Genomic DNA, 56,442 nt, shown 5'->3' with positions numbered 1-56,442 from the left:
AAGTGGCTGTCCGACGACACGCGTCACATGCTGGCCGATCTCGACCCGAAGCCCGATCAGGTGACGGTCGCGATCAACACCACGCAGATGAACATCATGGAGTTGCTCTATCCGGAATACCTGGAAGGCACGTCGCTGGCCAATCCTGCGCTCATGGCAGCCTACAGCGAAATGACGGTGCCCGCGGGTCCGGCCTGGGTTGAGGAACACCTGCGCCGCCTGCAGGCATCGGGCATCCAGCCGCACTTCCAGCTTACCGGCATCCATGCGCTCGAAACGCTCGACCGCCTGGTGCGCAAGGGCGTCTACAAGGGGCCGCTGAATCTGACGTGGATTGGCATCGGCGGCGGCTTTGACGGTCCGAACCCGCACAACTTCTTCAACTTCGTCCACCGTGCGCCGGACGGCGGCACGGTCACGGCCGAGTCGCTGCTGAAGAACGTCCTGCCGTTCAACATGATGGCGATGGCCATGGGCTTGCACCCGCGCTGCGGCATCGAGGACACGATCATCGACCAGCACGGCAAGCGCATGAGCTCGGTGCAGCAGATCGAGCAGTGTGTGCGCGTAGCGCACGAACTGGGCCGTGAAATCGCGAGCGGCAAGGAAGCGCGCGAGATCTACAAGATCGGTGTGCAGTACAAGACGGTCGATGAGACACTCGCGGCCAACGGCATGGCGCCGAATCGCAAGGCAGGCGTGAAGAACCTGCCGCTGCGCGCGGCGTAACAGGGTAGTGCCCGCCATCGGCATGACAGCTCGTGCCGATGGCGGTTGAAGAAGGAGGCTCCTCCGGCGCGCCTGGGGGAGCGACACAAAAATCGGCCCCTTTTGTCCGTCATGGGAAAAGGGCGCTGGACACGTGAGACGCGGAGGAGACGAAATGCTTTTACAGCATGCTGAGCCCACAACGGGCGATGTTTCGGCAACACAATCGGACATACCCGTCTACGCATGGGTGGTGTGCGCGCTCACGATCGGTCTGCTGCTTTCCGACTATATGTCGCGTCAGGTTCTCAACGCGGTCTTTCCGTTTATCAAGTCCACGTGGAACCTCTCTGACACGAAGCTCGGCTCGCTCAGCAGCGTCGTGGCGCTGATGGTTGGCGTGCTGACCTTTCCGCTTTCGGTGCTCGCGGATCGCTGGGGCCGGGTAAAGAGCATCGTACTGATGGCGGCGCTGTGGAGTCTCGCGACGCTCGGATGTGCGATCTCGACCACTTATGGCGAGATGTTGCTCGCGCGTGCGTGCGTCGGGATTGGCGAGGCGGCCTACGGAAGTGTGGGCATCGCGCTCGTCCTGAGCATTTTTCCGCCGCGTCTGCGCGCCACCCTCACCGCCACTTTCATGGCAGGCGGCGCGTTTGGCTCCGTGATGGGCATGGCGCTGGGCGGCGCCGTCGCGTCCAGCCTTGGATGGCGCTGGTCGTTCGGCGCCATGGCCTGCGTCGGTATCGCGCTCGTTGTGATTTACCGTTGTGTTGTCACGGAGAAAAGGCTGGCTTCACTGCAACCGGCGATCACCGCGCAGAAGGGTAACTTTGGCGTGCGCATGAGCTTTCGCGCGCTGATGAAGGGGCTGTTTTCCACGAAGTCCGTCGTTTGCGCCTACGTGGGCAGCGGTATGCATCTGCTCGTTCCAGCGGCCGTATGGTCCTGGATGCCGAGCTTCCTGAATCGCTATTACGGCATGGCACCGGGCAAGGCAGCCGTACATGGCGCGGTATTCGTGCTCGTGACCGGCCTTGGCATGATCGCGTGCGGAAGCCTGGCCGACCGTCTTAACAGGAAGGGTGTACAAAGAAAGTGGATGACCGCGATTGTGTACTGCCTGTTGTGCTGCGTCCTGCTCGGCGTCGCGTTCCATCTGCCGGCCGGCCGGTTGCAGCTCGTTCTGATCGGTTGCGGCATGTTCTTCTGTGCTGGTGCGACGGGGCCTTCGGGTGCGATGGTGGCGAACCTGACCCCGCCGTCGATCCACGCATCAGCATTTGCCACCCTGACACTGGCTAACAACCTGCTGGGGCTTGCGCCCGCGGCTATTCTTACGGGCATCGTCGCAGACCGGATCGGTCTGCTGGGCGCCTTGCAACTGGTTCCGTTTGCATCGTTGCTCGCGGCGGTCGCGTTTGCCATCGGCCGTTGCAGCTACAAGCGCGACCTTGACCTCGTGAATGCACTGCGTGAGAAGGCCTCGCTCTGAGCGGCTTCCTTGCAAACGGCGCATCCCCTTTCTGTAAATCAAGAAACAAACTGGAGAACGAATCATGGCGAAAGCAGTCCGCTTTCATGAAGCCGGTGGCCCCGAAGTCCTGCGTTATGAGGACGTTGAAGTCGGTGATCCGGGCCCGGGGCAGGTTCGCCTGCGCCATGAGGCAGTGGGCCTGAATTTCGCGGACACCTATTTCCGCTCCGGACTGTATCCGGTTCCACTGCCTGCCGGCATGGGTGTCGAGGCTGCCGGTGTGGTCGAAGCAGTGGGCGAGGGCGTGACGAACGTCGCGGTAGGCGATCGTGTCACCTACACGGGTTTTATCAACACGCTTGGCGCCTACAGCACGGAGCGCCTGTGTCCGGCGGCACCGCTGATCAAGCTGCCCGAAGGCATAACCTGCGAGACGGCGGCGGCCATGACCATGCGTGGCCTGACCTCGTCGTATCTGATGCGGCGCATCTACGACTTCAAACCCGGCAATACGATTCTGCTCCATGCTGCCGCGGGCGGCGTCGGGCTGATCGTCTCGCAATGGGCCAAGCTGCTGGGGCTCACGGTGATCGGCACCGTCTCGAGCGACGCGAAGGCGGAAGTCGCCCGCGCGCACGGCTGCGACCACACCATCAATTACAGCCATGAAGATGTTGCCAGGCGCGTGCGCGAGCTGACCGACGGCGTCGGGGTCAATGTGGTTTTCGACAGTGTCGGCAAGGATACCTTCGAAGCCACTCTGGATTCGGTCAAGCGCCGCGGCCTCATAGTTTGCGTCGGCACGGCATCGGGGCCGATTCCGGCATTCAATCCGCAAATCCTGGCAATGAAAGGGTCGCCGTATCTGACCCGTCCCGCGCTCGCCGACTACATCGCCGACCCCGCTGAAAAAGCAGAACTGGCCGGGGAAATCTTCGGCCACGTTGCGGCTGGCCGCATCAAGATCGAGATCAACCAGCGCTATGCGCTCGAGGATGCCGCACAAGCGCACCGTGATGTCGAATCGCGCAAGACAACGGGTTCATCAGTCTTCGTCATCTAAGGAGGGCGCCATGCTTGTCGAACAACTCAACAACGCCATTGGCGCCGAACTGGTGGGCGTCAAACTCGCCGACGCGATCCACGACGATGGCCTCTTTGCCGAGATCCGGGCGAACCTGCTCAAGCACCGTGTCCTGTTCCTGCGCGATCAGGACATTAGCCGTGCTGAGCATGTCGCTTTCGCGCGCCGCTTCGGCGAGCTGGAAGACCACCCGGTCGCAGGCAGCGATCCTGAGCATCCGGGCCTCGTGCGAATCTACAAGTCGCCGGACCAGCCCAACGACCGCTACGAAAACGCGTGGCATTCGGACGCCACGTGGCGTGAAGCCCCGCAGTTCGGCGCCGTGCTGCGATGCGTGGAATGCCCGCCCATTGGCGGCGATACGATGTGGGCGAACATGGCGCTCGCGTATGAGAACCTGCCTGCGCATGTGAAGGAGCAGATCGCCGACCTGCGCGCACGCCACAGCATCGAGGCGAGCTTTGGTGCGGTGATGCCGATCGAGAAGCGGCATGCCTTGAAAGCCCAGTATCCCGACGCGGAACATCCGGTCGTGCGCACGCACCCCGAGACGAGCGAGAAAGTGCTGTTTGTCAACGCGTTCACGACGCACTTCACGAACTACCACACGCCGGCGCGCGTGCGCTTCGGCCAGGACGCCAATCCGGGCGCGTCCGACCTGCTGCGTTATCTCATCAGCCAGGCGTACATCCCGGAGTACCAGGTGCGCTGGCGCTGGAAGCCGAACAGCATCGCAATATGGGACAACCGCTCCACGCAACACTACGCGGTGATGGATTACGCGCCGTGCCATCGCAAGATGGAGCGAGCCGGGATCATTGGCGACAAGCCGTACTAACCTGAAGGAATCAGCGTCGTGACGCTCAATACCGCCCCTACCGTACTTATCGTGCCCGGCCTGCGTGACCACGTGGCCGAACACTGGCAGACACTGCTGCAGGCTCGCCTTTCCAAAACGGCTTCGGTGCCGCCGCTCGAGCACGACAAGCTCAGCTGCGCGGCGCGCGTCGCGGCGCTGGACGAGGCCATCGCGAAGATCGATGGCCCGATCGTACTGGTCGCTCACAGCGCCGGCGTCATGATTACCGCGCACTGGGCACAGCACCACAACCGCACGATCCAGGGCGCGCTGCTCGCCACGCCGGCGGACCTGGAAAACCCCATGCCCGCCGGTTATCCGACGCTGGACGTGCTCGAAGAACACGGGTGGCTTCCGTTCCCGCGCAAACCGCTGCCGTTTCCGAGTATTCTCGGCGCCAGCCGCAATGATCCGCTTGCCGCGTTTGATCGCGCCGCCAGCATGGCAGCGGACTGGGGCAGTCGTCTCGTCGACCTCGGCGATGTTGGGCACCTGAATCCCGCAGCCGGTTATGGCGAGTGGCCGCAGGCAGACATCCTGATCCGTGAGCTTCTCTGACATGGACGGTGCAACGAAAGCGGAGCAGGGCGCGGCAGTGCGCAATAACGCGTCGGTGACGGTCGATGTCCACTTCGATTTTGTCTGCCCGTGGTGCCTGATTGGCAAGCGCAATCTCGATACAGCCGTCAGCCGCCTCGCAAGCTTGCGTCCGGACGTCAGTGTCAAAGCGCGGTGGCACTCGCATCAGTTGCTGCCCGATACGCCTGTCGGCGGGGTCCCTTATCAGGCGTTCTATGTGGCCCGTCTGGGGAGTCCGGGCGCGGTCGCTGCACGGCGCGCGCAGGTTCAGGAGGCCGCTCGCGCAGCCGGCATCGAACTGGCGTTCGACAGGATCGAGGTGATGCCCAACACACGGGCTGCGCACAAACTTGTTGCCTGGGCCACAGCCGCAAACACAGGCGCGGCATGTAAGCCGGCGTTGCTGATCGACCGGTTGTTCACCGCCTATTTCATGGACGGTGAAGATATCGGCAACCCGGACGTGCTTGAGCGAATTGGTCTCGCGTGTGGCCTCGACGCTGCGGGCCTCGCTGACCATCTCACGATGTCACGGCGAGAAGGCAACATTGCGTTGCCGCGTTCACCGCAGGCTGACGACGTCAGAGGCGTGCCGCATTTTGTGGTTAATTCGGCACTGTCGCTGTCCGGGGCGTACTCGCCCGGCGCGATCGTGGACGCCATGTTGCGTTCGATCGGTGATCAGGAGAACAGATAATGTCACGCCAGATCCCGGTCGGATCAGCCGATGAACTCACGCCAGGACAACGCAAGCTAGTCTTCGTTGACGGTCGCAGTGTCGTGCTCTTTAACATCGACGGTGCGCTCTGCGCCGTCGAAAACTCTTGTCCGCACAATGGGGCATCACTTGCAGGTGGCCAACTCGAAGGGCACCTGCTGCGCTGCCCCGCGCACGGCCTTCGTTTTGACGTCGCGACCGGTTGCATGCCGGGAAAAGGCGGGTTGAGTCTTGCAACGTTTCCCATCCGGAACGTCGCCGGTAAGCTCGAACTCACCGTCGGCGACGCCCCGGCAGGTCCGTGTCACGCGCAGCTAAGCTGAATCTGGAATAATCAGGAAGGTACTCATGCATGGATTGATGATGCAGCAACCGCTGCTGGTCGCGTCGCTCCTCACACACGCCGAACGGCATCACGGCGGGCAGGAAATCGTGTCGCGACGAGTCGAAGGCGATATTCACCGATATTGTTATCGCGATCTCGCGCAACGCGCCCGAAAGCTGGCCAATGCACTGGCCGGGCTCGGGATTAACCAGGGTGAGCGCGTCGGTACGCTGGCATGGAACGGCTACCGCCACATGGAACTGTATTTTGCGGTGTCGGGTTCCGGTGCCGTACTCCACACGCTCAACCCCCGGTTGCACGTCGATCAGCTTGCCTACATCATCGATCATGCCGAAGATCGCGTTATCTTCTTCGACTTGACCTTCCTTCCGTTGATCGAGTCTGTCGCATCGCGTATCAAGAGCCCGAAGGTATTCGTCGCGATGACCGATCGCGCAAACATGCCGGCCAAACACGATCTGCCGATCATGTTGCTGTGCTACGAAGATCTCATTGACGGTCACAGTGATGACTTCGCGTGGCCGCTCATTGACGAGAACCATGCGTCTTCTCTGTGCTACACGTCGGGGACCACTGGCAATCCGAAAGGGGTGCTGTACAGCCATCGTTCAACGATTTTGCACACCTATGCAGCGGCATTGCCCGACTCGCTGAACTGCTCGGCACGCGACGTGATCCTTCCGGTCGTCCCCATGTTCCATGTGAACGCGTGGGGGCTGCCCTATATCGCATGCATGGTCGGCGCCAAGCTCGTGTTCCCCGGCCCCGCTCTCGACGGAAAATCGCTCTATGAGCTGATCGAGGCAGAACAGGTCACGCTCTCCGCCGGTGTGCCGACCGTCTGGCAGGGGTTGCTTCGACATGCGGCCGAGCGTGGCACGACGTTTACCTCCATGCGCCGCACCATCGTGGGCGGGGCGCCATGCCCGACGGCCATGACGACGGAATTCCAGGAGCGTTACCAGGTCGACGTCCTGCACGCATGGGGGATGACGGAACTGAGCCCGGTAGGCACGGTTTGCAGTTTCAAAGCGCACCACCTGTCGTGGCCGACGCCGCAGCGCTACGCCGTCCAGGCAAAGCAGGGCCGCGCCGTGTTCGGCATCGACATGAGAATTGTGGGCCCGGATGGCGAGGAGTTGTCATGGGACGGTCAGGTGACCGGCGACCTGCAGGTGCGTGGGCCGTGGGTGACGTCAGGATATTTCGGCAGCGAAGATGCGTCGCCGCTGTCCGACGGCTGGTTTCCGACCGGTGACGTGGCGAAGATCGATCCCGACGGCTTCATGCAGATCACCGACCGCAGCAAGGATGTCATCAAGTCAGGCGGCGAATGGATCAGCTCAATCGACATCGAGAACGTGGCGTGTCTGCACCCGGAGGTCGCGAGCGCAGTGTGCATCGCCGCAAGGCATCCGAAATGGGACGAGCGCCCGTTGCTGCTGATCGTAAAAAAGCCGGAGAGCGCGCTTGAAACCGACGAGCTGCTCGAATTTTTTGACGGCCGGGTGGCGAAGTGGTGGAAGCCCGATGCCGTTGTATTTGTCGATTCCGTTCCGCTCGGCGCAACCGGCAAGGTGCTCAAGAACCAGTTAAGGGATCAGTTCAGCGACTACTACCTGACGGCTTGACGCGGCCCGCAAGAGTAACGGCAGCCTGATTCGGTCCAAGAGGATATCGCCGTGCTTTGATAATCATATAGCCGGCCTCGCGCCGTTCCGGTTCGCGGCTGGCGTCATCAGTTGTGCAGTGCGCTGGTACCTTCGTTTTCAATTGAGCTTGCGCGACATTGAAGAGTTGCTGTTTGAGCGCGGCGCAATCGTGAGGTAGCTACCTGCTGATCCGCGCTGCGGCGGCGCGGCTACGACACCCGTACCGAGATCACCGGCCACGGATTCCAGGCGATGGCGCGCACAATCCTGCACGAGGAACTTGAGCAGAAGCCGGAAAAATCCGGGTTCCCGGCCTGGAACCCCTGACACCGAACACCGCAGTGATTCCCCGCTCGGTATTCCAGAAACGCATACCAGCGCATCGAATATTGATTGTTCATAGGCTCCTCGCATCACTAGACTGACGGGATGCAATTCGTGCATTGACGGCGCGGATCTGGTTACTTAAGTGGACGGAATATTTGATGAGTACAGAAATCCAGGGTCAGGTGGTGGCTGATAAAGCGAAACCGCGCGGGCGGTTTCCCCATGTGGTTCGCGCCGGCGATTTGCTGTTTATCTCCGGGACGAGCTCCCGTCGACCGGATAACACGTTTGTTGGGGCATCGGCGGATGCAATGGGTACATCGAAGGTCGACATTCGTGAGCAAACGCGCGCCGTCATCGAAAACATCGGGGACATTCTCAAGTCGCAAGGTGCGGATCTTTCCAATCTGGTTGAGATTACGACATTCCTCGTCAACATGAACGACTTCGGTGCGTACAACGAAGTGTATGGCGAGTATTTTGACGAAACCGGCCCGGCACGCACGACGGTGGCGGTGCATCAATTGCCCCATCCATTGTTGACGATCGAGATCAAGGCGATTGCCTATCTGCCGCGTACCTGAGTGGATGCTCACAAACAGAAATATCAGGAGATGCTGGAATGTTGGTGCATGGAAAGCCACTAAATTTTCGCAAATGGATTGAAGACAACGCTCATTTGCTTAGACCGCCTGTTGGAAATCAGCAGGTCTATCAGGACGCAGATATTCTTGTGACGGTTGTCGGAGGACCCAATCACAGAACCGACTATCATGACGATCCCCATGAGGAATTCTTCTACCAGCTCATTGGCAACGCGTATCTGAATCTGATTGTCGACGGCAAGCGAGAACGGGTCGATTTAAACGAAGGAGATATCTTTCTCCTGCCTCCTCACGTACGTCATTCACCGCAGCGTCCGGAATCCGGCAGCGCCTGTCTGGTGATCGAGCGCCGGAGAGCGCCCGGTGTGGTGGACGGCTTTGAGTGGTACTGCGAAAACTGCGACGGATTGGTCTACCGCGCGGAAGTGCAGTTGAACAGCATTGTGAACGATCTCCCGCCGCTCTTTTCGTCGTTCTACGAGTCCGAGGAAAAGCGAACGTGTCCTCATTGCGGCACTGTCCATCCGGGACGAGAAGCGGGAAGTCACACGCGCTTCTGAGCGTCACCTTAAGACGAACGACATGGGCGGTCAGTGTGCCTATTCGTCAGCGGCTTTCCTCCGATTTTTCGCTAGGGCTTTTCGCACCTGTGTCCCGCCGAGGGGCCAGGTGTGTTTTTTTGCCTCCCGGATGCGACGTATCTCGTCACAGTACCAAGGCACTGATATTCCTGTTTTGCATACACGTAGCCGAAGGTTTGATTATCGCGCCCAATTTCGTCCCTCTAGACTCGATACATCGGTGTCTATAGAAAAACGCCAATGCGGTTCGACCATGCCGAACGTGAGTCGCGGCGGAGTGCCGACGGGCCGTAAATCGAATTCATTTCTACGATGAGACAGGAGACAAGATGATTGCGGATACGCTAACCGGCGCGCGACCCACTCAGACTACGCGGCGTGAGGAAATCAAGGTAGTGGTGGGAGCGTCCGTGGGAACCGTGCTCGAATGGTACGACTTCTTCCTGTACGGCAGCTTGGCCATTTTCTTCAGCAGCCACTTCTTTCCCGCTGGCAGTGCGACGGCTGGCTATCTTGCCTCGCTCGCTACCTTTGGCGTTGGCTTCGTTATCCGGCCGCTTGGGGCCGTTCTTTTCGGCCGTTTCGGCGACAAGGCGGGCCGTAAGGCTACGTTCCTGGTGACGATTATCGTCATGGGTACATCGACCGCAGGAATCGGAGCATTGCCGTCGTTTCAGGCTATCGGCTGGGCTTCGCCAGTCCTTCTTGTCTCGCTTCGTATGCTCCAGGGGCTGGCGCTCGGCGGCGAATATGGCGGTGCCGCGACCTACATCGCCGAACATTCGCGTGCTGATCGTCGAGGATTCACAACGGGTTTCCTTCAGACGACCGCAACGTTGGGATTTCTGCTGTCACTCGGTGTCACGCTCGTCTGCAAGGCCTTCGTATCGACGGAGGACTTTGCCTCGTGGGGCTGGCGCCTGCCGTTCCTGAGCTCTCTGATCCTTCTTGCTATCTCGACGTACATTCGCACCAAATTGTCGGAGTCGCCAGTATTCGCAAAGATGAAGGCCGAACATCGGCTGTCGGCATCTCCTTTGAAGGACAGTTTTCTCGTCTGGCAGAACGTGCGCTCGATGCTCGTTGTGCTCTTTGGCGCGCAGGCCGCCGTTGGGCTGATCTGGTACACCTGCAATTTCTACACGCTATATTTCCTGACGACGACTCTCAAAGTGCCGACAGGGCAAGCATATGGTTTCGTTGTCGTCATGCTTGTATTTAGCCTTCCTCTTTATGTGATGTTCGGGTGGCTCTCGGACAAGATCGGGCGAAAGTGGATCATATTGACGGGATGTGGATTGGCCGTGCTCACGTTTCTGCCCATCTACACGAATCTGTCGAAGGCCGTTAATCCGGCACTGGTCGCTTTTCAGCAAACCGTACCCATTCGGTTGGCGGCGAACAACTGTAGCTCGGGGTTGTTCAGCACGCCGGTGTCTGCATGCGATCGCGCTCGCGACTACCTCACGCAGGCTGGACTTTCATATCAGGTCGAGGCTGGGGCTCAGGACGGCACGCTCGTTACGCACTTTGGTAACCTGGCAATAGGCGGCTTCGAGCCGACCGCATACAAGAAAGCGCTCACCGTTGCCGGGTATCCAGTCAGCATGGACATCAAACGGGTGAACCGCCCGCTCATGTTCGGGCTCATCGCGATGCTGATGATCTGGGGCGCCATGGCTTACGGTCCGATGTCCGCTTACTACGTGGAGCTGTTCCCGGCGAAAATCCGCTACACGTCTATCTCTGTGCCATATAACATCGGTGCGGCGGTATTTGGCGGGCTGGCGCCATTCATGTCGACGGCAATCGCGGTCAAGACTGGGAACGTCTACTACGGCTTGTGGTACGCAATCATTGTTGGCGGCATTGCCGTTCTCATCGGCGCGATCTTCATGAGAGAAACGAGAGGCCGCGACGTCGCGGAATAACGTTCCCGGCTGGGGTTGGCGAAGAAGCAGCTCCATCCAGTAAGGAGCGGGAGTCGACAAAGGGTAGTAGCGAATCAGAGGGACGGAGGGGAGAGTGACTCATATTGCAATGTCGGGTCTGACGGAAATGCAGAAGTACTGGCTTATCACCGGAAGCGTTGGTCCGCGTCCCATCGCCCTGGTGACGAGCCTGGCCCGCGACGGTTTGTGTAACGCCGCGCCATTCAGCGCCTTCAACTATATGGGCGAGGATCCGCCGCTATTTGCGATTGCTGTGGTTCGCTATGGCTCGGAAAGTCATCGATTGGGAGAGGAGAAGGACACCCTCCTGAACATCAAGGAACGCGAAGAGTTCGTCGTGAATATGGTGGACGAGCCAATAGTGGAGCGCGCGGTGCAATGCGGTAGCGACTTTCCATCTCACGTATCTGAACCGGAGGCCGTCGGCCTAACGCTTGCCCCCTCGACCCTGGTGAAGGTGCCGAGAATCGCGGAGGCCCCGATTTCGTGGGAATGCCGCCTGTTCAGGATTCTGGACATTACGAACCAGCGGGCGATTGTTTTCGGTGAAATCCTTGCTATGTATTTCCGCGAGGACCTGATCGACGAGGAGAAGCTCCGGGTCCGCGTCGACAGGTTTGAGCCGTATGGCCGGCTCGGCGGTCCGAACTACTGTCGTACAACCGACCGCATACGCCTGCCCGTGCCAACGTATCTTTCGTCGGCCGGCGTGCCCCGCGAGTAGGAGCACGCCAGTCGCGCAAGCATTGCGGCGTCACACCAGATTTCGACCAGCGCGACAAACATCTGACGATAAATTTCGAATATGACGATTGCCTTGGCCGGACTGGCGTTCCTTACAGTGTTAACATGTAGGCTCCCCAGCAAGGGTTCTATCGCCATGCAACAGCACCGACTTAGCCAGATTGGATTGAGCCGCAGTCTGAAACTGAGCCAGCTGCTGATCTTCGACCGCGTCCTCGAAACCGGCTCGATCTTGCATGCCGCGCAGGAAATGCGGTTGAGCCAACCCGCGGTGACGAAAGTCATCCAGGAACTGGAGATAAGCTTTCAGGGCGCCTTGTTCGCCCGGTCCAATAGAGGCGTCGTACCAACCGATCTCGGGCGGGTCGTTGGCAGGCGAGTCAAGTCTTTGCTCGCCGAATTCCGGCATATGACCGAGGAGGTTGATCAATTCCGGTTCGGCGGGGCGGGCCACATTGTCGTTGGAACGCTGATTTCCGCCTCCGCTCATCTGTTGCCGGCCGCGATTACAAAGCTTAAAGAACGTTCTCCAGACGTGCTGGTTACCGTCAAGGAGGGGCCGACGGCGCAAATGTTTCCAGCGCTCGCGACCGGCGAGGTCGATATCGTCGTAGGTCGTCTTCCCGAAGTAGAGTTGCCATTATCCGACGCATTTCCTCTAACGCATCATGCCCTCTTCGAAGACTCGCTCTCCGTTGTAGTTGGCAGTGGGCACGACATCGCCCGGGCTCCCAATACGTCTCTGCGCGATCTTGCAACGATGCCGTGGATATTGCCAACGACAGAGTCTCCGTTGCGAGCCGCTGTCGAGAAGATGTTTCGAGCTGCGGGACTGCAGTTGCCATCGGATCTGGTTGAATCACTATCTGTATTAACGAACCTTGGGTTGCTTCTCGATGCGCCTCGGGTTGGCGTCATGCCGCATGTCGCGGCGATCCAGTTCGTGCGATCCGGCTTGCTGCGTATCCTCGATATTCGTGAGACAGGATCCTTTGGAACGGTGGGATACTCGGTACGTTCGAAGAAGGTACTCAGCCCCGCCTGTGAAGCGTTTATCGAATGCCTGCACGCTGTTGCCAAATCCTAAAGCGAATACGTTGGGCGCGCTCTGCTATTCCGTATCCGTATATCCAGCACCTGATGTTTGATTATCCAGCCGCGAAAAGCTTGCCTACACTGTCTGTAACTCAAACAGATAGCAGGAGTGCAAGTGAATTCCAACGTCTACGCGCAGGCTGCTTTGCCGAGTCGCCTGCGGCACTTTGTTGACGGCGCGTTCGTCGATTCGACTGAAACCTTCGCGAATCTAAGCCCGATTGATGGGCGTGAACTTTCGCGTGTCTGCGAGGCGGATGTCGCTGTTGTAGAGAACGCAGTTCGCGCGGCAAAGCAAGCACAAAAGGGACCGTGGGGAAAGCTCGGTGCGTCGGAGCGTGCCGACTGGCTGCACAAGATTGCGGATGGCATCGAGGCACGGTTTGACGATTTCGTTGCTGCCGAGGTAGCAGATACTGGGCGCCCGATCAATCAGGCGCGTACGCTCGACATTGCGCGCGGTATTGCAAACTTCCGTACCTTCGCTGATCTTGTCCGGACCTCGGGCGGTGAGTTTTTCGAAACATCCGGTGCTGAAGGCAGCGAGTACATCAACTACGTCACGCGCAAACCGCTTGGTGTTGTCGGTATCATTTCGCCGTGGAATCTCCCGCTGCTTCTGTTCACCTGGAAGGTCGCACCCGCGCTCGCGATGGGTAACTGCGTCGTCGCGAAGCCTTCTGAAGAGACGCCCACCTCCGCGACCTTGCTTGCGGAAGTCATGCGCGACATCAACTTGCCGGCTGGCGTGTTCAATCTCATTCACGGTCATGGAGCCGATGCGGCAGGCGAGTGGCTCACGCGTAACCGCGATATCGACGCAATCACGTTCACAGGCGAATCGAAGACGGGCAGCGCGATCATGAAGGCGGTCGCGGATGGCGTGAAAAACGTCTCGTTCGAGCTCGGCGGAAAGAACGCAGCAGTGGTTTTCGCGGACGCCGATTTCGACGCGGCGGTGGATGGCGTGATGCGTTCCAGTTTTACCAACGCAGGACAAGTCTGTCTCTGTTCTGAGCGCGTATATGTTGAGCGGCCGATCTTCGAGCGCTTTGTCGCAGCCTTGAAGGCGAAAACGGAGACGCTCAAGCTTGGTTCCCCCTACGAGGAAGGAACCACGACCGGTCCACTGATTTCAAAGGGGCATCGCGACAAGGTTCTGAGCTATTTCAGGCTTGCCGTCGAGGAGGGCGCCACGGTCGTCACGGGCGGCGGCGTGCCTACTTTTGGCAACGCATGCGACGATGGCGCCTTCGTCCAGCCGACCATCTGGACTGGACTCGCTGACACCGCACGCACCGTCACAGAAGAAATCTTCGGTCCGGTTTGCCACATCGCACCGTTCGACGGTGAGGACGAGGTCGTCGAGAGGGTGAACAACAGCGCGTACGGTTTAGCCGCGAGCGTGTGGACTTCGCATCTTGCGCGTGGGCACCGCGTTGCACGTCAGATTGAAACCGGCATCGTATGGGTCAATGCATGGTTCGTTCGGGATCTGCGCACGCCGTTTGGCGGGGCCAAGCTGTCGGGCTTCGGTCGTGAGGGTGGCCGTCATTCGATGGACTTCTATTCTGAGTTGACTAATGTTTGCGTCAAGGTGATCTAAATGACGAATTCGTTCAGTGCGTTGCAGTCCATTGCCGACAAGCTCTGGAATGCGCAGAACAATAACCCGTTTCAACCGATCGCGCCTGTCCGTGGCGCAATCGAGCAACTCGGCGGTGACGTGCTTGAGAACGCTTACCGCGTTCAGCAGATCAATACGCAGCGTCAGGTTGAAGCCGGTTCGCGCATCGTGGGCCGAAAGATCGGCCTGACTTCCAAAGCTGTGCAGACGCAGCTTGGCGTCGATCGGCCGGACTTTGGTGCGCTGTTCGACAATATGGCGTATTGCGATGGTGAAGAGATCCCGTTCGCGCGCACGCAGCAGCCGAAGGTGGAAGCCGAGATCGCCCTGGTGCTTGAGCATGATCTGCTTCACGAACACCACACTGTTGCGGACATTCTGCGCGCGACAGCTTTTGCGCTGCCCGCGATTGAAGTGGTCGGCAGCCGCATCGAAAACTGGGACATTCGTCTTGCCGATACGGTGGCCGACAACGCCTCTAGCGGGTTGTTCGTTTTAGGAACGTCTCCTGTGAAGCTGGGCGACTTCGATATCGTGGAATGCGGGATGCTGATGGAACGCAAGGGTGACCAGGTTAGCGTCGGCGCCGGTGCCGCGTGCCTCGGAAATCCGATGAACGCGGCGATCTGGCTTGCCGACACGATGGTCCGCTTCGGTGCGCCGCTGCGGGCCGGGGACGTCGTTTTGACCGGCGCGCTAGGTCCGATGGTCACCGTTGAACCTGGCGACGTGTTCACCGCACACATTGAAGGCCTCGGTGTGGTCCGCGCCCTGTTCTCTAACCAGTCTGAGGCTCTCTGATGAAAGACAATGCTCGTATTCCCGTCGCCGTTATCGGTTCGGGGAACATCGGTACCGATCTGATGATCAAGATTCTGCGTCATGCGAAGCATCTGCGGATGTCGGCCATGGTGGGGATCGATCCTGCTTCAGACGGTCTGGCGCGTGCCGGCCGCCTCGACGTCGCGACGACGGCCGAAGGCATCGACGGCCTCGTTGCCATGCCGCAATTCAAGGACATCAAGATCGCTTTCGATGCGACTTCCGCAGGCGCGCATCATCGCCATTTCGACGTTCTCGCGAAGCACGGTGTGACGGTCATCGATCTCACGCCTGCGGCAATCGGCCCATTCGTCGTGCCGGTAGTGAACCTCGACGAACATCTGGATGCACCGAACATCAACATGGTGACCTGTGGTGGGCAGGCGACGATTCCGATTGTGAAGGCAGTATCGCGCGTCGCGCCTGTGCACTACGCGGAAATCGTGGCATCGATTTCGAGCCGTTCTGCTGGGCCTGGTACGCGCGCCAACATCGACGAATTTACGGAAACGACGTCGCGCGCAATCGAAACAGTCGGCGGCGCAAAGATCGGTAAGGCAATCATTGTCCTGAATCCTGCCGAACCCCCGCTCATGATGCGCGACACGGTCTACTGCCTGGTCGATGAGGATGCGGACCGCGAAATGATTGACGCGTCGGTACACACGACGGTCAAGGACGTTGCGGCCTATGTTCCAGGATACCGCCTCAAGCAGGCGGTGCAGTTTGACCGCGTACCGCTGCCCACTCAATTTGCCGGCGTGCGGCAAGCGCAGGGATTCGGTTTGAAGGTCAGCGTGTTCATCGAGGTTGAAGGCGCTGCGCACTACCTGCCGTCCTATGCCGGAAACCTCGACATCATGACATCGGCCGCAGTGCGCGCTGCGGAACATATTGCGGCCACACGGCTTGCCGCGTGATCGGAGAAGAGCATGACGACCAATAAGCGGAAAATAACCGTCTCTGACGTGACCCTTCGTGACGGCATGCATGCCATCCGTCACCAGTACTCGATCGAACAGGCGATTGCGATTGCCACTGCGCTCGACGATGCGGGTGTCGACAGCATCGAAGTCGCGCACGGCGATGGTTTGTCGGGTTCCAGCTTCAATTATGGTTTCGGCGCCCATACCGATCTCGAGTGGATCGCCGCTGTCGCGGAAACAGTCAGGCGAGCCAAGGTAGCAACGCTCCTTATTCCGGGTATCGGCACGATTCACGATCTGCAGGCAGCATACGATGCCGGTGCGCGAGTCGTGCGGATTGCAACCCATTGCACCGAGGCAGATATCTCGAAGCAGCATATTGAGTATGCCCGCAAGCTTGGGATGGATACCGTCGGATTCCTGATGATGTCCCACCGTACCGACCCGGTTTCGCTCGCGAGGCAAGCGAAGCTGATGGAAGGATACGGTGCGCAATGCGTCTATGTGGTCGATTCCGGAGGGGCTCTGAATATGACCGAAGTGGCCGAGCGCTTCCGTGCCTTCAAGGACATACTTGATCCAGCGACTGAAACAGGCATCCACGCCCACCACAATCTTTCGCTAGGTGTCGCGAATTCGATCGTTGCGTTGGAAGAGGGCTGCGATCGTGTTGACGCATCGTTGACGGGCATGGGTGCGGGTGCTGGCAACGCACCTCTCGAGGTGTTCGTCGCTGCGGTGGACCGGATGGGCCTGAACCATGGCTGCGACGTCAAGAAGCTGATCGACGCAGCCGACGATATCGTCCGTCCGCTCCAGGAGCGGCCGGTTCGGGTTGACCGCGAAACGCTGGCGCTTGGCTATGCCGGCGTGTACTCCAGTTTCCTACGCCACACCGAAGCGGCTGCGGCGAAATACGGCCTCTCGGCGTTCGACATCATGGTCGAACTGGGCAAGCGGCGCATGGTGGGCGGCCAGGAAGACATGATTGTCGACGTTGCGCTTGATCTTCTTCGACAGGGCGAAGCGGCTGCGGAGGTGCAGCAATGAATATTGCATCGGCCGCCGAGCGCGTTGACAGCGCAGCGCTTAACGCAATCGCAATCGAGCAGATAAGCGCGAATGAGCCATTCTCCGTGCAGGAGGCCTACGAGATTCAACGTGCGTCGATTGAGCGCCGGCGGCAACGGGGCGAACACACGATTGGTCTGAAGCTGGGCTTCACCAGCCGGGCAAAAATGGTCCAGATGGGCGTCGATAGCCTGATCTGGGGTTGGCTAACGGATTCGATGCTTGAGGAGGATGGGGCGCCGGTTGACCTCGGACGCTTCATTCACCCGCGTGTCGAGCCGGAAGTCTGCTTCCTGACGCGACGCGATATCACCGGCCCGTTGACAGCGCTCGAAGCGCTGTCCTATCTGGAGGCGGTGGCCCCTGCGATGGAGATCATCGATTCCAGGTATCGTAACTTCAAGTTCTCGCTTGAGGACGTCATCGCAGATAACTGTTCGTCCTCTGGCCTGGTGGTTGGCGCGTGGTCGACCCGGTTCGACAACCTGCGAAATGCGGGCGTGTTGATGCGCTTTGACGGTCGCGATGTGCAGGTTGGCTCGACGGGCGCCATTCTTGGTAATCCGCTTCGCGCGATCGTTCACGCGTCCCAGCTAGTGGCCGATGCGGAAATCGTGCTGCCTGCGGGAACGCTCGTAATGGCTGGGGCGGCAACGGCCGCCCAGGCGCTCACCGGCGGCCTGCACGTACAGTGCTCGGTCTGCGGACTGGGCCGCGTGGAGTTCACGACGCGCAAAAATGCCTGACTGGCTTAGCGCAACAGTCGGATTAGAGGATCCAGGCTATGACAAAACGAATTGATATGCACTCCCACTTCTTTCCGCTGATTACACAGGAAGAAGCCGCGAAGCTTGACGCCGACAATGCCCCTTGGCTCGCTCCCACTGCGGACGGTGAGACCGGAATGATCATGGCCGGCAATCGACCGTTCAGGCCTGTGACCAGGCCACTGTGGGATCCCGCACGACGCATCGAAGAGATGGATCAGCTCGAACTGGATATTCAGGTCATGTGCGCGACTCCGGTGATGTTCGGCTATCGATATCCTGCGAAAACCGCACTCGATTGGGCTCAGCGCATGAACGACCGGGCGCTCGAAATCTGCTCATTCGCTCCGCGTCGATTGAAGACCCTTGCGCAAGTGCCTCTGCAGGACGTTGAGCTCGCCTGTGCGGAGGCCTCACGGGCGCATGCGGCCGGCCATCATGGGGTCCAGATCGGAAATCACGTAGGACCACGGGACCTCGACGATGGTGATCTCGTTCAGTTCCTCACGCACTGCGCAAACGAGGGCATTCCTGTACTCGTTCATCCATGGGACATGATGACCGATGGCCGCATGAAGAAATGGATGCTTCCGTGGCTCGTGGCAATGCCTGCGGAAACGCAACTGAGCATTCTGTCTCTGATCATGTCGGGTGCATTCGAGCGCATTCCTCGCAATCTGAAACTGTGCTTCGCTCATGGAGGCGGCAGCTTCGCGTTCCTGCTTGGCCGCGTGGACAATGCGTGGCGCGAGCGTGACATCGTCAGAGAAGATTGCCCGAACCTTCCGTCTTCGTACGTCGATCGATTCTCAGTGGACAGCGCAGTGTTTGACGAAGGTGCGTTGCGAATGCTTGTCGAGGTCATGGGCGCTGAGCGTGTGATGCTAGGTTCCGACTACCCATTTCCGCTCGGCGAACAGCAGATTGGTCATCTGATCGACGGGCACGCTGGGTTGAGTTACTACGCGAAGCATCGGCTTTCGAGCGCGAACGCACGAGAGTTTTTCAATCTGGCCGACGAAGCCGTTACCGTTGCCTGATTTTGACGGAGGGCAGTGATGTTACCCAAAGGTGAGAACAAGGAAGCATTTTTGACCATTGTGCATGGGCTTTGTGGCGCCATTCGTGGAATGCCCCTCGACGAAGCGCTGGCAACGTATCTGAACAAACACTATGGCGTAGGCACGGAAAGCTTCGAGAAATTGTCCAGCCTGATGCTGCTTGGTGTGGAAGAAGGCTGGACCGCCTACGTAGAGATCGAAGGAGCTGAGTACCGGCGCGGCCGTATTTCGGAACCCGGCTTTGACACTGCAGGCATGAGTGTCGAGAGCGGCCTGTTGCGTGACGTAAAGGGACAGTACCACTGTCACACGACTGGAGAGATCGACATGATCATTCCGCTCGAGCCCGGTGCGAATTTTTGCGGTGCTGGTGCCGGGTGGGTGGTCTATCCGCCGCTCAGCGAGCACTTCCCTACAGTGCAGGGTAGGGCGTTGATGTTGTTCTTTCTGCCTGACGGCAAGATTGAATACAAAGCGCCTCCTCCATCACTGCTTGACCGGTGAATTCAACCGAATACGGAGAACGTATACCCATGACGATCAAGATCCTTGCCCTGAGCGGAAGCAGCCGTCGAGGTTCCTACAATCAGCGAGTACTTGATGTTTCCGCCCGCGGCGCATTCGAAGCGGGAGCCGATGTCAAGACGATTCGTCTCGCGGACTTCAAACTGCCTCTTTACGATGCGGACGAGGAAGCGGAGCATGGTTCTCCCGATAGTGCACAGGCATTACAGAAGTTGGTTGCGCAACACGATGCACTATTGATTGCGACGCCAGAATATAACGGCGGATACACGGCGCTGCTCAAGAATGCGATTGATTGGATCAGCCGTCCCTGTCCGGACGGCTCGCCGGGCACAGCGTTGTTTGCCGCAAAAATTGCCGCGCTGGTCTCGGCGTCCCCCGGACAGCTAGGTGGTCTTCGATCCCAGACGGGCATGCGCACAGTACTCGAGAAACTTGGCGTGCTGGTCATTCCAGGGTCTTTCGCGTTGAGCGCGGCCCACGAGGCGTTCACGGAGAATGGCGGAATGAAAGACGCCAACGCAGAGAGACTTCTATTGGCCGTAGGAGAGAGGCTGGCACGCGCGGCGTCGCGCCTGAAATAAGCACAAGAAGGCTTGGCGATCTCTTCGCCAGGTCTTTTTCAGACTTGGGTCCGAGTCCCGCACCAAAATTACCGGCCACGGATTCCGCTTGTCCAGGGCAGGGGAGCCACAATGGGCGATTCCTGAAAGCGAAGACGCGCAGACAGGTCTGCGCGTCTCGAAGCTAATACCTCAGCAGACCAAGGACTGGCAGACACCAAGTGGATCAACAGTACCCCGCTGCAATCAGTCCGCTTAATTTACGAGCCGAAATACACCGGCTTCATTCCATCATTTGCATCTGGACGGACTGAGCCCTGAATTTTGTGGCCCACGCGAGAGACAGCGCTGCGGAACGAACGCAGTTGATGATGGGTGCCCGACGCTGACGTGCCATCAGCGACGCCGCCAAAATCGGTAGCAGCCCCGTTTGCAGGGTTCACGCTAGTTTGTGCAACCTGAGTATTGGTTGGGGTGACCGCTAGCTTCGATCGAGCGAAAGATGGGACAACCGGAATTGCAAGGGCAACTGCGACGATGAGCGATTGAGCGAGTTTCATGATGCTGACCTTTAGACCTTGTTTCTCCGCAAACACCCGTTTGCGTTTCAGTGCTTGCAGTCTAGGCGGGAGGCTGTTTGAAATTAAGCTCCCGCAGAACAAAAGTATGTTGTCGAATCGGTGAAGCCGACATCGCGAAGCGCTGCTGCAACGCTCGCATCAAGGGAACGGTGATTTTCTGCGGCGTTGAGGGCGCGGTCCATTCCTGCGGGGAATGACTGTTATCTATGGCGCCCATCTTGTTCTGGAGCGCCTTGGGCTTCATCATCTACTCGCGCACAATGCGCAGCCACGATTCGTACAGCACCACGCTGTACTCGCACTCGGACCGCTATCGCGGCGTGTTCGGGCAGCGCGATGTGGTGTTCGTGAACCAGCGCGAGTTGAAGAGGCGAGGCTTGCGTCCAGGCGAGCGCGTCGACATCGCCGTTTTTCGAAAAAGCATGTGGAGGGCTTCTGGTTGTGCTTCTTGCAAGAGTTTGGCCCGACTGAATCGGTGTCGCCGACAGTGCAAGAGGCCCGCCTCGTTCGTTTTCTACGTTCGGTAGTCGGCGTCGGCGTGGCGCACCTGGCCAATACTGCGCAAGCAGTGGACGGCAGCGATCTGCCGGACTGACAACGGACCTTCGACGAGAGAGCCACATGAAAGCGATTGAATTGCGTCAACTGCGCTACTTCTCGATTCTTGCGCGGGAACTCCATTTCGGCCGGGCGGCCGACCTCGCGTCGATAACGCAATCTGCGCTTAGCCAGCAGATTGCGAAACTGGAAGAACTGGTGGGCGCACAATTACTGAACCGCGACCGGCGCGGCGTGACGCTGACCGCTTCGGGCGAGGCTCTGCGGAACAGCGCCGACGCCATCTTCGCTCAGGTTGAGCGCGCGTTGCGTGAGGCGCAGGATGCCGCGGGCTATAGAGAATCCAGGATCTCGATCGGTCTGGTCGAGTACGCGAATCTGCCATTTATTCCGCCTGCGCTCATTCGGCTGCAGGCACTCTATCCGGACATCACGATAGAGCGCCACGAGATGAACCCGGCGCAGCAGATCACCGCGCTGGCGAAGAAACATATCGATATCGGCTTTGGCGCATTGGTCGACGCTGCGCCAGACAGCGACGACGTACTGCTTCAGCCGCTGCTCGAAGCACACTGGGTCTTGTTGATGCGCAGCGATCACCGACTGGCAAACGTCGACTGTCTGAACCTTTGCGATCTTGCGCAGGAGCGACTGATCGGCTCGGCACGTGCGGTCAATCCGCCGCTTTATGACTCGATCGTTGCTCAATGCCAGCAAGCTGGCTTCACGCCGAACTTCATCTATGAAACGACGCAGGCACAAGTTGGCGTCACGCTCATCGAACAAGGGCTCGGCGCAATGATCGGCACCACATATCTATTCTCGTCGCTTCCAAAAACTTTGCACTACCGGCAGATCAGCGGACTCGAGCCCGTAACAGTCCAGATGCTGTCACGCACAAACGAACGCAATTCGCTGATACTTGACTTTCTCGATCTGGTGACTGAAGAAGCGCGTTACGCGCAAACCCGCGCTACGGCGCTTCGCACCTCGGGTTGATAGGCAGCGCTTAGGTCGACTCGATCGTAGCGCATTTCCAAAGCGCCGGGCTCTGAATCTCCAACCGGGCGCATCTCGCGATAAGCACGCGGTTCGCTTCACGCGTCGGGTCGATTAGCGCTAGTAATCGGCCTTGCAAGTATTTCGAATTGGCTAATACCGATGATGTCATCCAAACTTCTCCTCAACGCACGAGCGGCTTGATGAATAGGTGGACCACCGTCGAGTTCATCCGCCGGCATGCGCTCATGCACCGTCTGTTTCATGCGTATCGTGAGAATTCGGAAGTGGATGTGACGTCACGAGAACGCATGCTAGAGATTGCAAAGAACCGCGCAACCGATGTATTTCGCGCATTCCCAATCGACTGGAGTATTGAAGATGACTCAAGCACAAGCGAAGCCCGGAAAGACCCTCTTGTCCCCTAACGATCACACGCTGATCATGATCGACCATCAATCGCAGATGGCATTCGCGACGAAGTCGATCGATGCGGTTCTTCTACGCAACAATGCCGCATTGGTCGCGAAGGCGGCCCGCGAGTTTTGGCGTCTCGACGATTCTGACTACCGTCGCAGAAAAGAGCTTCTCCGGTCCGATTTTCGAAGAAATCAGCTCGACATTTCCTGGCCAGGAGACGATCGATCGGACTTCTATGAATGCGTGGGAGGACTCTCGCGTCACAGCTCGCGTAAACGAAATCGGAAAACCACGCATCGTGATGGCGGGTCTCTGGACCAGCGTCTGTATCGTCGGGCCGGCACTTTCGGCGCTTGATCAGGGCTTTGAGGTGTACGTGATCGCTGATGCATGCGGCGATGTTTCGGACGAAGCGCATCAACGCGCGTTAGATCGCCTCGTCCAACAGGGCGCCCGCCCGATGACGTCGCTGCAGTATTTGCTCGAGCTGCAACGCGATTGGGCTCGGACCGAAACCTACAATGAAACGGTTAAAACCTCGATAGCGCATGGCGGCGGTTACGGACTAGGTCTGGTCTATGCGAAGACGATGTTCGGCGGTTCCGAGGGACACTGAACAAGATTTATCATACCCGCTCGGCTTTGGTCGATTATCGCCGCCGGTCGAGTGGGCGACGATAATCGAAGTGCGGATTGACCGGTGGCAGCGATTGGCAAAACAGCGATCATTATATATTTAGGATGGCGATATATTTGCAATGCTATCCGCGCCGCGTGACTAAATCAATCGTCCAATTTGTTTGTCAGTGAATAGTCGTAGGTTGCCAGGGTCTTCGATTGGCGATGCAGCCAGTCGATCTCGTCGCTTCGCGTAATTAACTCGAGCGACTGGCACGCTTCAATCCGATACTTCGACGTCAAGGCAGGACCAATGAAACTCTATCTGTTATCGCTAGGCGCCGGCATCCTGGTCGGCATTATCTATAGCCTGATCCATGTACATTCGCCAGCACCTCCGCTTATCGCACTGCTGGGTCTGCTGGGCATGCTGATCGGCGAGCAGGCGATTCCTTCCGCGAGGCAGTTGTTGGGTTATTCGGCGCCACCGGCGTTATCGCATCAGGTGAGCGGAACCGGTCGTCTTTCCAGCACCCGGTCGGGTCATGCCGTGTTGCAGGCAGACCGGGGGCTTGCTGGCAACGAGGAGGAACACTCATGAGCATTACCATTACTCAACCGGACCTGATCCTGTACAACGGCCGGGTTACGACGCTGGATAGTTCGAACCCCACGGCAACGGCTGTTGCGATCAAGGATGGCAAGTTTGCTGCGGTGGGCAGCGACGTCGAAGTCCTGCTGCTCGCAGGGTCATCAACCCGGGTGATCGACCTGAAGGGGCGCAGAGTACTGCCTGGACTGATCGACAACCACATTCACATCATTCGCGGCGGACTGAACTTCAACATGGAGCTGCGCTGGGATGGCGTGCGCTCCCTTGCTACCGCGATGGACATGCTGCGCGAGCAGGTCGCCGTCACGCCGGCGCCGCAATGGGTGCGCGTGGTGGGTGGATTCACCGAGCATCAATTCGACGAGAAACGCTTGCCCACGATCGAAGAGCTGAATGCGGTTGCACCCGATACACCCGTGTTCATTCTGCATTTGTACGATCGCGCGCTACTGAATGCGGCGGCTCTGCGCGTGGCCGGCTACACGAAGGATACGCCGGAGCCCCCGGGAGGACAGATCGTGCGAGACAGCGCCGGCAATCCGACCGGCCTGCTGCTCGCACAGCCGAATGCATCGATCCTGTACGCGACGCTGGCGAAGGGTCCGAAGCTGCCGTTCGACTATCAGGTGAATTCGACCCGCCACTTCATGCGCGAACTTAACCGGTTGGGCGTGACCGGTGTGATCGACGCGGGCGGTGGCTCCCAGAACTATCCGGACGATTACGAGGTTATCGAGAAACTGTCCGACGAGGGCCAGCTGACGATCCGTCTCGCCTACAACCTGTTCACGCAGAAGCCGAAGGCTGAGAAGGATGACTTCCTGAACTGGACGAAGACGTCGAAGTACAAGCAGGGTAACGATTACTTCCGCCACAACGGCGCAGGCGAGATGCTGGTGTTCTCGGCAGCGGACTTCGAGGACTTTCGTGTCGCGCGTCCGGAGATGCCCCCGCAGATGGAGGGAGAGCTGGAAGAAGTCGTGCGCGTACTGGCGGAGAACCGTTGGCCGTGGCGTATGCATGCGACCTATGACGAAACGATAAGCCGCGCGCTCGACGTGTTCGAGAAGGTCAACAGGGACGTGCCGCTTGCCGGCATCAACTGGTTCTTCGATCACGCCGAGACGATTTCCGAGAAGTCGATGGACCGAATCGCTGCGCTGGGTGGTGGCGTCGCGGTGCAGCATCGGATGGCGTACCAGGGAGAGTACTTTGTCGAGCGTTACGGTGCGAAGGCAGCCGAGGCCACGCCGCCGGTTGCGAAGATGCTGGAGAAGGGAGTCCGGACTTCGGCCGGTACGGACGCAACACGGGTTGCGTCGTACAACCCTTGGGTATCGCTGTCGTGGCTGGTGACGGGCAAGACGGTGGGTGGTCTGCGGATGTATCCGCAGCGCAACTGCCTGGATCGCGAAACAGCCCTGCGCATGTGGACCGAAAATGTGACCTGGTTCTCGAACGAGGAGGGCAAGAAAGGCCGGATCGAGGCAGGTCAGTTTGCAGACCTGATCGTCCCGGACCGCGACTTCTTAGCGTGCGCGGAGGACGAGATTGCCGATACCACGTCGCTGCTGACCGTGGTGGGTGGCAAGGTGGTATACGGCACGGGTGAATTCGCGTCGCTCGACGACAGCGCACCGCCGCCCGCGATGCCGGACTGGTCGCCGGTGCGCCGCTTTGGTGGTTTCGCCGCGTGGAAGAACGCGAGCGGCAACGGCGAAGCGGCGCTGCAGCAGGTCGCAGCGGCGTCGTGTGGTTGTGCGACGGCATGCGGTGTGCACGGTCACGCGCATGCCCGCGCGTGGACGGCCAATGCGCCGACCTCGGACCTGCATGGCTTCTGGGGCGCGCTCGGCTGCTCCTGCTGGGCGGTCTGACGTGAGAACAGGCGCGCTGCTGGGAAATCCGTCGTGGGTGGCCGCGTTGCTGGCACGGTCGTGGGTGCTGCCGCTGGCGCGGCTCGCCCTCGTGTCTGCGTATCTGATCGGGGGCGTCGACAAGCTCGCGCATTTCCATGACGCCATTCTGGAGCAGGAGCATTTCGGCCTGCATCCAGGGGCGCTGTGGGCGACGCTGGCGATTGTCGTCGAACTGGGCGGCTCCTTCTGCGTGGTTTTCAACCGGCTTGTCTGGCTGGGCGCAGGCGGGCTGTCCGCACTGACCGCCGTTGCCATGCTGGTCGCCAACAATTTCTGGAGTCTGACTGGCAATGCACGTTTCAGCGCATTGAACGGTTTTTTTGAGCACCTCGGGCTGATTGCTGCCTTTATTGCGGTGACCTATCTGGCCAGCGGCGCACACCGGTCCCGTGGCAAGGCATAGCTGAACCCAAAGAGGAACTTTCACCATCATGCATAACAGAGGAACTTTCAACATCATGCGTAAATTCCGTTCCCTCGCTGTAACCGCGCTGGTCGCGGGAACGCTCGCCGTAACCTCGTCGCTGGCGCTAGCCACCCCCCCGGTGCTAGCGAGGCCCGCGGCGGTGCCGTCGTTGGCCGTCGGGCCGCAGTACGACACGACACACGTCTACGTCGCGCCCGAGGACTTCGACAAATTCACCGACAGCTTCGTCGCGACGTTTGGCGGCCATAAGTCGCGGCAGGGCGTTTTCCAGGTGACGCCGACGCCGAGCCAGACGATGTCGCAGCTCGTGTTCACGCCGGCCGGCACGTTGTCGGTATTTGGCTTCAAGACGCCGGTTCCGTACCCGTTCGGCAGTGAGCGCACCGGTTATCTCGTGACCGACATGGATGCGGCGGTGAAGTCGGCGAAGGCGCATGGCGCGGATGTATACGTGGACACGTTCCCGGATCCGATCGGGCGTGATGCGCTGATCTCGTGGCCAGGTGGTGTGCATATGCAGCTGTACTGGCACACGCAGGCGCCGCATTACGATCCGCTGGAGACGGTGCCGGAAAATCGCGTGTATGTGTCGCCGAAGCGCGCGAACGCGCTCATCCGCGATTTCGTATCGTTCTCGCACGGCAAGGTCGTGTCCGACGACCGCAAGGCGCCGGGCATCGAGATTGGCCGGCCGAGCGACACGTATCGGCGCGTGCGGATCGAGTCGGGCTTCGGCAAGATCACCGTCCTCGTGACCGACGGCCATCTGCCTTACCCGTTCGGGCACGAGTTGACCGGCTACGAGGTGAAGGATCTCGCCGGCACGCTGAAGAAAGCGCAGGCGGCTGGCGCGACCGTACTCGTGCAGCCGTTCACCTCGGGTGGCCGCGACGCCGCGCTCGTGCGGTTCCCGGGCGGTTACATCGCCGAGATTCACGCGGCCGCGCACTAAGCCCGGCCGGATGTACCGGCCGTCCTCACCCGGGGAGAGGGTGGGGACGGTCTGCGGCCAAGCCAGAGACCCCGGAAGACGGGGCCCGTCACTATCAGTCGTTCCTCGCAGGAATGGCGTTTGCGTCGAAGGCAGGCGGCTTGCTCCATTCGTGCCCCCGCATGAAATCATCATATTCCGTACGGACAATATGGTTTGTGTAATTGCCCAAGATCTTTGCCGCTACACCGAGCAATACCTCTAGCACGTTTCGGCGAAAGTAACCCGCCGCCAGAAAGGCATTGATGTCCGCTTCAGCAACGAAACCACGTTCCCGTACTACGTGAGTCGTGAAGCGACGCAACGCTTCAAGCTTCGGATCCGCGAGTGGCTTGCCTTCACGTAGGGCAGCGACGAGTGTCTGATCCATGCCAACCTGCAACGCGCGAGCGCTGTGTCCAGCCATCGAGTAGTGGCAGTTGTTCTCGAAGTTTGCAGTCATCGATACAACTTGCTGTTCCACTGCGCCCAACGTGCTCTTGGAGAAAAGTTCGAGAAGTGTGAAATAGCCGGACAGTGCTTCCGGCGACTCCGCCAAATGTGCCTGGAGATTCGGCACGACGCCAAAAATACGTTCTGCCTGTTGGAGGCCCGGTTGAGACGCAGCAGGGGCGGTTGCGGCTGTATATGCGAGAAACTTGGCCATCGACTGCCTCGGATCAAAAACAATAGGGACACCAGTGTCGCTGATGCGGCACCTTCGCAGTAGGCGCCGCCGGAGCATAAGAGCTATTCCTGACTTGCATGGAGCGTCAGCGCTCGGTTCGGTTTGAAAGTCCTGATTCGTCAGAGAAAGCGGCTCACGGATATTGCGCTTAGGTCGGCTCGTCGGGGTGCGATGGGTGGGCCGAAGACATTCTTTTGCAAACGGTTGCGCGATTCGCCTATTTTTGCGTGCCCTGTCTACCTGAGTAATCAGGGTTAACTATGGTGTCCAGGATGGTGTCTAGGCTTTGACATCGGGTAGTTTGCAAATTATTATGCAAACGATTGCACCGATGGAGACGTCCTGTGGAAGATTCAAACCATCTGAAGAACATCGTCGACGACGCCGCTTCGATAACCGCCGTTGTCAAGGCGGCCATGAGCCAGACCGACAATCCTCGGCTCAAGGAACTCCTCGACGCGCTGGTGGAGCATGGTCACGCGTTCCTGAAACAGGTGAAGCTGACGGACGAGGAATTCGAGAAGGGCCTTGATTTCGTCAGGGCGGTCGGCCTGGCTTGTAACGACAGGCACAATGAAGTCGTTCTGCTCGCTGACGTGCTGGGTCTCTCGACCCTGGTGACGTTGCTGAACAACTCGGACGCAAGCGGCCGAACGCCGGGCGCCCTGCTGGGGCCGTTCTACCGGGGCGACTCGCCGCAGTACGCGAATGGAGAAAGCATCGCATGTGAGAACTCGCCCGGCGCTCCGCTCTTCGTGAACGGACGCGTGCTCAACATCCAGGGCGAGCCGGTTGCCAACGCTAAAGTCGACATCTGGCAGGCCTCGCCAGTCGGCTTGTACGAAAACCAGGACTCGAGCCAGCCCGACAAGAACCTGCGCGGTCACTTCTACACGGACAGCGAGGGGCGTTTTACCTGCAAGAGTGTGCGTCCTGCCGGCTACCCTGTGCCCACCGACGGGCCGGTAGGCGTGCTGCTTGAAAAGCAGAATCGCCACCCGTTCCGGCCAGCGCATCTGCACTTCGTCATCATCGCGCAAGGCTACGCAACCCTGGTCTCGCAAGTGTTCGCCGATGACTCGGAGCACCTGAATTCCGACGTCGTGTTTGGTGTCAACCGCTGTCTCGTCGGCACGTTCCAGCGCCACGATTCCGGCACGGGTCCGAGACAGGACGTAGACAGGCTGTACTACACACTCGACTACGACTTCGTTCTTGCCGAAGGAACGCCGACCTATCCCACTCCTCCCATCAAGTAAAGAAGAGGTCTCACGTGTCGAACACACTTTCAGGGAAGGTTGCGGTCATCCTGGGCGGAACCGGCGGTATCGGCGCTGCTGCGGCTCACCGTCTTGGGCAAGCCGGCGCCCGCGTCGTCGTGGTCGGTCAGCGTGAGCTCGCCAAGGCGCAGCGGGTAGCCGACGATCTGCCGGGTGAGGGCCACAGCGCGGCGCTCGCTTCCATTACCGAGAGCGAGAGCCTGAGCGCGCTGGCCGGGTTGGTGCGCGACCGGTATGGCCGCGCCGATATTCTCGTGAACACGGCGGGCTTCACTCAGCCCGTCAAGCATGCCGACCTGGATGCGCTCACCGACGAATTGATCGATAAGATTCTGAAGGTCAACTGGCGCGGGCAATTCGCAGCCATCCGTGCTTTCCGCGAACTGCTCGAGGCGTCGGGGGACGGCCTGGTCGTCAACGTTTCCTCGATTTCCGGCACGACGGGTAATGGCAGCAACATCGCCTACTGCGCGGCCAAAGCCGGGCTTGATGTGATGGCGGTCTCGCTTGGCCGCGCGCTTGCACCTCGCATTCGTGTCCTGAACGTGTCCCCGGGGGTAGTTGACACGTCGTTCGTTCCCGGTCGTGGCGATGACTTCAACGACAAGGTCGCGGCCACCACGCCGCTAGGCCGCATCGCGACGCCAGACGATATCGCGGCCGCCATCGAGGCCTGCGCCACTCATCTGAAATTCAGCACCGGGGTGACCATCGTCGTGGACGGTGGCCGTCGCCTGAACTAGTTGCAGCGAGGCCCAACATGCATTCCCGCAAGACCATCATCACCTGTGCTGTAACAGGCAATATCACCAAACCGGAGCAACATCCGGGGCTGCCGATCACACCCGAGCAGATCGCGACCGCCTCGCTCGATGCGGCACGCGCCGGTGCGGCCGCCGTTCACATCCATGTGCGTGATCCCGAGACGGGACGGCCCTCGATGGATGTGAAACTTTACCGGGAAGTCATCGAGCGCATCCGCGCGGTGAATGCCGATCTCATCATCAATCTGACCACCGGCCCGGGCGGCCGCTTTATTCCGAGTGACGACGACCCCAGAGTCGCGGCGCCGGGCACGACCTTGCTGCCGCCGGAAAGGCGCGTCGAGCACATTCTCGAACTCAAGCCGGACATCTGCAGTCTCGACCTGAACACGATGAACTCTGGTGGCGACGTTGTCATCAATACACCTAAGAATGTCACGCGCATGGCTAACGTCATTCGCGAGGCGGGCGTCAAGCCCGAGCTTGAGATTTTCGACTCCGGTGACTTGCACCTGGCATTAGACCTGATCAAGGAGGGCGTTCTTGACGGGCCGGGGCTCTGGACGCTGGTGATGGGCGTCAAATATGGCTTCTCGGCCAGTCCGGAAACGCTTCTCTACGCGCGCAATCTGCTACCCCGTCACGCCGTCTGGTCGGCCTTCGGTGTCGGCCGTTTCGAATTTCCGATCGTCGCCCAGTCATGGTTGGCGGGCGGGCATGTCAGGGTCGGGCTTGAGGACAACATCTACATCGCCAAGGGCGTGCTCGCCAACAGCAATGCGGAGCTGGTCACGCGTGCACGCGACATTGTGCACGCGCTTGGCGGCGAACTGGCGACCAGTCAGGAGGCGCGCGAGCTTCTAGGGCTGAACGGATAAGCGCGTACTCGATGGGGCTGTCGTCAGGTCAGGCGGCATGTTGGCCGCAGGGGTGGTCCTTACGCCGCGCAAGGTGGTGGGAACGGGCGAGTTATCTTGACCTTTTAGGAAATTAGAAAATGAAAACAATTCGTGTCATGGAAAAGAGCGTCGATATCAACTCGCTCGATCTGCATATCGGCGCGCAAGATGCGCCGGACGTCGAGTTTGCCGAGTGTCTCGTGCGCGTGGTGAGCGCGGCAGTGAATCCGAGCGACGTGAAGGCCGTGCTCGGCTTCATGCCGCATGCGGTGTGGCCGCGCACGCCGGGTCGGGATTACGCGGGCATTGTTGTCGAGGGGCCGCAGGAGATGCTTGGCAAGGAAGTGTGGGGGAGCGGCGGCGAGCTGGGTATCCGGCGCGACGGCACGCACGCCGGCTATCTCACCGTGCCCGTGGGCAGTGTGCGCGCCAAACCCGGAAATCTGACCATGGAGGAGGCGGGGGCGATCGGCGTTCCCTTCGTTACCGCCTTCGAAGGACTGCAACGGGCGGGGGGCGTGGAAGAAGGCGACGTCGTCCTCGTGCTGGGCGCAAACGGAAAGGTGGGGCAGGCGGCGATACAACTTGCGACCCAGGCTGGGGCGCAGGTGTTTGGTGTCGAACGCACGAATGAACCGTACATCGGCCATGCGAACGCCGACGTCACCATGATCGACGCCTCGTCGCAAAATCTCGACGAGGTGGTTCGGCGATTGACAGATGGCCATGGCGCGGACATCGTGTACAACACGGTTGGCAGTCCATACTTCGAAAATGCCAACAAGGCCATGGCGGTACGAGGGACGCAGATTTTCATCTCCACCATCGAACGTCCGGTGCCATTTGACATCTTTACGTTCTATCGGGGGCAGCACACCTATGTCGGCATCGATACGCTTGCACTCGACAGCACGGAAGGCGCGCTCATTCTCGACGCGTTGTTGCCCGCCTTCGAGCTTGGCACGTTAAAGCCTTTTCCCATTGTTGAGGAATTTGTCTTCGATCTCTCTGACGCAGCGCTCGCATATCAGGCTGTTTTCCGCGGCGCGGCGAACCGGGTTCTGCTCAAGCCATGAACGTAACCCGCTTTGAAGATGCGCCTGAATATTATCCGCCCAACCACTTTTCGATGCGGTGCGTCCGGCTTCAAGGCCATGAAGCCGGACCGGCAGAGTCGCTGTGGCTAGGGGTTTCGGTGATCGAGCCAGGTGGCTACACCACATCGGATGCGTCGCGCGTTGAAAAACACTACGTGGTACTGGAAGGGGAAGTCATCGTTATAACCGATGAAGGCGAGGTTATTCTCGCGGCCTTCGATTCGTGCCGTATTGCACCGGGAGAACGGCGGGCATTGCAAAACCGTTCCCGCAGCCCGGCGAAGATTCTGCTGGCAATGCCGTTTCCACCCGAGCAATGCTGAAGGGGCGACGGTAGTGATAAGCGCCCGCGTGCTTCCCATGGCGACCCGCAAAGCTTGCGCATGATGCATTCAACGTGTGTTGTAACGGATATGCGGCTTGGCGCTGGTGAACAGCGGCATGCCGAGCCCGCCGCTGTCGGCTGCTTTCTCTATGTGCGGCACGGCGGTGTGTGGATAACGGTGGGGCGACGCGCGTACTGTGTGACACAAGGCGATGGCATCTGGCTTCCGCAGTCGGTCACGCATAGTGTCTCCGCGGTGTACGACGCTGATATTTGCGCGCTTCGAGTCGATACCGGCGTGAGCACCGATTTCGTACCGGCGGCGCGCGTTCTGCGTTGCTCCGATGTATTAGTCGCGATCTTCTCGGCGACGCAACGAGCGATTATCGAACGCTCATATGCAGTGGTTGTAGCTCTGTTAGCTGATGAGCTGCGCGCGGTGCATGAGACTGGAGGGACTTTTGCTGTCCGCATGCCGTCACCGGGAAGCCGTGTCGCGGCGCTATGCGAGGCGCTGCTCATGCATCCGACCAAGGATATGGCGCTCAGGGACGCGGCAAGCCGTGCGGGAGTCAGCTGCCGTACTTTGAGCCGGATTTTTACCAGGGAGCTCGGCGTTAGTGTCGGCCGATGGCGCCGGGAGGTGCAAGTAGGGGTGGCGATGTGCGCGCTTGTACGCGGGATTTCCGTGGCCGAGACGGCCCGTGTTCTTGGCTTCACGTCGAGCGCATTTTCGACGTTCTTTAAATCACGGATTGGCCATTCACCGCGCGAATGGCTCGCGCGTCAGCGCATCAGGCCGCCTGAAGAAAGCGCTTCAGGCTGAACCTCGGCGGTTCTGTACTCACTCAGCAGAAGCGGGAGCGGATTTCGGCGCTCTCGCTCGCTGCGGCGTATTGCGTGGCATGGCAGTTGAGCCACGAACCATCAGTTCGGGGGGAAGCGTAATGCGGTGTGGGGCCGAACCCGGTGCCGCAATCATCCCGAGCAGCAGTCTTGCGGCCTGCCGGCCCATTTCCCGGTGCTGGATGCGCAGCGTGGTTAATGGCGGATGGAGCATGTCGAGGAGCGGCATGTCGTTGTGACCGATGAGCGAAATATCTTTCGGACACACCAGACCTTGTTCCGCGAAAACGTCATAGCACCCCAGCGCGATCAGGTCATTCGCGGCAATGATCGCAGTGACGCTTTTGTGTTCCTTCAGCAACTGCTCGCAGGCGACCCGGCCCGCTTCACGCGTGAATTCCGCCGCCTCGAGGACGACCGTCCCGGTCAGGCGATGCTGCTGCGTCGCCATCTGGAAACCCTGGATTCGCGAGAGCCCGGTTGCCAGGCGCTCAGGGCCGGAGAGATGCGCAATCCGCTTGTGCCCCAGTTCCACCAGGTGATCGACTGCAAGCTTCATGGAGAGGAAGTCGTCGTTGATCACTTCCGGCACCTGTCCGCCTTCTTCCGCACGATTCACCAGCACGACGGGTATGCCATCGAGAATGCAACGGCGTACTAGCGGGTCGTGACGAGCAGCGGTTGCGAGAACCAGGCCGTCGACCTGGCGCTCGAGCATCTGCTCAAGCATGCGTTCCTGGTCTTTCAATGTTCCAACGGTATTGGCGATCAGGACGCCATAACCAACGGCCGCGAGTTCTTCCTCGATGCCACAAACAATCGGCGGGAATACCGGGTTCTCGATATCGGGCAGGCACACCCCGACCACCCTTGACTGGCCTCCGCGGAGCGCGGACGCGAGCTTGTTCTGACGGTAACCCAGCGATTTCGCGGATGCCAATACTCTGCGAACGACTTCGTCCCCAATCAGGTGACGGGTTGCAGGATTGAGGGCTCGCGAGACCGTCGACGCGTTGACAGACGCATGCAGCGCGACTTCGCGAATGGTGACACGGTTCGTTGTCCGGGATTCTGATGTTTTGGCCATGGAAGCCATTGTATAGGTGCAAAGGGTTGCGCTCAATGTTGCAAGTACAAACCCTATGCGGCAAGCGGCATAAATGATTTGACAAAGGTGTCTGTCGGGATAGTATATGCATACGTTTGCATAAAAATTGTCGCGCAGTAGAAGCAGAGTTGGTATTGGCATTCGCGATGCAGCAAAAGCTTAATAATTAGTTCGCTTTTTTAGGCAAACGATTGCATTGATTGTGCACAAAATCGAACGTGTTCCCCGGGATGCATTCCCGCAACCGGGCAGGCATATCGGACTCGGGCACGCGCTAGATGCCTGCCAAAAAACAGTTAAACGGAGACGACCTTGAAACTGACCACAGAACTTACGAACCGACTGGCGAAAAAGCGCGTGCTCATCACCTGTGCGTTCGCACTGGGCATTGCCGCAGGGCCAAACGCATTTGCGACAGGCGAGAGCGTCGCGGCTTTCTACAAGAATCAGGTTGATCCGCATTTCGCGCTCGTCCACGCCGGCGTCGACGCGGCAGCAAAGGAACTCGGCGTTTCGGTGACCCATTACGCGCCGACGCGACCCAATGATCTTGGCGAGCAGATCAGTGAACTTGAGGACGTCAGTGTCAAGAAACCGAGCGTCGTGCTGTTCATGGGTGTCAATCCTCATGGCGTCGTTCCGGAGATCGAGAAGGTCAACGCGATCGGTATCCCGATCATCAACTACAACGACCGGGTCGCAGGCGGAAAATTCGCCTCCGTCGTCGTTGCCGATGACTTCAATCTTGGGCTGGACGTCGGCCGCTATCTGCTGAAGAACATCGGCGGTAAAGGCAATGTGGTCATTCTTGAAGGTGTGAAGGGTTCCACCACCAGTGATGAGCGGGTACGCGGTTTTCACAAGGCGCTGGAGGAGTTTCCGAACGTCAGGCTCCTCGCCTCCCAGCCCGCGAACTATCAGCGTTTGCAGGCGCTTCAGGTCATGGAGAACCTGATTCAGTCGAATCCAAAGATCGACGGTGTTCTCGCGGCGGCGGACGTGATGGCGATGGGGGCCATCGAGGCATTGGAGGCGGCCGGGCAGAAGCAGGTCAAGGTGGTGGGTATCGGGGGCGTGCCCGAGTCGGTCAAAGCCATCGAGGACGGCCGACTGCTGGCGACCGCCGAATTCAACGGCTACAAGATGGGTTGCATTGCCACGATGGCGGCCGTGAGGACGGTGCGTAAGGAGCCCGTTCCGCAGACCATTCTGATCAAAGGCATCGTCATCGATAAAACGAACTACGCGCCATTCGAAGTGCCGGGCGACAAACGGCAGTGTCCGAAGTGGGGCGATGTCGTGAGCAACTAACGACGCAAGCGTTCGCGCTGCCGCGGTGCCGGATATCGTTCGAACGATATCCGGCACCCGCCGGCGACTGCTCAAGCCACAAAATGAAGGCAAACATGGAAACTACGATTCCAACCGATGGCGTGCCTCTTCTGGAATTGCGCAAGATCTGCAAGAGCTTCCCCGGTGTGCGCGCCCTGACCGACGTCGATCTTCAGTTGTATGCCGGTGAAGTGCATATGCTGCTCGGGGAGAACGGCGCAGGGAAGTCGTCCTTGATGAAGGTACTGTTTGGCGCGTACAGAGCCGACTCCGGCGAGTTCTTTAGCGACGGCCTACCCATAACAATCGAGTCGCCCGCTGACGCCAAACGACTCGGCATTGCGGTGATCTTCCAGGAGTTCTCCCTTGTACCGCATCTGAACATCGCGCAGAACATCTACGTTGGCCGCGAACCGCGCAATCGCTTTGGCCTGATCGATCATCGCAAGATGCATCTCGACGCGAGAGCCGCGCTCGAAGAACTTGGGCTTGCCTACGATACCCATGCGTATGCGGCCGACCTCGGCGTCGCGCAGCAGCAGATGGTGGAGATCGCGAAGGCGCTCTCGCACCATGCCCGCGTGGTGGTCATGGACGAGCCGACGGCAGCGATTTCCGATCGTGAGGCCGAGGCGCTATTCAGTGTCGTCAGGAAGCTGCGCGAGTCCGGTGCCGCGATTGTCTATATCTCCCATCGCATGAAGGAGGTGTTCGACCTGGGCGATCGCGTCACGGTCTTGCGTGACGGCCGTCTGGTGCAGTCGATGCCGGCCAGCGCGGCGACACCCGATGAACTCATCGCGTTGATGGTTGGCCGCTCAGTCGGGACGGTATACAAGCGCCAGTATTTCGGCGAGCCGGGCAAGGTCGCGCTCGACGTGCGCCAGTTGACCACGACAACCGGCGTTCGAGGTGTCGATCTGCAGGTTCGGTGCGGTGAAATCGTCGGACTTTCGGGGCTTGTTGGCGCCGGGCGTACGGAAGTCGTGCGGGCGGTCTTCGGCGCGGACCCGATTCAAACCGGGCAGGTGACCGTCTTTGGAGAAGCCGTGACGGGCGGTCCTCACAAAGTCGCAGCAATGGGCGTGGGTCTGATTCCTGAAAACCGGAAGCAGGAGGGGCTGGCGCTGAAGCGCTCAGTGCATGAAAACCTGCTTACCTCCAGCCTGTGGAAACTCTTTCCAAAAGGGTGGTATCAAGCGGAGAAAGCAAGGAGTGCGACTAAAGCGCTCATCGATTCCTTGCGGATTGCGCCTGGTGACCCCAACAAGAGCGCCCGTGTCCTGAGCGGCGGCAATCAGCAGAAGATCGTGATTGGTAAATGGCTCAGTGCCGGATGCCGGCTGTTCATATTCGATGAGCCGACGCGCGGCATAGACATCGGCGCAAAGACGGAAATTTTCAACCTGATCGAGAACCTGATTAAAGACGGTGCCGCCGTTCTGCTCATCAGTTCTGAATTGACGGAGATTGTTCACGTTTGCGATCGCGCGTATGTCATGCGCGAAGGCGTGGTCTCGGGCGAATTGCCTAGAGAAAACCTGAGCGAACAAAACATTCTTCGCCTGGCGATGCATGGGAGTTAAATGATGGAAGCAACGGTTGAAAGAGTCAATGTGATACGCAAGCGGTGGCCGGTGCGGTCGATTGTCGGGGCGAGTGCCGTGCTCGCGGTGGCGGCGATGCTCGGTGTACCCGGGTTTGCATCGAGTGGCAACATCATCAATATCGGCCTGCAAGTCTCGATCCTCTTCATGATTGCCATGCCGATGACACTCGTCATCTTGAGCGAGGGGCTTGACCTCTCCGTGGGCGCGCTTCTCAGTCTTTGCGCGGTTGTTTTCGCTCAAACGCTGGGGTTGGGATGGGGCATCGCGCTGGCGTTATGCGCATCAGTGGCGGTGGGAATGCTGGCAGGTCTCTTCAACGGTGCACTCATCGCGAAACTGGGACTTCCTCCCTTTGTTGTCACGCTCGGTACGCTCGGCATCGCCCAAGGTATCGCGCTCGTGCTGACGGACGGCAACGCGGTGGTCGTCGGGAACCCAGGCGTTTCCCACCTCTACGCGTGGACCCTGCTGGGCATTCCGTTTCCGGTGATCGTTGCGCTCCTCGCGTATGCCCTGACCCATCTGCTCCTGTATCACACCCGGTTTGGCACCTACGTGTTCGCCATTGGCGGTAATCGGGACGCGCTGCTTCTCGCCGGCATCAAGGCCAAAGTCTTTCACATTGCGATCTATGTCTTCGGTGGCTTGATGGTCGGATTGGCGGCGCTGGTACTGGTCGGTCGAATGAATTCGGCAGAGCCGACCTCGGCAATCGGCATGGAGTTCGATGCGATAGCGGCCGTGGTTCTCGGTGGGACTTCTTTCGAGCGTGGCGAAGGAGGGTTGTTCGGCACGGTCATGGGTGTGCTGACGATCGGCGTTTTGCGCAATGCCTTGAATCTCCTTGGCATTGAGTCTTCCCTTCAGGTTGTTTCCGTCGGGATGCTGGTACTCCTCGTCGTCGTTATCGATAGTGTGCGCAAGTCCAGGGTTAATGGAGCGAAAGCATGAGTATTCTGAACAACGCCCGCTTCACGTGGTCCCGCGTCAGCCAGCTGGACGTGCGTCATCATGTCCGCGAGGAAACGGCCACGCTGATCTATCGCGCCTTACTTATCGTTCTGATTGGGATGGCATTGACCTTCGCGACGTCGTCGTTTTCCGCGGCCCCCAATCTGCTCAATGTTCTGCGTCAGGCCAGCCTGATGTTTCTGCTTGCCTCCGGGCTCACGCTGGTGATCCTTTCCGGCGGTTTCGATCTTTCGATCGCGGCCAATCTCACGCTCTCGGCCTGTCTGGCGGCGGGTGTCATGAAGACGGGCGGATCGCCGATTCTGGCGGCGGTCACCGCGCTTTCATGCAGTACGCTGATCGGGCTGCTCAATGGTCTCGCCGTGACGTTGCTGCGGCTGCCGCCGTTCCTCGCCACATACGGAATGCTTTGGGTCGTCCAGGGGCTCGCGTTCCATTACATGGGGGGTAATGAAATCTACGGTTTTCCGGCCGGCTTCAGAACGCTGGGCACAGGATTCCTCGGCGGCATACCATTGCCCGTCTACATGATGGTATTCGTGCTGATTTGCGCGACGATCATCACAGGAGGGCTCAATTTCGGCCGGGAAATCTATGCGATTGGCGCCAATAGCGAGGTTGCGCGACTCTCAGGCATACCGGTGCGCCGGCGCAAGATCGCCGTTTATACGATAAGTGGCCTAATGTCCGGGATTGCCGCGCTCATCTATCTCGCGCGGGTCAATGCAGCAGATTCAGCGATGGGTGAGCCGCTTCTGCTTCCCGTTATCGCGGCGATCCTGATCGGCGGCACATCTCTCTTCGGTGGCGCCGGGAGCCTGCTGGGCACGTTGTCCGGGTGCCTCATTCTCGCGCTCGTGATCGACGGGATGAACCTCCTTAACCTCAACGCAAACTGGCAGCCTCTCGTCGTCGGTGCCGTGTTGCTCATTGCCGTGCTCGCGGACGTGCTTGGACGGGGCAGCAAAGAGCGGATTGCCTAACTCGGCGGGGCGACAAATGAACTTAGGGTGGTTTGTCGCCCATTGAGTTGGTTGTCTCACCTGTCCGTTGCCGCCGTTGTTGCTACACCCCATCATCATTCGTCACGAAAACGGACGTTTTGATAAGCGGCGAGACTTCGAGGTCAAGGAGATTAACCCGATGTTCCGTATTATCTGGATAACGATCCGGTCGATGAAAACGCAATAGGAAACCAGATCGGTCGAGAATGCGCAGGGAAAACCAGGGCGATCAACGATCACGGTGTTCTCAATTGCGCTGACATCAGTACGCACTATGAAGCAATCGATTGCGCAAATATTGCATCAATAGAGCTTGAGGAAGGATTTGGCGTGGTGGTGGGTCGGAAAGCCGGCTAAGGAAACGGCCGACGCGATTGGGTCGTCTTGCAGGTGCATCGAGCATTTCTTTCAGGCCGTATTTCCTGCCTTGATGATTCGTAGAACGAATATATAAAAGCGAGCTGCAAAACCGTAAGCGGCTGGCAGTGAATCCATTACTAAGAGCGAGTGAGGAAGACATGAAAAGAAGGACGATTGCCGCGGTCATTGGTGCGGGATTGTGCAGCGCTGGTTTGAGCTGTGCGAGCTTTGCGCAGAGTAGCATCACGATGGCGGGCAAACTGGACGACGGTATCACGTTCGTCGATAACGAAGGCGGTCACAGCAATTACAAGGCGGATAGCGGTGTGCTGTTTCCAAATCTTTGGATATTGACCGGCATCGAGGATCTCGGCGGTGGCGTCAAGACCGTGTTCAAGTTGTCGACGCTGTTTAACCTGAACAACGGTCAACTCAATCAGCCGAATACCTTGTTTGGCCAGCAGGCTTGGGTGGGTCTGCAGTCCGACTACGGCACGCTGACAATGGGTAATCAGTTCGACTTCAGCGCGGACTTCTTTGGCCAGTTCAACGTGGGCTCCTCCGGTAGCGGCTACGCAATCCACCAGGGCGACTTCGACCACACCAACAATGACCGCCTGAAAAACTCCATCAAGTACACGAGTCCCGTGTGGGGCGGCTTGACATTTGGTGCGATGTACGGCTTTAGCAATACGGCCGGAAGCTTTCATGACGGAAGCGGATGGAGTGCCGGTTTGCAATACGCTCACGGACCTTTCACGATGGGCGCGGCGTACACGTACCAGGCCAAGCCCACGCTCGACCCCTATGCGCAAATTGGTGTCCATTCGTTCTTCAATGTGCCTGTCGCCACTGTGTCGAACAATACTGCGACCGATCTGGCGCCGGAGTTCCAGATCAGCTCTTTGGGGACGTTCGGGATCGGTGCGTCGTATGCGATTGGAGACTTCACGCTCTACGGCAACTTCAGCGATACCGTCCTGAAGTACCAGACCGAAACCTCGGTCATGCATGTTTATGAAACTGGCGCGACCTATCAGGTGACGCCTGCCACGCAGCTGGTTCTGGGTTATCAGCACACCGGCTTCGAAGGTCACACGTGGAACCAGGTGACCGCAGCGGCGCTTTATTCGCTGTCGAAACGTACCCAGGTCTACATCTCCTCGGACTACCTGAAGGCGTCATCCGGTGTGGACGCCGTCATCGGCGCGAGTTTCCAACCCTCGCTGGCGGGTCAGCAGACAGACGTGCGAGTCGGCATCTATCACGCTTTCTAACCACGCCTATTTCGCAGATTCGTCTGCGTTGCGATAACCGAATTGGGGAAGTGCTCCCCGTCCCAGCTGCGGCTGGAAATTTTAACGAGTGATTGGAGGAGTCAACACATGAAACGTACCTACCTCGGACTGGCTTTAGCGGGTACTTTGGCGATCGGCGCTTATACGTGGGCGAGCAACGCGGCAGAGACCGCGCCCAAATGGCTCGCGAATATTCCGGTGACCAGCGCCAAGCCGTTCGGCTTCGATATCAGCGCGTCGGCGGACGGCAAGTACTACCTTGCGGATGGGGCGAACGCGACGCTCGACGTGTTCGACACGAAAACGGCCACGCTGCTCGACCAGATCAAGGCGGACTTCGCCGGCATTGGACCCAACCATGACAAATCGGGGCCGTCGGGGGTTACGCCGTTGCCGGGCACGTCGCTGGTGTACGTAGGGGACGTCAACTCGGTCAAGGTGATCGACGTCGCTACGAAGAAACTGGTTAAGACCATTACCGTCAGCAGTTCCGGTATTCGCGCCGATGAGAGCTGTCTGGACCCTGAGCATCATGTCGTGATGTTCTCGAGTGGCGCGGAAGAGCCGCCTTTTGCCACCTTCATCAATACCGACACTCAGGAGGTGATCGGCAAGCTCACGTTGAAGGACTCGACCGGTCTTGAGGCGTGCGGGTATGACCCGAAGGGCAAGAACTTCGTGCTGAATAACGATGGTACGAAGGCCAATCCGAAAGGGGAGGTCGATGTGATTCCGGCCGCATCGGTTCTCGAAGGCAAGCCTGTCGTCGAAAACGTATTCGCACTGAAGGGTTGTGAAGGTCCGACAGGCATCGCAATGGGCCCGGGCAACGATGCACTGATCGGATGCGATCCGGACGAGGGTGGCAAGCAGACCACGGTGATCATCGACCGTACGAACGGCCAAACCGTCGCCGAGTTGCCGTTCGGCGGCGCGGACGAAGTCGTGTACGACCAGGTGTCCAATCGCTACTTCGTGGCCGCCGGCCACCGTTCGGCTGACAACGTTTCGCAGGTTGGCAGCAAGACGGCGAAGTTCGACCCGGCGCTCGGCATTATCGACGCCGCTACGCGTAGCATCGCCGCGATTGTTCCGACCACGGCGGGCGCGCACTCGGTGGCGGTGGACGGTGAGTCCCATCGTGTCTTCGTGCCGCACGGACCGGGCCACTCGGAGGAGTTCGCAGGCGCCGGCGTAGCGGTGTTCGCGACCGAGTAAGTGAGCCAATAAACGAGCCGGCAGTCGTTTGACGCGTGTGACTCGCAGTCGGACTGTTGCCCCAGGACTTCGTCAAACGGTCCTGGGGCAGCTTGTATCACACGCTCCCTCCGCCCTCAGTAATCCAACTTTCAAAGAGACTCAATCATGGTCCAGTTTCGTGCAGTTTCAGCTGCACTCGTCGCATCGCTTGGCTTGATGCTTATCGAGGCGCCTGTGGCGATGGCTCAACAACCGGCTAATGGGGAGCAGGCGTCCTCATCGATGAGCGCATCGACGCCAAAGCAGATCGCCAAAGCTCAGCGGAAGGCTGCGCGCAAGGCCCGCCGGGAAAAGAAGAACGCCGAGTTGAAGGCACTCGAAAAGAACGGTTATCGAGAGTCAGGCAATCAGGATAACTATCCGCAGAATCTCACGGACGCGGAGCGCAAGGCCGCTGCATCGAAACCCGCTACGCCGGCATCCGCATCAGGTCAATAACACGATCAGCTTTAAGGGCGGCGCTGGGGACTGCGTCCTCAGCGATAAGCCCGATCAAAAATTATCGGACGTGTTGGTAAGCGCGCGATCTTTCTGGTTATAGCGACTCGTGGGTCCCGGCATAAGCTTCATCTACCGAGCGCAGCTCGAGGTGTCATGAAGAGGAGACTAGCTTGAGATTCTGTCGGTCATTTCCGTCAAAAAAGGCCGTATTGGCCGCATTACTTGGTTCAGCATGCTTCGCTTTTCTGAGCAACGTTTGCGTTGCCGACACGACTGAAGCGCAACAGGCAGCGTCTCCGCTCGCAAGCTATTCGCTGAGCCTGAAGCAGGCAATGAAGCTCGTTGAAATCGCAACGGCAACCGCGCAGAGCCGCCATCTGGCGATGAGTTTCGCCGTGCTCGACCCGGGAGGTCACGTCATCATGGCCGTGCGCATGGACGGCGCGCCCTTTGTCAGCGTTGATTTCGCGCGCGGCAAAGCCTTTGCGTCCGTTGCGCTCGGTGGTCAGTCCGGTGCGACGCTGGAGCAGCGTTTCAAGGACGATCCTTCGGAGTACAGCAATGTTTCCGGCGTGGGGTATTTCGCCCCGTTTCTGCCGGGACGGGGTGTGTTTCCGGTCTTTGCCGACGGGCATCTGTTAGGTGCCGTCGGCGCGAGTGGTGCGCCCTCTGAGATCGATGATCAGGTCGTCAAGGGTGCGATTGAAGCAATCGGTGCAACGACTGTGCGATGACACGTCGTGTCCTATTGAAACGATAGAAACGATATTGGGAAGATTTTCATGAAACGCGAAACAGAACAACGCGATGCAGTGGGCGTAACAGGCGCCATGGACGACAAGCATGCATCGACACATGATGCTACCGACGCTTGCCGCCGATCGATTCTGAAGCTTGGCTTCGGTGCGTTTGCGGCGGGCGCTTTAGGTTTGTCCGGCGCCGCTCGCGCGCAAAGTGGCACGTCGCAGGAGGCGGCTGTTGCGGCAGCCTCGCGCGAAGGTCAGACCATCAAACTGGTGCCGTCGCTGGACACGGTCAGGGTCGGGCAGATCGAGCCCAGCGCGCCGACGGCGGTCACGATCAAGTCGGGCGATACCGTCTGGTATGACGGCACGTGGACCAACTGGGGCAATGAGGCAAAGTATGGGATGAACTTCAAGGAGCGCGAGCCGATCCGCAAGAAGTACCCCAACGGTCCCTTCTCGCTGATTGGGCCGGTTTCGATCATCGGTGCCGAAGCGGGCGATCTGGTCGAATGCCGTATGTTGAAGATGCGGCCGATCGACTGGGGCTGGAATTCCGCGCCCCCCGGCGTCGGCGCATTGCCGCACGATTTCAAGCCTTACCTGCGCTATCTGAAATTCGACAAGGACAGGACGGCCGCCGCGTATGTACCGGGTGTCAATATTCCGCTGAAACCATTTCAGGCGTATATCGCCACGCAACCGGGCGGCGAGAAACCCATCAGCGCCAATCTGGCGGGTAACTACGGCGGCAATCTGGACTGTGCCGTGCTGGGTGTCGACACATCGATTTTCCTGCCGGTGCAGGTGAGCGGCGCTCGGGTGTGGACGGGCGGCTCCATGGGAGCGTCCGGTGAGGGTAACGTCGATCAGACTTCGATTGAGACGGCCTTCGAAGAGATGCGTATTCAGTACATCGTGCACAAGGGCGCTGCGCTGAATGTGCCGATGGCGGAGACACCTGACCACTGGATCGGTTTCGGGTTTTCCGACTCCCTCGAGAATTCGCTGGTTGCCTGCCTGCGCCAGATGATCGGCTGGCTGTCCGCGGCCACCGGTATTGCACTGGAAGATTGCTACGGAATCTATAGCGTGGCAGGCAGCTTCCGTGTGACGCAATACGCCAATCAGACCGGAACGGTCTACTCGACCATTCCGCCCAAGGGTATTCATTGCATGCTTCCCAAGCGGATTTTTACCCCCGCGCTTCAGCAACGCATCGCAGCGTTCACACGGGCCTGAATTCATGATGGTGCGTCAGTTCAATAGATGTTTGCGTACGCGTGGCGACGGCATGTCAGCCGGGTCGTGTGCCCGTGTACGAGTTGCAATGGAGATGATCCGATGAATACGAAAGACCCGAAGCCGTCCATCGAGGGCGGCCAGGCGAAAACACGCCGGGCAGGGCCCGTGCTGGCCCTGCTGGTGTGCTTCCTGGTGATCGTTCTGGACGGATTCAACACCACGTCGATCTCCTTTGTCGTGCCAAAGCTCGCTCATGAATGGCACCTGGCGCCGGCGCTCTTCACCACCGTTTTCGTGGCGACGAACGTTGGCGCAGCGATTGGTTTCATGATTTCCGGTCCGCTCGCGCAACGTTTCGGACACCGTTTCATCGGCGTCGCGAGTGTTGTGCTGTTCGCCGGGAGCACGCTCGCGACGGCCTACGCGAGCAATATCGCCAGCTTGTCCGTCATGCGCCTTGCGGCGGCCATCGGTTTGGGCGCGGCGTTGCCGATCGCAATTACGGCGGCGGCCGGCATCATTGGCGCGAAGCATAAGGTGGCGGCGTCCCTGCTCGTGACGACCGGCATGTCCGTGGGTGCGGTCACGGGCGGCGTGGCCGGTGGTCCTCTGATGAGTCACTTCGGCTGGCAATCGATCTTTGTGACCGGCGGTGTCCTGCCTTTCCTGCTGGTTCTTGCGTTCTTTCGCATCCTCCCCGCGCGCAGCCCGGTGGCCGCGGATGCCGCCGCCGTGCGTGTGTCTAACCCGCTCAAGGCGCTGTTCGAAAATGGTCTGGGCGCCTACACGTGCCTGTTGTGGCTGTTTTCATTCCTGATTTTCATGGACGTCTATGCCTTGCTGTTCTGGGTGCCGACGCTTCTGGTCGACTTCGGCTTCTCGGCGGACCATGCGTCGGTCGGCATGGCGGCCTTCAGTATCGGTGGTCTGAGCGGCAACGTCCTGATGACGCTGGCTGTCACGATGATGACGCTTGCCGGCAGGCTCAGGGTGAAATCGGCGCTGGTTGTGGGATTGCTGCTGGTGATTATCAGCATCGGCAGCCTCAGCCAGGTGGCGGTGACGCCGGCCATCGTGCTGCTGTTCATCGGTGTGATCGGCGCCGGGCTGGTCAACGGCATCATGGGCCAAACGGCGCTCGCAGTCGCCTTCTATCCGCCGGAGATTCGCGCCACCGGGGTGGGCTGGGGGCATGCGATCGGGCGGGTCGGTTCCTTCGTTGGGCCGGCGATTGGCGGAGGCTTGCTGTCGCTCGGCTGGCCGGTGCGCGATATTCTCCTCACCGCCGTAGTGCCCGCTGGTGCTGCGATCCTCGCGCTCGGCGCCTTATCGTTGGTCGGTCGTAGAGCAGTTCAAAAGTTTCCCGACAGCGCCGTGGCGGAGAACTGAGACTCGCCACGTCATGCTTCCTCACTGACAAATCGTCAATTGGACGCGCGAACGCTCGAAGACGCCAGCGCGCTGCTGGCGCCAACGATGCACATGGGACCGCGCGCCAACATTCAGACTGCACATCCAGCTTTTTAATCCAATGCAAAGGCATTCTCGATCATGAAGATTATTGCTTACGCCGACGGTGGCCGCTTCGCACTCGGCATCGTTACCAGCCCGACTCATTTCGTCGCCGTCTCCGACATTGCGCCGGACCTGCCGTCCAGCCTCATTTCAATCCTGGAGCAGGAGGATGGGCTAACGCGCTTGCAACAAGCCGCACAAGGACGCCGCGGCGATCGCGCGCTCGCTGACGTCACACTCAAGCCCTTCCTGGACCGCCCGAACGCGATGTGGGCCCTGGCGTTGAACTTCAAGAGCCATATCGCGGAAACGGGACTTCAAACGTCGATGGAGTATCCGCACCTTTTCATGCGCACCGCTGCGTCCTATGTCGGCGCCGGCGAACCGATTCTGGCGCCGCAGGAATCTGTTGCACGCGCGTTCGACTATGAGGGCGAACTAGGCGTCGTCATCGGCACGCCTGGACGTTATATACCGGTGGAGCGAGCGCTGGAACATGTGGCGGGTTACACCTGCCTCAACGAAGGATCGGTTCGCGAGTTCCAGATGCACAATCGTCAATTCGGCCTCGGCAAGAATTTCGAAGGATCCGGGTCCTATGGGCCGTGGCTGATGACCCCTGACGAATTTGGCGATCCTGCCACGCACACGATCAAGACTCGCATCAATGGTGTGCTTCGTCAGAGCGCACCTCTCGACGATATGCTGCTGAGTGTTGCGCAAGTCATCAGCTATCTGAGTCAGGGTTATCGTTTGCGGCCTGGCGACCTGATTGCGATGGGCACGCCTGGCGCGTTGAAGCCTCAGCCGGATGATGTCGAGGGCAATGATCTCTCGCGTCAGTACGGTCCCTTTCCGACACCGGGTCTGGTGCATATGCGGGCGGGTGACTGGGTCGAGGTCGAGATCGATGGACTGGGCGTGCTTGGCAATCCGGTAGCCGCCGACGAGTCCATCAGTGAAAGTGGTTACGCGGTACAGAAGTCCGCGGCCTGATTCGGGCTAAAGCAATTCTGGATTTTAGATGGTGTGGGGATCGTCCGAGGCCCCACACCTCCGCTCAGCCGCTCTGATTGTCCAGTGTCACCGAATGCCTGCGAAACTCACTGGGTGGCACACCCATGTGTTGTGCGAAGAAGCGGGTGAAGTGGCTGTGTTCTTCGAACCCCAACTCTTCCGCTATATCCGAAAGCGGTTTATCGCTAGCTCCGAGCAGCTGGATCGCATGAGACATGCGGACCCAATCGATATAGTGCTGCGGTGAAATACCCATGCATAGCCGGAATTGCTGGAAGAATCTCGACCTGGATAGGCCGACTTGAGCCGCGACCTGAGCAACGGTGGGATTCGTCACCGACGCGTGCTTGATGAAATCCACCGCTTTGCGGATGCGAAAATCGATCGGTCTGCCTGACGGGATGATGCTGGCCGTCAACGCAGGATCGGCAAAATCGCGACTGAGTGCGGTCACCAGATCCGCAAGAATGGGCATGCAATCGTCGTCCTGCGCGACCAGGTGGTTGGTGATCACCGCGGCGATACGATCCACGTGATGCCGCACGTCCGGCGTGACGACGACTTCAGCCTTCGGGAAGATGCTCGCGGTGCCGTTTTCAGCGAGTTTCAATTGCTGGCGCAGCCAGGGGGCTTCGATAACGAGGGAAAGGATCAAGGAAGGTTCTTCGCCGCTGCAGCTCTTCGAGTGTTCGACCCACGGATTCAGGCAGATTGCCCGCTCCGCTGTAAGCGCGCAATCGTCTGCGCCGATGCGGAAATTGCAGTTGCTTCCGCCGAGCTTGAAAAGGAACTGGTATTGGGAGTGAGCGTGAGCGACAAGCGGACGGCTAATCAAGTTCACCGTTGCGCGCCCGAAACTTCCTTGCAAAATCCAGACGGGTTTGTCTCCATCAATCGGTATTGTCGTCATACCCAACATTTCTCCACGTGGAACGAGGCAGTGCATTGCGCTTTGCCGGATTCCATGAATACAAAAAAGACGCTTCCGTAAGCGGCGAGATCTTGCGGCGAGCCAGTCGATTGAAAATTCTCGTAGACGTCACTTAATCAAAAGTAAGGAGTGCAGTCAATGGGTAGAAACCTGCGCTGACATGGAGGGAGGTTTATAAAGTCAGGACGATCTGACAAACAATCGGCGCTTTCGGTCAGGTGTTCCAGCGGAACTCGGCTTATATTGAATCCACCGCGTTATTCGAAAGTAGGGGTTGGCATGCCGTTTTTTGAACGAGAAGGGATACGCTTCGCATACGATGAGTTCGGCCCTTCCGGGGCGCCTGTCGTTGTCTTTAGCCACGGTTTTCTGATGGACGGCGACATGTTCCAGCCGAACATTGCGGACCTCCAGGCCGAGTTCCGTTGCGTCGTTTGGGACCAGCGAGGTTTCGGGGCAACGGGAGCCACGACCCGGCCCTTTAGCTACTGGGATTCCGCGCAGGATCTCATTGCCTTGCTCGATCATCTGGAGGTCGCCTCGGCGTCGCTTGTGGGCATGTCTCAAGGCGGCTTCGTATCGATGCGCGCGGCGTTGCTGGAACCGGATCGCTTTCGGGCGATCGCCCTGATATCGACAAGAAGCGATGTAGATTCCGAAGCGGTCAAGCAGTCTTTCGAAGAGTTGAAAGCGGAATGGACGCGCAATGGGTCGAAAAATGTCGCGCAGAATCTGTCGGCGTTTCTGTTCGGTCCCGAGTACGCGGCATCGGCATGGATCCAGAAATGGATGAACGCTAGCGCGGATCACTTCGAACATCCGGTCAATGCCCTTGTCTCCAGGGACGACATCACGCCGCGCCTTGGCGAGATTACCCATACGTCGATCGTATTCCATGGACGCGACGACGCCGCCATCAGCCCTGACTGCGCAGAGGCGCTTGCCGCCCAGTTGCCGAATTGCAAAGATCTCATACTGGTCGACCGGGCGGGACACACGCCGAATTTAACGCATGCCGATATGGTGAATCCGCCGTTACGGGATTTCCTCCTTCGCTATGCACGCTAAGGCGAGACACGCGCTCCTCGAGCTTACTTGCTCCCCGGCAAAGTCTGATTACTGTCTTGTGGCGCCTGAGTCGATGTATTCTGATCCGCGCCGGGCGGTTGATAGCGAGTGTGTTCGTGGTCGTGATTCACATGCATATGCTCACTGGCAAAGGCTGGCGTAAAAAGGGACATGCTTAAAACCACGACCGCAAAAAGCGTAGTGACATTCATGATGATTCTCTCCGCTTGATCTGAAGCGCGTCGGTTTAACGCCCTTTATATTCTATTCATCGCGAAGGTCAGTGGAAAGCTGTGGGTGGCTCGATCTGAATGATCGAACTTAATTCATTCGTTTTATGGACAACAAGTTGGTCATGTCTTCAATCTGGGGCGGTGACCAGGCCAATTCTCCACAGAACTTGCAGAGCGCCGAGGACAAGGCGGCAGGCAATCCGGGCACTACCGTACCCGCCTCAGATAAATGAAGCTATAAACCCGGCAGGATTCTTGTGGCGCTTAGCAGGCGCGTACCAGTCCTGTCCGACTTTGATAGGGAGCTGCAAAACATGAACTGGATCGTTTACTGTACCGATAAGCTAGGTGCGTTCGGGCTTCGCGAGACCCATACCCCGAAGCATCGCGCGTATCTGGAGAGCAGGCCGATCGCTATTGTCACATCCGGTCCGTTAGTGGACGACGCTGGCGAGAAGAAGATCGGCAGCTTCTTTCTGGTGGAGGCGCAGACACGGGAGGAAGTCGAGGCATTCAATCGCAATGACCCGCTCTTTGCCGCTGGGCTCTGGGACGAAGTCAGAATTCACCGTTTTCATCGCCGTGTGGGCTGAAGTTGATGTCCGTCCAGAATTGACCCACCTGCGGGCGCGCGCGAAATCAGTTCAGCGTTATTCGAAGGGGGCGAATGTGTAGTGTGCGTCTGCACCATCTCTGTCTTTGCAAACGGAGGCGTAGTGCTCGCCAGAAGCTGGCGTCCAGTTGGAATGATTTGAGCCCCGATAACTATCCCCAGCAATCCCACGAGGGCCACCATTGGCGGCGCCGGCGAGCGTACACGAATCAGGCTGTATATCGCGCCGGCGAGAATGCCACCAAGGAGCGAGAGAATATAAGGTTTCATCGGTAGAGAAGTCCTCGGACTCGCATTTCAGCTCAGCATGCGTCGCCCCGTCAGGTCTTCGCCGGGACCGTGGCGAGAGACTCGTGCGTCGTTTCCGTGCGCTGGGGTGCCTTATGAACCATCGTGTAGGCGTAGTCGATGCCCATCCCGTATGCACCGGAATGTTCCCTCGCGATTTTCATCACGGCGTCATACGTTTCTCTGCGCGCCCAGTCACGCTGCCATTCGAGAAGGACCTGTTGCCATGTGACCGGGACGGCGCCGGCCTGGACCATCCGTTGCATCGCGTAGTCGTGCGCGTCCTTCGACGTGCCGCCGGATGCATCGGCGACCATGTAAATTTCGTAGCCGCCTTCGAGCATCGCGCAGAGCGCGAACGTCGTGTTGCACACCTCAGTCCACAGGCCGGAGACGACGACCTTGTTCCGGGCGTTTTTCTTGAGCGCGTCGCGGACTTTCTGGTCGTCCCACGAGTTCATCGAGGTTCGCTCGAGAGTGGGCTGGTCCGGGAACACGTCGAGCAGCTCCGGGTATGAGAAGCCAGAGAAGCTTTCGCTCTCGACCGTCGTGATGGTCGTCGGGATATTGAAAGTCTTCGCCGCCTTCGCCAGTCCAACGACGTTGTTTTTCAATACTTGTCGGTCGATTGACTGGACGCCAAAGGCCATCTGAGGCTGCTGGTCGATGAAGATGATCTGGCTGTTGGTCGGAGTAAGCACCTCCAGTTTCTCTTTGCTCATGATGCCATCCCTTCGTATGAGGTTTTAACAAAACGTCACGCCGGATTTGCGCGCCGGAAGAGCCACTCGCGTTGTTCCAATGAGTCCAATAACGATGTGTCTCCCGCTGGAAAACAAGACATGAGCAATGCCGTCTCGTGGTCCAAAATAAGCATAGTCCACATTGTTTGGATGTGAAGCTGTCGAGCGCGATACCAGGGTTTTTTGTATGGGTTCGATGCCAACAAGATGCTTTTCTTTGCAGCTTGAAAGTCATAAGCTGCGATGAAAGCGGCAGACTCGTTGTCCTTCGGCAGCCGGCTTCTCATTATATTTTCGGTCAGTATGTGTATCGCCCGTAGGGTTGCATACGTCGTGCGGGTGCGCCTCCTTTGAGGCCGCGTCACCAGCCGTTGCAAGGTGGGGCGACATTTATCGGGGCCGGTTCGTCGAATACACCTAGGGTGTTTCCCGTTCTCGGCTTGGTCGTCGTCGCGAGTGGTTGCTTGCGGCGTACCAGAGGAGGGTTGGTCGATGAAAGCGTATGTGCTTTCGCTGCTGGCTGGAATCCTTGTAGGCGTGGTCTATAGCCTGATTGGCGTACCGTCACCGGCCCCTCCTATCGTCGCCCTGGTGGGCCTTTTAGGCATACTCGCAGGCGAGCAAATTTTCCCAGTTGCAAGAAAGATGCTTTCCGGCGCCAACTTTCGCGTGGCCTGGAGGGAGGAGCATTGCAATCAACACCTGTTTGGGTCCTTGCCTGGCCGGAACTCCGGCAGACCTGGGCCCATGGCGGGAGTATCGTCTGAGGAGAAACGTTCATGATGCCTCATCAAGATGCGCCGGACTTGATTCTTTTCAATGGCCGTTTCACGACGTTAGATAAATCGAAGCCAACTGCCACTGCGATTGCTATCAAGGACGGTAAATTCATCGCCGTCGGCGGCGACAGCGAGATAAGTCAGCTCAAGTCCGATAGCACGCGTACGGTCGACCTGAAGGGACGCTCAGCTCTTCCGGGGTTAATCGACAACCATCTCCACATCATCCGTGGCGGGCTGAATTTCAACATGGAGCTTCGGTGGGATGGTGTGCGCTCACTGGCGACTGCCATGGAGATGCTCAAGGCGCAGGTGGCTATCACGCCGCCGCCTCAATGGGTACGTGTCGTCGGTGGATTCACGGAGCACCAGTTCGACGAGCGTCGCTTGCCGACCATCGAGGAGCTGAACGCTGCAGCACCGGACACGCCGGTTTTCATGCTGCACCTCTACGACCGCGCGCTGCTGAACGCCGCGGCGCTGCGGGTGGTGGGCTACACCAAGGACACGCCTGAGCCACCCGGAGGCGAGATTGTGCGCGATAGCGCGGGCAATCCGACCGGGTTGCTCCTGGCGAAGCCCAACGCGGCCATCCTCTATGCGACGTTGGCGAAGGGGCCCAAGCTTCCTCTCGAATATCAGCTGAACTCGACGCGGCATTTCATGCGCGAGCTGAATAGATTGGGCGTCACCGGAGCCATTGATGCCGGCGGTGGATTCCAGAACTTCCCGGAGGACTACGAGGTCGTCCAGAAGCTTGACGCTGAGGGACTGCTTACCATCAGGCTGGCCTACAACCTGTTCACTCAAAAGCCCAAGGGTGAGAAGGAAGACTTCCTCAACTGGACAAAGACGTCGAAGTATAAGGACGGGAACGACTACTTCCGGCACAACGGCGCAGGCGAGATGCTCACGTTCTCCGCGGCGGACTTCGAGGACTTCAGGGTGGCGCGCCCGGACATGCCTCCGGAAATGGAGGGCGACCTCGAAGGCGTCATCCGCGTGCTCGTGGAGAATCGCTGGCCGTGGCGCATGCACGCGACGTACGACGAGACCATCAGTCGTGCGCTCGACGTGTTTGAGAAGGTGAACGGCGACACACCTCTTGCCGGCTTGAACTGGTTTTTCGACCATGCGGAAACGATTACCGAGAAGTCGATGGACCGCATCGCCGCGCTCGGCGGGGGCGTTGCCGTCCAGCATCGAATGGCGTATCAGGGCGAGTATTTCGTTGAGCGATATGGTGAGAAAGCTGCTGAGGGCACGCCTCCTGTTTCGCGAATGCTCGAGAAGGGGATTCACACGTCGGCGGGGACCGACGCGACTCGAGTTGCGTCCTACAACCCGTGGGTCTCCCTCTCCTGGCTGGTGACCGGCAAGACGGTCGGCGGTCTGCGCATTTATCCCCAGCGCAACTGTCTGGACCGTGAGACGGCTCTGCGCATGTGGACCGAGAACGTCACCTGGTTCTCGAATGAGGTCGGCAAGAAAGGGCAAATTGCAGTGGGTCAGCTCGCCGACCTTATCGTCCCTGATCGCGACTTCTTTGCCTGCGCCGAGGACGACATCGCTGGCACGTCGTCTTTGCTTACGGTCGTGGGCGGCAGGGTGGTTTATGCGACGGGCGAATTCGTCTCGCTGGACGATAGTCCGCCTCCTCCGGCGATGCCTGACTGGTCACCCGTGCGAAAGTATGGCGGGTTTGCCGCGTGGAAGCAGGGCGACGCATCCGGCGCGCCGCTTCAGCAGGTGGCGTCCGCGGCATGTGACTGCGCGCGCGCTTGCGGCGTTCACGGTCACGACCATCGGCGCGCGTGGCTCGGCAATGCGCCGACGTCGGACTACAAGGGCTTTTGGGGCGCGCTGGGATGCGCATGCTGGGCGGTCTAGGGCGAGGGCCAGTGGCGGACAGTCCATCTTGGGTAGTGGCACTCCTGCGTCAACCGTGGGTGATGCCATTGGTCCGCATCTGTCTCGTCTCAGCGTACCTCGTTGGCGGCATCACCAAGCTGATGCATTTCGACGCCGCGGTCGCTGAGCAGGCTCACTTCGGCCTCCATCCTGCGTGGCTTTGGGCTACCTTGGCAATTTTCGTGGAAATAGCCGGCTCCCTGTGCATTGTCTTCAACAGGTTCACGTGGGTCGGAGCGGGAGGGCTGGCTGGATTGACGGTGGTGGCAATGCTTGTGGCGAACAACTTCTGGCGTCTGGAAGGTGTGGCTCGCTTCATCGCGTTGAACAGTTTTTTCGAGCACCTAGGGCTGATTGCCGCCTTCGTGATGGTCACCTATGTGGCCAGTGGTGAGCGACGCTCTCGCGTCTAAAAAAACAGGACAGGAAACTCACCATCATGCGTAATTTTCAATCTCTCGGTGCCGCCTTTGCGCTTGCTCTCGCTCTGGTTGCAAGTGCACCGTCGACTTCTTTCGCAATGCAAAACATCGAGACGCCGCAAACGGCGTCTTTCTCTGTCAGGCCGCAGTACGACACCACTCACGTGTATGTGGCACCGGAGGACTTCGACAAGTTCACGGACAGCTTCGCCGCCACGTTTGGCGGCCACAAATCGCACCAAGGCGTCTTCCAGGTGACGCCGACACCGAGCCAGACGATGTCCCAACTGGTCTTCACGCCAGTGGGTACGATTTCGGTGTTCGGCTTCAAGACACCGATTCCGTATCCGTTTGGTCACGAGCGTACGGGCTACCTCGTCACGGATATGGACGGCGCGATGAAATCGGCGAAGGCTCACGGTGCTGATGTCGTGGTCGATACTTTTCCGGACCCGATTGGGCGTGACGCCGTCATCTCCTGGCCGGGCGGCGTGCACATGCAGCTCTACTGGCACACGCAGGCTCCGAACTACGAGGCGCTCGAGACCGTTCCGGAAAACCGGGTGTACGTCTCGCCGGGTCGTGCGAACGCACTCATCCAGAAATGGGTCGCGTTCTCGCACGGGAAGGTGGTTTCCGACAATCACAGCGCGCCGGGCGTTGAAATCGGCCGGGCGAACGATACCTTCCGGCGCGTTCGACTGACGTCGGGATTCGGGAACATGACCGTCTTTGTGACCGATGGACATCTGCCGTACCCATAAGGGGGCGAGATGACGGGGTATGAAGTGAAGGACTTCGATGACACCATGAAGAAGGCTCAGGCCGCTGGTGTTTCGGTTCTCGTGCAGCCTTTCACGTCGGACCGGAGAGAATCGGCAATCGTCCAGTTCCCGGGCGGATACATCGCGGAAATTCACGCGGCTGCGAAATAGGACAGCGTCACGACAAAAGGAGCGTCGATATTCGAGAGGCGAATCCTCGCTAACGCTTCTCCATAGGGTGAGCAATGAATGACGATAGTTTGCTCTCAGCGACTGCTGGTTATGTCGACACGCTCAGCTTTGTCGCGCTGTTCGGCCTGTTCACCGCGGACGTGACGGGGAACTTCGTGCTCATTGGTGGTGGCATCGACGGTGACTTGATGGCATCCGAAGAGTGCGTGGGGTGTTGGGTGACGCAGCACTTCACTCCATAGAGGCAGGAAGAACAATGTTGACACGGCGGGAGGCCAGGTGGGATGCAACTCGCGGCATATATAGGGATTGCCATTGCAGGGCTTGCGCTCGGGTTCTGTGAGGACACGCGGGCGGATAACGAGGGGCAACCATCTCAGCGGACCGACACGCCGACTGATACGTGCGACGCCAAGCGGCCGGTCGTGATGTTCAATCGCTGGGAAGAAGATTGGTCCGTTCTCAAGAATCCCTGTGTGCCCCGCAAGCCATTGGACAGCCTGAAATATATCCCGCTCGGAGCTGACCCATATTCGTATCTGTCGCTCGGGGCCAATCTGCGCGAGCGCCTCGAGGTCAACGATGCGCCTCTATTCGGCATCGGCTCGGGACATTCGGATACCTACGTGATCCAGCGCGCGCAGGTCAGTGCCGATGCGCGTATTGGCCCGTACCTTCAGTTCTTTGTGCAACTCGAAGATGCCAGGCCGTTCGGCAAGGATATGGTGACCCCTGTTGACAAGAATCCGCTCGATCTGGAACAGGCATTTGTTGCGTGGGTCAGTCCGCTTGGGCCCGGAACGGTGAAATTCCGCGTCGGCCGCCAGGAAATGGCATTCGACCTTCAACGGTTCATTTCCGTTCGCGACGGTCCGAACGTACGCCAGGCGTACGACGCTATCTGGGCCGATTACGAGTACCAGAAATGGCGCTTCATCGGTTACCTGACTCAACCTGTTCAGTACAGCGACGTCAAGGCATTCGACGACACGTCGAATAGCCATTTGACCTTTAGCGGCGTGCGTTTCGAACGGCAGGGCGTGGGGCCAGGAGACCTGTCTGGATATTATTCGCTTTACACTCGTGACGGTGCACGGTTCCTTGATGCGCAAGGCGATGAGCATCGCAACGTGTTTGACCTGCGATATACGGGGAAAATCGCTGCCACAGATTGGGACGTGGAGTCGATGTACCAAACGGGCCACGTCGGCGACAAGACGATTGCTGCATGGGCGGTTGGCTCGCTGTTCGGCTACACGCTCGATTCGCCTTGGAAGCCGCGATTCGGTGTGCAGGTTGATGCGGCATCCGGTGACCGCCATTTGAACGACGGCCGCGTCGAGACCTTCAATCCGCTTTTCCCGAACGGTTATTAAGTGTTCAGGCGAAATTGATTTGAAATTTGGTGCCGTATGCGCCGAGCAGGTTGCGAACTTCGTCATCGATGGTTTCCTTCGTCCAGGTGACGAAGTTTCGCCAGTGGTATTTGGCCTGCTTCCA

The 56,442-nt window shown here is 59.1% G+C and carries 56 protein-coding genes and 5 pseudogenes (1 of these 61 only partly in view); 53 read left to right on the top strand and 8 right to left on the bottom strand.

The features are described 5' to 3' along the window. The 22 genes and pseudogenes from GNZ12_RS35760 to GNZ12_RS35660 all read left to right on the top strand — a co-directional run. Window positions 1–729, top strand: the 3' portion of a protein-coding gene (locus GNZ12_RS35760; RefSeq protein ID WP_172316680.1) for a BKACE family enzyme. It extends 327 nt beyond the left edge of the window; the window shows 729 of its 1,056 coding nt (coding positions 328–1,056); its start codon lies off the left edge, out of view; it ends in the stop codon at window positions 727–729. Window positions 730–883: 154 nt separating this feature from the next. Further along, on the top strand, window positions 884–2,203 hold the full coding sequence (locus GNZ12_RS35755; RefSeq protein WP_172316679.1) for an MFS transporter: 1,320 nt from the start codon (window positions 884–886) through the stop codon (window positions 2,201–2,203). A gap of 64 nt (window positions 2,204–2,267) precedes the next feature. After that, the gene (locus GNZ12_RS35750; protein ID WP_172316678.1) at window positions 2,268–3,248 is read left to right on the top strand and encodes a quinone oxidoreductase family protein; all 981 of its coding nucleotides are present in this window, start codon (window positions 2,268–2,270) and stop codon (window positions 3,246–3,248) included. A 10-nt stretch (window positions 3,249–3,258) separates the two neighbouring features. Continuing rightward, the gene (locus GNZ12_RS35745) at window positions 3,259–4,107 is read left to right on the top strand and encodes a TauD/TfdA dioxygenase family protein (RefSeq protein WP_172316677.1); all 849 of its coding nucleotides are present in this window, start codon (window positions 3,259–3,261) and stop codon (window positions 4,105–4,107) included. Between the two features lie 18 nt (window positions 4,108–4,125). Beyond that, the gene (locus GNZ12_RS35740) at window positions 4,126–4,686 is read left to right on the top strand and encodes an RBBP9/YdeN family alpha/beta hydrolase (RefSeq protein WP_172316676.1); all 561 of its coding nucleotides are present in this window, start codon (window positions 4,126–4,128) and stop codon (window positions 4,684–4,686) included. Continuing rightward, a complete protein-coding gene (locus tag GNZ12_RS35735) occupies window positions 4,673–5,404 on the top strand; it encodes a DsbA family oxidoreductase (protein WP_328806113.1) in 732 nt (243 codons plus the stop codon). The genes GNZ12_RS35740 and GNZ12_RS35735 overlap by 14 nt, the downstream gene beginning before the upstream one ends. After that, window positions 5,404–5,748, top strand: coding sequence for a Rieske (2Fe-2S) protein (locus tag GNZ12_RS35730; protein WP_172316675.1), 345 nt, complete (start codon window positions 5,404–5,406; stop codon window positions 5,746–5,748). The genes GNZ12_RS35735 and GNZ12_RS35730 overlap by 1 nt, the downstream gene beginning before the upstream one ends. A gap of 25 nt (window positions 5,749–5,773) precedes the next feature. Beyond that, entirely contained in the window at window positions 5,774–7,402 is a 1,629-nt protein-coding gene (locus tag GNZ12_RS35725) for a 3-(methylthio)propionyl-CoA ligase (protein WP_172316674.1), read from the top strand. Window positions 7,403–7,469: 67 nt separating this feature from the next. After that, window positions 7,470–7,595 (top strand): annotated as a pseudogene (locus GNZ12_RS45660) (IS6 family transposase); the annotation flags it as partial. A 313-nt stretch (window positions 7,596–7,908) separates the two neighbouring features. Beyond that, window positions 7,909–8,334 (top strand): RidA family protein, encoded by a 426-nt coding sequence (locus GNZ12_RS35720; protein ID WP_172316673.1) that lies wholly within the window; start codon window positions 7,909–7,911, stop codon window positions 8,332–8,334. Window positions 8,335–8,372: 38 nt separating this feature from the next. After that, window positions 8,373–8,915 (top strand): 3-hydroxyanthranilate 3,4-dioxygenase, encoded by a 543-nt coding sequence (locus GNZ12_RS35715; protein ID WP_172316672.1) that lies wholly within the window; start codon window positions 8,373–8,375, stop codon window positions 8,913–8,915. 350 nt (window positions 8,916–9,265) lie between these two features. Then, window positions 9,266–10,867, top strand: a complete 1,602-nt coding sequence (locus GNZ12_RS35710; RefSeq protein WP_172316671.1) for an MFS transporter — start codon at window positions 9,266–9,268, stop codon at window positions 10,865–10,867. A gap of 94 nt (window positions 10,868–10,961) precedes the next feature. Further along, the gene (locus GNZ12_RS35705) at window positions 10,962–11,612 is read left to right on the top strand and encodes a flavin reductase family protein (protein ID WP_172316670.1); all 651 of its coding nucleotides are present in this window, start codon (window positions 10,962–10,964) and stop codon (window positions 11,610–11,612) included. A 156-nt stretch (window positions 11,613–11,768) separates the two neighbouring features. Beyond that, window positions 11,769–12,719: a LysR family transcriptional regulator gene (locus GNZ12_RS35700; protein ID WP_172316669.1), complete on the top strand. Its 951-nt coding sequence runs from the start codon at window positions 11,769–11,771 to the stop codon at window positions 12,717–12,719. A gap of 123 nt (window positions 12,720–12,842) precedes the next feature. Continuing rightward, window positions 12,843–14,333 carry a 2-hydroxymuconic semialdehyde dehydrogenase gene (locus GNZ12_RS35695; RefSeq protein ID WP_328806112.1) on the top strand — a complete coding sequence of 497 codons (1,491 nt, stop codon included), beginning with the start codon at window positions 12,843–12,845 and terminating at the stop codon, window positions 14,331–14,333. Continuing rightward, on the top strand, window positions 14,334–15,155 hold the full coding sequence (locus GNZ12_RS35690; protein WP_172316668.1) for a 2-keto-4-pentenoate hydratase: 822 nt from the start codon (window positions 14,334–14,336) through the stop codon (window positions 15,153–15,155). Then, window positions 15,155–16,096, top strand: coding sequence for an acetaldehyde dehydrogenase (acetylating) (locus GNZ12_RS35685; RefSeq protein WP_172316667.1), 942 nt, complete (start codon window positions 15,155–15,157; stop codon window positions 16,094–16,096). The genes GNZ12_RS35690 and GNZ12_RS35685 overlap by 1 nt, the downstream gene beginning before the upstream one ends. A 12-nt stretch (window positions 16,097–16,108) precedes the next feature. Then, on the top strand, window positions 16,109–17,152 hold the full coding sequence (dmpG, locus tag GNZ12_RS35680) for a 4-hydroxy-2-oxovalerate aldolase (RefSeq protein WP_172316666.1): 1,044 nt from the start codon (window positions 16,109–16,111) through the stop codon (window positions 17,150–17,152). Further along, window positions 17,149–17,919 carry a 2-keto-4-pentenoate hydratase gene (locus tag GNZ12_RS35675; protein ID WP_172316665.1) on the top strand — a complete coding sequence of 257 codons (771 nt, stop codon included), beginning with the start codon at window positions 17,149–17,151 and terminating at the stop codon, window positions 17,917–17,919. The genes dmpG and GNZ12_RS35675 overlap by 4 nt, the downstream gene beginning before the upstream one ends. Window positions 17,920–17,957: 38 nt before the next feature. After that, the gene (locus GNZ12_RS35670; RefSeq protein WP_172316664.1) at window positions 17,958–18,980 is read left to right on the top strand and encodes an amidohydrolase family protein; all 1,023 of its coding nucleotides are present in this window, start codon (window positions 17,958–17,960) and stop codon (window positions 18,978–18,980) included. An 18-nt stretch (window positions 18,981–18,998) separates the two neighbouring features. Continuing rightward, the gene (locus GNZ12_RS35665; protein WP_172316663.1) at window positions 18,999–19,505 is read left to right on the top strand and encodes a 4-hydroxylaminobenzoate lyase; all 507 of its coding nucleotides are present in this window, start codon (window positions 18,999–19,001) and stop codon (window positions 19,503–19,505) included. Between the two features lie 29 nt (window positions 19,506–19,534). Then, complete coding sequence (locus tag GNZ12_RS35660; protein ID WP_172316662.1) at window positions 19,535–20,110, top strand: NADPH-dependent FMN reductase; 576 nt, start codon at window positions 19,535–19,537, stop codon at window positions 20,108–20,110. A gap of 239 nt (window positions 20,111–20,349) precedes the next feature. Here GNZ12_RS35660 and GNZ12_RS35655 read toward each other — a convergent pair whose 3' ends face one another. Beyond that, window positions 20,350–20,649 carry a hypothetical protein gene (locus GNZ12_RS35655; protein ID WP_172316661.1) on the bottom strand — a complete coding sequence of 100 codons (300 nt, stop codon included), beginning with the start codon at window positions 20,647–20,649 and terminating at the stop codon, window positions 20,350–20,352. Window positions 20,650–20,710: 61 nt separating this feature from the next. Further along, window positions 20,711–20,917 (bottom strand): hypothetical protein, encoded by a 207-nt coding sequence (locus tag GNZ12_RS35650; RefSeq protein ID WP_172316660.1) that lies wholly within the window; start codon window positions 20,915–20,917, stop codon window positions 20,711–20,713. A gap of 374 nt (window positions 20,918–21,291) precedes the next feature. Here GNZ12_RS35650 and GNZ12_RS35645 point away from each other — a divergent pair, with 374 nt between their 5' ends. The 6 genes and pseudogenes from GNZ12_RS35645 to GNZ12_RS35620 all read left to right on the top strand — a co-directional run bounded on the left by GNZ12_RS35645 (window position 21,292) and on the right by GNZ12_RS35620 (window position 27,176). Then, entirely contained in the window at window positions 21,292–22,227 is a 936-nt protein-coding gene (locus GNZ12_RS35645) for a LysR family transcriptional regulator (protein WP_172316659.1), read from the top strand. A 381-nt stretch (window positions 22,228–22,608) separates the two neighbouring features. Continuing rightward, window positions 22,609–23,263 (top strand): annotated as a pseudogene (locus tag GNZ12_RS35640) (hydrolase). Window positions 23,264–23,578: 315 nt separating this feature from the next. Next, a complete protein-coding gene (locus tag GNZ12_RS35635; RefSeq protein WP_172316658.1) occupies window positions 23,579–23,866 on the top strand; it encodes a DUF1427 family protein in 288 nt (95 codons plus the stop codon). Continuing rightward, window positions 23,863–25,755, top strand: coding sequence for an amidohydrolase (locus GNZ12_RS35630; protein ID WP_172316657.1), 1,893 nt, complete (start codon window positions 23,863–23,865; stop codon window positions 25,753–25,755). The genes GNZ12_RS35635 and GNZ12_RS35630 overlap by 4 nt, the downstream gene beginning before the upstream one ends. A 37-nt stretch (window positions 25,756–25,792) precedes the next feature. After that, window positions 25,793–26,200: a DoxX family protein gene (locus tag GNZ12_RS35625; RefSeq protein ID WP_407947748.1), complete on the top strand. Its 408-nt coding sequence runs from the start codon at window positions 25,793–25,795 to the stop codon at window positions 26,198–26,200. A gap of 55 nt (window positions 26,201–26,255) precedes the next feature. Then, window positions 26,256–27,176: a glyoxalase gene (locus tag GNZ12_RS35620; protein ID WP_172316696.1), complete on the top strand. Its 921-nt coding sequence runs from the start codon at window positions 26,256–26,258 to the stop codon at window positions 27,174–27,176. 94 nt (window positions 27,177–27,270) lie between these two features. On the opposite strand, the gene GNZ12_RS35615 is transcribed toward GNZ12_RS35620, so the two are convergent. After that, the gene (locus GNZ12_RS35615; protein WP_172316655.1) at window positions 27,271–27,861 is read right to left on the bottom strand and encodes a carboxymuconolactone decarboxylase family protein; all 591 of its coding nucleotides are present in this window, start codon (window positions 27,859–27,861) and stop codon (window positions 27,271–27,273) included. 437 nt (window positions 27,862–28,298) lie between these two features. Here GNZ12_RS35615 and GNZ12_RS35610 point away from each other — a divergent pair, with 437 nt between their 5' ends. The 6 genes from GNZ12_RS35610 to GNZ12_RS45400 all read left to right on the top strand — a co-directional run bounded on the left by GNZ12_RS35610 (window position 28,299) and on the right by GNZ12_RS45400 (window position 33,073). After that, a complete protein-coding gene (locus tag GNZ12_RS35610; RefSeq protein WP_172316695.1) occupies window positions 28,299–29,141 on the top strand; it encodes a dioxygenase family protein in 843 nt (280 codons plus the stop codon). A gap of 14 nt (window positions 29,142–29,155) precedes the next feature. After that, window positions 29,156–29,905, top strand: coding sequence for an SDR family NAD(P)-dependent oxidoreductase (locus tag GNZ12_RS35605; RefSeq protein ID WP_172316654.1), 750 nt, complete (start codon window positions 29,156–29,158; stop codon window positions 29,903–29,905). 17 nt (window positions 29,906–29,922) lie between these two features. Then, window positions 29,923–30,804, top strand: coding sequence for a BKACE family enzyme (locus GNZ12_RS35600; RefSeq protein WP_172316653.1), 882 nt, complete (start codon window positions 29,923–29,925; stop codon window positions 30,802–30,804). Between the two features lie 119 nt (window positions 30,805–30,923). Continuing rightward, complete coding sequence (locus GNZ12_RS35595) at window positions 30,924–31,901, top strand: quinone oxidoreductase family protein (protein WP_172316652.1); 978 nt, start codon at window positions 30,924–30,926, stop codon at window positions 31,899–31,901. Next, window positions 31,898–32,245: a cupin domain-containing protein gene (locus GNZ12_RS35590; protein WP_172316651.1), complete on the top strand. Its 348-nt coding sequence runs from the start codon at window positions 31,898–31,900 to the stop codon at window positions 32,243–32,245. Before GNZ12_RS35595 ends, GNZ12_RS35590 begins: the two co-directional genes overlap by 4 nt. Before the next feature lie 300 nt (window positions 32,246–32,545). Continuing rightward, window positions 32,546–33,073, top strand: a complete 528-nt coding sequence (locus GNZ12_RS45400; RefSeq protein ID WP_172316650.1) for a helix-turn-helix domain-containing protein — start codon at window positions 32,546–32,548, stop codon at window positions 33,071–33,073. Between the two features lie 18 nt (window positions 33,074–33,091). On the opposite strand, the gene GNZ12_RS35580 is transcribed toward GNZ12_RS45400, so the two are convergent. Next, window positions 33,092–34,216, bottom strand: coding sequence for a LacI family DNA-binding transcriptional regulator (locus GNZ12_RS35580; RefSeq protein WP_328806110.1), 1,125 nt, complete (start codon window positions 34,214–34,216; stop codon window positions 33,092–33,094). Between the two features lie 297 nt (window positions 34,217–34,513). On the opposite strand from GNZ12_RS35580, the gene GNZ12_RS35575 reads away from it, so the two are divergent. From GNZ12_RS35575 to GNZ12_RS35525, 11 genes are all read left to right on the top strand, one after another. Beyond that, window positions 34,514–35,512, top strand: coding sequence for a sugar ABC transporter substrate-binding protein (locus GNZ12_RS35575; RefSeq protein ID WP_216673485.1), 999 nt, complete (start codon window positions 34,514–34,516; stop codon window positions 35,510–35,512). Between the two features lie 95 nt (window positions 35,513–35,607). Next, on the top strand, window positions 35,608–37,119 hold the full coding sequence (locus tag GNZ12_RS35570) for a sugar ABC transporter ATP-binding protein (protein ID WP_172316649.1): 1,512 nt from the start codon (window positions 35,608–35,610) through the stop codon (window positions 37,117–37,119). Window positions 37,120–37,122: 3 nt separating this feature from the next. After that, window positions 37,123–38,094 (top strand): ABC transporter permease, encoded by a 972-nt coding sequence (locus GNZ12_RS35565; RefSeq protein WP_172316648.1) that lies wholly within the window; start codon window positions 37,123–37,125, stop codon window positions 38,092–38,094. Further along, window positions 38,091–39,098: an ABC transporter permease gene (locus tag GNZ12_RS35560; protein ID WP_172316647.1), complete on the top strand. Its 1,008-nt coding sequence runs from the start codon at window positions 38,091–38,093 to the stop codon at window positions 39,096–39,098. The genes GNZ12_RS35565 and GNZ12_RS35560 overlap by 4 nt, the downstream gene beginning before the upstream one ends. A gap of 539 nt (window positions 39,099–39,637) precedes the next feature. After that, a complete protein-coding gene (locus tag GNZ12_RS35555) occupies window positions 39,638–40,756 on the top strand; it encodes a porin (RefSeq protein ID WP_172316646.1) in 1,119 nt (372 codons plus the stop codon). Between the two features lie 108 nt (window positions 40,757–40,864). Further along, a complete protein-coding gene (locus GNZ12_RS35550) occupies window positions 40,865–41,995 on the top strand; it encodes a YncE family protein (protein WP_172316645.1) in 1,131 nt (376 codons plus the stop codon). Window positions 41,996–42,142: 147 nt separating this feature from the next. Then, entirely contained in the window at window positions 42,143–42,475 is a 333-nt protein-coding gene (locus GNZ12_RS35545; protein WP_172316644.1) for a hypothetical protein, read from the top strand. A 173-nt stretch (window positions 42,476–42,648) separates the two neighbouring features. Beyond that, window positions 42,649–43,212: a GlcG/HbpS family heme-binding protein gene (locus GNZ12_RS35540; protein WP_328806109.1), complete on the top strand. Its 564-nt coding sequence runs from the start codon at window positions 42,649–42,651 to the stop codon at window positions 43,210–43,212. A gap of 48 nt (window positions 43,213–43,260) precedes the next feature. Continuing rightward, on the top strand, window positions 43,261–44,463 hold the full coding sequence (locus tag GNZ12_RS35535; RefSeq protein ID WP_172316642.1) for an acetamidase/formamidase family protein: 1,203 nt from the start codon (window positions 43,261–43,263) through the stop codon (window positions 44,461–44,463). A 102-nt stretch (window positions 44,464–44,565) separates the two neighbouring features. Then, window positions 44,566–45,855, top strand: coding sequence for an MFS transporter (locus GNZ12_RS35530; RefSeq protein WP_172316641.1), 1,290 nt, complete (start codon window positions 44,566–44,568; stop codon window positions 45,853–45,855). Window positions 45,856–46,017: 162 nt separating this feature from the next. Further along, window positions 46,018–46,977: a fumarylacetoacetate hydrolase family protein gene (locus GNZ12_RS35525; RefSeq protein ID WP_172316640.1), complete on the top strand. Its 960-nt coding sequence runs from the start codon at window positions 46,018–46,020 to the stop codon at window positions 46,975–46,977. 64 nt (window positions 46,978–47,041) lie between these two features. Here GNZ12_RS35525 and GNZ12_RS35520 read toward each other — a convergent pair whose 3' ends face one another. Further along, complete coding sequence (locus GNZ12_RS35520; protein ID WP_172316639.1) at window positions 47,042–47,839, bottom strand: helix-turn-helix transcriptional regulator; 798 nt, start codon at window positions 47,837–47,839, stop codon at window positions 47,042–47,044. 369 nt (window positions 47,840–48,208) lie between these two features. Here GNZ12_RS35520 and GNZ12_RS35515 point away from each other — a divergent pair, with 369 nt between their 5' ends. Beyond that, complete coding sequence (locus GNZ12_RS35515) at window positions 48,209–48,997, top strand: alpha/beta fold hydrolase (RefSeq protein WP_268959078.1); 789 nt, start codon at window positions 48,209–48,211, stop codon at window positions 48,995–48,997. A 23-nt stretch (window positions 48,998–49,020) separates the two neighbouring features. Here GNZ12_RS35515 and GNZ12_RS35510 read toward each other — a convergent pair whose 3' ends face one another. Beyond that, on the bottom strand, window positions 49,021–49,209 hold the full coding sequence (locus GNZ12_RS35510) for a hypothetical protein (protein WP_172316637.1): 189 nt from the start codon (window positions 49,207–49,209) through the stop codon (window positions 49,021–49,023). 335 nt (window positions 49,210–49,544) lie between these two features. Between GNZ12_RS35510 and GNZ12_RS35505 the strand changes: the two genes are divergently transcribed. Continuing rightward, entirely contained in the window at window positions 49,545–49,823 is a 279-nt protein-coding gene (locus GNZ12_RS35505; RefSeq protein ID WP_172316636.1) for a YciI family protein, read from the top strand. Here the strand turns inward: GNZ12_RS35505 and GNZ12_RS45145 are convergent. Further along, a complete protein-coding gene (locus tag GNZ12_RS45145; protein WP_172316635.1) occupies window positions 49,805–50,113 on the bottom strand; it encodes a DUF1427 family protein in 309 nt (102 codons plus the stop codon). The genes GNZ12_RS35505 and GNZ12_RS45145 overlap by 19 nt on opposite strands. Window positions 50,114–50,163: 50 nt before the next feature. Beyond that, window positions 50,164–50,853 (bottom strand): hydrolase, encoded by a 690-nt coding sequence (locus GNZ12_RS35495; RefSeq protein ID WP_172316634.1) that lies wholly within the window; start codon window positions 50,851–50,853, stop codon window positions 50,164–50,166. Between the two features lie 513 nt (window positions 50,854–51,366). Between GNZ12_RS35495 and GNZ12_RS35490 the strand changes: the two genes are divergently transcribed. From GNZ12_RS35490 to GNZ12_RS35465, 6 genes and pseudogenes are all read left to right on the top strand, one after another. Next, window positions 51,367–51,657 carry a XapX domain-containing protein gene (locus tag GNZ12_RS35490; protein WP_172316633.1) on the top strand — a complete coding sequence of 97 codons (291 nt, stop codon included), beginning with the start codon at window positions 51,367–51,369 and terminating at the stop codon, window positions 51,655–51,657. Beyond that, window positions 51,657–53,543: an amidohydrolase gene (locus tag GNZ12_RS35485; RefSeq protein ID WP_172316691.1), complete on the top strand. Its 1,887-nt coding sequence runs from the start codon at window positions 51,657–51,659 to the stop codon at window positions 53,541–53,543. Before GNZ12_RS35490 ends, GNZ12_RS35485 begins: the two co-directional genes overlap by 1 nt. After that, a complete protein-coding gene (locus GNZ12_RS35480; RefSeq protein WP_172316692.1) occupies window positions 53,528–53,977 on the top strand; it encodes a DoxX family protein in 450 nt (149 codons plus the stop codon). Before GNZ12_RS35485 ends, GNZ12_RS35480 begins: the two co-directional genes overlap by 16 nt. Before the next feature lie 26 nt (window positions 53,978–54,003). Further along, window positions 54,004–54,921 (top strand): annotated as a pseudogene (locus GNZ12_RS35475) (VOC family protein). Window positions 54,922–54,995: 74 nt separating this feature from the next. Continuing rightward, window positions 54,996–55,124: pseudogene (locus tag GNZ12_RS35470) on the top strand (DUF1275 family protein); the annotation flags it as partial. 222 nt (window positions 55,125–55,346) lie between these two features. Continuing rightward, window positions 55,347–56,315, top strand: a pseudogene (locus GNZ12_RS35465) (alginate export family protein); the annotation flags it as partial. Window positions 56,316–56,442: the final 127 nt, after the last annotated feature.

It is taken from the genome of Paraburkholderia solitsugae, assembly GCF_013177695.1.
Taxonomy (GTDB): Bacteria; Pseudomonadota; Gammaproteobacteria; order Burkholderiales; family Burkholderiaceae; genus Paraburkholderia; species Paraburkholderia solitsugae.
The sequence above is the reverse complement of the archived record's forward strand: the minus strand, read 5'-3'. Positions and strand labels throughout refer to the sequence as shown.

What these genes read in the sequence shown, in the direction of transcription:
- GNZ12_RS35755 (WP_172316679.1), top strand. Translation starts at nt 884, where the DNA reads ATGCTTTTACAGCATGCTGAGCCCACAACGGGCGATGTTTCGGCAACA.
- GNZ12_RS35750 (WP_172316678.1), top strand. Translation starts at nt 2,268, where the DNA reads ATGGCGAAAGCAGTCCGCTTTCATGAAGCCGGTGGCCCCGAAGTCCTG.
- GNZ12_RS35745 (WP_172316677.1), top strand. Translation starts at nt 3,259, where the DNA reads ATGCTTGTCGAACAACTCAACAACGCCATTGGCGCCGAACTGGTGGGC.
- GNZ12_RS35730 (WP_172316675.1), top strand. Translation starts at nt 5,404, where the DNA reads ATGTCACGCCAGATCCCGGTCGGATCAGCCGATGAACTCACGCCAGGA.
- GNZ12_RS35725 (WP_172316674.1), top strand. Translation starts at nt 5,774, where the DNA reads ATGCATGGATTGATGATGCAGCAACCGCTGCTGGTCGCGTCGCTCCTC.
- GNZ12_RS35720 (WP_172316673.1), top strand. Translation starts at nt 7,909, where the DNA reads ATGAGTACAGAAATCCAGGGTCAGGTGGTGGCTGATAAAGCGAAACCG.
- GNZ12_RS35715 (WP_172316672.1), top strand. Translation starts at nt 8,373, where the DNA reads ATGTTGGTGCATGGAAAGCCACTAAATTTTCGCAAATGGATTGAAGAC.
- GNZ12_RS35710 (WP_172316671.1), top strand. Translation starts at nt 9,266, where the DNA reads ATGATTGCGGATACGCTAACCGGCGCGCGACCCACTCAGACTACGCGG.
- GNZ12_RS35700 (WP_172316669.1), top strand. Translation starts at nt 11,769, where the DNA reads ATGCAACAGCACCGACTTAGCCAGATTGGATTGAGCCGCAGTCTGAAA.
- GNZ12_RS35690 (WP_172316668.1), top strand. Translation starts at nt 14,334, where the DNA reads ATGACGAATTCGTTCAGTGCGTTGCAGTCCATTGCCGACAAGCTCTGG.
- GNZ12_RS35685 (WP_172316667.1), top strand. Translation starts at nt 15,155, where the DNA reads ATGAAAGACAATGCTCGTATTCCCGTCGCCGTTATCGGTTCGGGGAAC.
- dmpG (WP_172316666.1), top strand. Translation starts at nt 16,109, where the DNA reads ATGACGACCAATAAGCGGAAAATAACCGTCTCTGACGTGACCCTTCGT.
- GNZ12_RS35675 (WP_172316665.1), top strand. Translation starts at nt 17,149, where the DNA reads ATGAATATTGCATCGGCCGCCGAGCGCGTTGACAGCGCAGCGCTTAAC.
- GNZ12_RS35670 (WP_172316664.1), top strand. Translation starts at nt 17,958, where the DNA reads ATGACAAAACGAATTGATATGCACTCCCACTTCTTTCCGCTGATTACA.
- GNZ12_RS35665 (WP_172316663.1), top strand. Translation starts at nt 18,999, where the DNA reads ATGTTACCCAAAGGTGAGAACAAGGAAGCATTTTTGACCATTGTGCAT.
- GNZ12_RS35660 (WP_172316662.1), top strand. Translation starts at nt 19,535, where the DNA reads ATGACGATCAAGATCCTTGCCCTGAGCGGAAGCAGCCGTCGAGGTTCC.
- GNZ12_RS35655 (WP_172316661.1), bottom strand. Translation starts at nt 20,649, where the DNA reads ATGAAACTCGCTCAATCGCTCATCGTCGCAGTTGCCCTTGCAATTCCG.
- GNZ12_RS35650 (WP_172316660.1), bottom strand. Translation starts at nt 20,917, where the DNA reads ATGATGAAGCCCAAGGCGCTCCAGAACAAGATGGGCGCCATAGATAAC.
- GNZ12_RS35645 (WP_172316659.1), top strand. Translation starts at nt 21,292, where the DNA reads ATGAAAGCGATTGAATTGCGTCAACTGCGCTACTTCTCGATTCTTGCG.
- GNZ12_RS35635 (WP_172316658.1), top strand. Translation starts at nt 23,579, where the DNA reads ATGAAACTCTATCTGTTATCGCTAGGCGCCGGCATCCTGGTCGGCATT.
- GNZ12_RS35630 (WP_172316657.1), top strand. Translation starts at nt 23,863, where the DNA reads ATGAGCATTACCATTACTCAACCGGACCTGATCCTGTACAACGGCCGG.
- GNZ12_RS35620 (WP_172316696.1), top strand. Translation starts at nt 26,256, where the DNA reads ATGCGTAAATTCCGTTCCCTCGCTGTAACCGCGCTGGTCGCGGGAACG.
- GNZ12_RS35615 (WP_172316655.1), bottom strand. Translation starts at nt 27,861, where the DNA reads ATGGCCAAGTTTCTCGCATATACAGCCGCAACCGCCCCTGCTGCGTCT.
- GNZ12_RS35610 (WP_172316695.1), top strand. Translation starts at nt 28,299, where the DNA reads ATGAGCCAGACCGACAATCCTCGGCTCAAGGAACTCCTCGACGCGCTG.
- GNZ12_RS35600 (WP_172316653.1), top strand. Translation starts at nt 29,923, where the DNA reads ATGCATTCCCGCAAGACCATCATCACCTGTGCTGTAACAGGCAATATC.
- GNZ12_RS35595 (WP_172316652.1), top strand. Translation starts at nt 30,924, where the DNA reads ATGAAAACAATTCGTGTCATGGAAAAGAGCGTCGATATCAACTCGCTC.
- GNZ12_RS35590 (WP_172316651.1), top strand. Translation starts at nt 31,898, where the DNA reads ATGAACGTAACCCGCTTTGAAGATGCGCCTGAATATTATCCGCCCAAC.
- GNZ12_RS35570 (WP_172316649.1), top strand. Translation starts at nt 35,608, where the DNA reads ATGGAAACTACGATTCCAACCGATGGCGTGCCTCTTCTGGAATTGCGC.
- GNZ12_RS35565 (WP_172316648.1), top strand. Translation starts at nt 37,123, where the DNA reads ATGGAAGCAACGGTTGAAAGAGTCAATGTGATACGCAAGCGGTGGCCG.
- GNZ12_RS35560 (WP_172316647.1), top strand. Translation starts at nt 38,091, where the DNA reads ATGAGTATTCTGAACAACGCCCGCTTCACGTGGTCCCGCGTCAGCCAG.
- GNZ12_RS35555 (WP_172316646.1), top strand. Translation starts at nt 39,638, where the DNA reads ATGAAAAGAAGGACGATTGCCGCGGTCATTGGTGCGGGATTGTGCAGC.
- GNZ12_RS35550 (WP_172316645.1), top strand. Translation starts at nt 40,865, where the DNA reads ATGAAACGTACCTACCTCGGACTGGCTTTAGCGGGTACTTTGGCGATC.
- GNZ12_RS35545 (WP_172316644.1), top strand. Translation starts at nt 42,143, where the DNA reads ATGGTCCAGTTTCGTGCAGTTTCAGCTGCACTCGTCGCATCGCTTGGC.
- GNZ12_RS35535 (WP_172316642.1), top strand. Translation starts at nt 43,261, where the DNA reads ATGAAACGCGAAACAGAACAACGCGATGCAGTGGGCGTAACAGGCGCC.
- GNZ12_RS35530 (WP_172316641.1), top strand. Translation starts at nt 44,566, where the DNA reads ATGAATACGAAAGACCCGAAGCCGTCCATCGAGGGCGGCCAGGCGAAA.
- GNZ12_RS35525 (WP_172316640.1), top strand. Translation starts at nt 46,018, where the DNA reads ATGAAGATTATTGCTTACGCCGACGGTGGCCGCTTCGCACTCGGCATC.
- GNZ12_RS35515 (WP_268959078.1), top strand. Translation starts at nt 48,209, where the DNA reads ATGCCGTTTTTTGAACGAGAAGGGATACGCTTCGCATACGATGAGTTC.
- GNZ12_RS35510 (WP_172316637.1), bottom strand. Translation starts at nt 49,209, where the DNA reads ATGAATGTCACTACGCTTTTTGCGGTCGTGGTTTTAAGCATGTCCCTT.
- GNZ12_RS35505 (WP_172316636.1), top strand. Translation starts at nt 49,545, where the DNA reads ATGAACTGGATCGTTTACTGTACCGATAAGCTAGGTGCGTTCGGGCTT.
- GNZ12_RS45145 (WP_172316635.1), bottom strand. Translation starts at nt 50,113, where the DNA reads ATGAAACCTTATATTCTCTCGCTCCTTGGTGGCATTCTCGCCGGCGCG.
- GNZ12_RS35495 (WP_172316634.1), bottom strand. Translation starts at nt 50,853, where the DNA reads ATGAGCAAAGAGAAACTGGAGGTGCTTACTCCGACCAACAGCCAGATC.
- GNZ12_RS35490 (WP_172316633.1), top strand. Translation starts at nt 51,367, where the DNA reads ATGAAAGCGTATGTGCTTTCGCTGCTGGCTGGAATCCTTGTAGGCGTG.
- GNZ12_RS35485 (WP_172316691.1), top strand. Translation starts at nt 51,657, where the DNA reads ATGCCTCATCAAGATGCGCCGGACTTGATTCTTTTCAATGGCCGTTTC.
- GNZ12_RS35480 (WP_172316692.1), top strand. Translation starts at nt 53,528, where the DNA reads ATGCTGGGCGGTCTAGGGCGAGGGCCAGTGGCGGACAGTCCATCTTGG.